49 protein-coding genes, 1 tRNA gene and 1 pseudogene (2 of these 51 running past the window's edge) are annotated in these 57671 nt (G+C 58.0%); 12 read left to right on the top strand and 39 right to left on the bottom strand.

Annotated elements, in window-relative coordinates; genetic code table 11:
- The 6 genes from AB4P91_RS11325 to treP form a co-directional block, all read right to left on the bottom strand.
- Window positions 1-326: the 5' portion of a multicopper oxidase family protein gene (locus tag AB4P91_RS11325; RefSeq protein WP_395604807.1), read on the bottom strand. The gene continues 1051 nt to the left of window position 1, outside the view; 326 of the gene's 1377 nt are visible here — the first part of the coding sequence; it begins with the start codon at window positions 324-326; its stop codon lies beyond the left edge, outside the window.
- Between the two features lie 127 nt (window positions 327-453).
- On the bottom strand, window positions 454-744 hold the full coding sequence (locus AB4P91_RS11320) for a PTS glucose transporter subunit IIB (RefSeq protein WP_395604806.1): 291 nt from the start codon (window positions 742-744) through the stop codon (window positions 454-456).
- Window position 745: 1 nt separating this feature from the next.
- The gene (ptsP, locus tag AB4P91_RS11315; protein WP_395604805.1) at window positions 746-3283 is read right to left on the bottom strand and encodes a phosphoenolpyruvate--protein phosphotransferase; all 2538 of its coding nucleotides are present in this window, start codon (window positions 3281-3283) and stop codon (window positions 746-748) included.
- A 62-nt stretch (window positions 3284-3345) separates the two neighbouring features.
- Entirely contained in the window at window positions 3346-4569 is a 1224-nt protein-coding gene (locus AB4P91_RS11310) for a maltoporin (protein ID WP_395604804.1), read from the bottom strand.
- 106 nt (window positions 4570-4675) lie between these two features.
- Window positions 4676-6322, bottom strand: coding sequence for an alpha,alpha-phosphotrehalase (treC, locus tag AB4P91_RS11305; RefSeq protein WP_395604803.1), 1647 nt, complete (start codon window positions 6320-6322; stop codon window positions 4676-4678).
- A gap of 58 nt (window positions 6323-6380) precedes the next feature.
- Window positions 6381-7823 carry a PTS system trehalose-specific EIIBC component gene (gene treP / locus AB4P91_RS11300; protein ID WP_395604802.1) on the bottom strand — a complete coding sequence of 481 codons (1443 nt, stop codon included), beginning with the start codon at window positions 7821-7823 and terminating at the stop codon, window positions 6381-6383.
- A 234-nt stretch (window positions 7824-8057) separates the two neighbouring features.
- On the opposite strand from treP, the gene treR reads away from it, so the two are divergent.
- From treR to AB4P91_RS11285, 3 genes are all read left to right on the top strand, one after another.
- Window positions 8058-8762: a trehalose operon repressor gene (treR, locus tag AB4P91_RS11295; protein ID WP_150592729.1), complete on the top strand. Its 705-nt coding sequence runs from the start codon at window positions 8058-8060 to the stop codon at window positions 8760-8762.
- A 101-nt stretch (window positions 8763-8863) separates the two neighbouring features.
- Window positions 8864-11941 carry a membrane-targeted effector domain-containing toxin gene (locus AB4P91_RS11290; protein ID WP_395604801.1) on the top strand — a complete coding sequence of 1026 codons (3078 nt, stop codon included), beginning with the start codon at window positions 8864-8866 and terminating at the stop codon, window positions 11939-11941.
- Window positions 11942-12067: 126 nt separating this feature from the next.
- A complete protein-coding gene (locus tag AB4P91_RS11285) occupies window positions 12068-15187 on the top strand; it encodes a dermonecrotic toxin domain-containing protein (RefSeq protein WP_395604800.1) in 3120 nt (1039 codons plus the stop codon).
- A gap of 86 nt (window positions 15188-15273) precedes the next feature.
- Here AB4P91_RS11285 and guaA read toward each other — a convergent pair whose 3' ends face one another.
- The 4 genes from guaA to AB4P91_RS11265 form a co-directional block, all read right to left on the bottom strand.
- A complete protein-coding gene (gene guaA / locus AB4P91_RS11280; protein ID WP_042560909.1) occupies window positions 15274-16851 on the bottom strand; it encodes a glutamine-hydrolyzing GMP synthase in 1578 nt (525 codons plus the stop codon).
- A 99-nt stretch (window positions 16852-16950) separates the two neighbouring features.
- Window positions 16951-18420: an IMP dehydrogenase gene (guaB, locus tag AB4P91_RS11275; RefSeq protein WP_047302990.1), complete on the bottom strand. Its 1470-nt coding sequence runs from the start codon at window positions 18418-18420 to the stop codon at window positions 16951-16953.
- A 116-nt stretch (window positions 18421-18536) separates the two neighbouring features.
- Window positions 18537-19085, bottom strand: coding sequence for a sugar ABC transporter ATPase (locus AB4P91_RS11270; protein ID WP_150592725.1), 549 nt, complete (start codon window positions 19083-19085; stop codon window positions 18537-18539).
- Window positions 19086-19267: 182 nt separating this feature from the next.
- Complete coding sequence (locus AB4P91_RS11265) at window positions 19268-20035, bottom strand: sulfite exporter TauE/SafE family protein (protein ID WP_150595762.1); 768 nt, start codon at window positions 20033-20035, stop codon at window positions 19268-19270.
- A gap of 331 nt (window positions 20036-20366) precedes the next feature.
- On the opposite strand from AB4P91_RS11265, the gene xseA reads away from it, so the two are divergent.
- The 3 genes from xseA (at window position 20367) to leuA (ending at window position 24710) form a co-directional block, all read left to right on the top strand.
- On the top strand, window positions 20367-21746 hold the full coding sequence (xseA, locus tag AB4P91_RS11260; protein WP_395604799.1) for an exodeoxyribonuclease VII large subunit: 1380 nt from the start codon (window positions 20367-20369) through the stop codon (window positions 21744-21746).
- Between the two features lie 3 nt (window positions 21747-21749).
- Window positions 21750-22571 (top strand): M23 family metallopeptidase, encoded by an 822-nt coding sequence (locus tag AB4P91_RS11255; protein WP_150686987.1) that lies wholly within the window; start codon window positions 21750-21752, stop codon window positions 22569-22571.
- 459 nt (window positions 22572-23030) lie between these two features.
- The gene (gene leuA, locus AB4P91_RS11250) at window positions 23031-24710 is read left to right on the top strand and encodes a 2-isopropylmalate synthase (protein ID WP_150595764.1); all 1680 of its coding nucleotides are present in this window, start codon (window positions 23031-23033) and stop codon (window positions 24708-24710) included.
- Between the two features lie 186 nt (window positions 24711-24896).
- Here leuA and AB4P91_RS11245 read toward each other — a convergent pair whose 3' ends face one another.
- The 21 genes from AB4P91_RS11245 to trmJ form a co-directional block, all read right to left on the bottom strand.
- Window positions 24897-25688 carry an amidohydrolase gene (locus AB4P91_RS11245; RefSeq protein WP_150686988.1) on the bottom strand — a complete coding sequence of 264 codons (792 nt, stop codon included), beginning with the start codon at window positions 25686-25688 and terminating at the stop codon, window positions 24897-24899.
- Window positions 25676-26824, bottom strand: coding sequence for a pyridoxal phosphate-dependent aminotransferase (locus tag AB4P91_RS11240; protein ID WP_150592719.1), 1149 nt, complete (start codon window positions 26822-26824; stop codon window positions 25676-25678). The genes AB4P91_RS11245 and AB4P91_RS11240 overlap by 13 nt, the downstream gene beginning before the upstream one ends.
- A gap of 147 nt (window positions 26825-26971) precedes the next feature.
- The gene (der, locus tag AB4P91_RS11235; RefSeq protein ID WP_395604798.1) at window positions 26972-28441 is read right to left on the bottom strand and encodes a ribosome biogenesis GTPase Der; all 1470 of its coding nucleotides are present in this window, start codon (window positions 28439-28441) and stop codon (window positions 26972-26974) included.
- Between the two features lie 138 nt (window positions 28442-28579).
- Window positions 28580-29731, bottom strand: coding sequence for an outer membrane protein assembly factor BamB (gene bamB / locus AB4P91_RS11230; RefSeq protein WP_042560919.1), 1152 nt, complete (start codon window positions 29729-29731; stop codon window positions 28580-28582).
- Window positions 29724-30365, bottom strand: coding sequence for a YfgM family protein (locus AB4P91_RS11225; protein WP_395604797.1), 642 nt, complete (start codon window positions 30363-30365; stop codon window positions 29724-29726). The genes bamB and AB4P91_RS11225 overlap by 8 nt, the downstream gene beginning before the upstream one ends.
- Window positions 30366-30406: 41 nt before the next feature.
- Window positions 30407-31696 carry a histidine--tRNA ligase gene (gene hisS, locus AB4P91_RS11220; RefSeq protein ID WP_016984369.1) on the bottom strand — a complete coding sequence of 430 codons (1290 nt, stop codon included), beginning with the start codon at window positions 31694-31696 and terminating at the stop codon, window positions 30407-30409.
- 33 nt (window positions 31697-31729) lie between these two features.
- Window positions 31730-32839, bottom strand: coding sequence for a flavodoxin-dependent (E)-4-hydroxy-3-methylbut-2-enyl-diphosphate synthase (gene ispG / locus AB4P91_RS11215; protein WP_150592716.1), 1110 nt, complete (start codon window positions 32837-32839; stop codon window positions 31730-31732).
- A gap of 3 nt (window positions 32840-32842) precedes the next feature.
- Complete coding sequence (locus AB4P91_RS11210) at window positions 32843-33877, bottom strand: RodZ domain-containing protein (protein ID WP_395604796.1); 1035 nt, start codon at window positions 33875-33877, stop codon at window positions 32843-32845.
- The gene (gene pilW / locus AB4P91_RS11205) at window positions 33877-34635 is read right to left on the bottom strand and encodes a type IV pilus biogenesis/stability protein PilW (RefSeq protein WP_042560924.1); all 759 of its coding nucleotides are present in this window, start codon (window positions 34633-34635) and stop codon (window positions 33877-33879) included. The genes AB4P91_RS11210 and pilW overlap by 1 nt, the downstream gene beginning before the upstream one ends.
- A 12-nt stretch (window positions 34636-34647) precedes the next feature.
- Window positions 34648-35796 carry a 23S rRNA (adenine(2503)-C(2))-methyltransferase RlmN gene (rlmN, locus tag AB4P91_RS11200; RefSeq protein ID WP_395604795.1) on the bottom strand — a complete coding sequence of 383 codons (1149 nt, stop codon included), beginning with the start codon at window positions 35794-35796 and terminating at the stop codon, window positions 34648-34650.
- A gap of 28 nt (window positions 35797-35824) precedes the next feature.
- Window positions 35825-36250: a nucleoside-diphosphate kinase gene (gene ndk / locus AB4P91_RS11195; RefSeq protein WP_042560926.1), complete on the bottom strand. Its 426-nt coding sequence runs from the start codon at window positions 36248-36250 to the stop codon at window positions 35825-35827.
- 88 nt (window positions 36251-36338) lie between these two features.
- On the bottom strand, window positions 36339-36539 hold the full coding sequence (gene iscX / locus AB4P91_RS11190) for a Fe-S cluster assembly protein IscX (protein WP_150595771.1): 201 nt from the start codon (window positions 36537-36539) through the stop codon (window positions 36339-36341).
- A 14-nt stretch (window positions 36540-36553) separates the two neighbouring features.
- Window positions 36554-36895: an ISC system 2Fe-2S type ferredoxin gene (gene fdx / locus AB4P91_RS11185; RefSeq protein ID WP_150592713.1), complete on the bottom strand. Its 342-nt coding sequence runs from the start codon at window positions 36893-36895 to the stop codon at window positions 36554-36556.
- Window positions 36895-38760 (bottom strand): Fe-S protein assembly chaperone HscA, encoded by a 1866-nt coding sequence (gene hscA, locus AB4P91_RS11180; RefSeq protein ID WP_395604794.1) that lies wholly within the window; start codon window positions 38758-38760, stop codon window positions 36895-36897. The genes fdx and hscA overlap by 1 nt, the downstream gene beginning before the upstream one ends.
- 51 nt (window positions 38761-38811) lie before the next feature.
- Complete coding sequence (gene hscB, locus AB4P91_RS11175; protein ID WP_042560930.1) at window positions 38812-39333, bottom strand: co-chaperone HscB; 522 nt, start codon at window positions 39331-39333, stop codon at window positions 38812-38814.
- 8 nt (window positions 39334-39341) lie between these two features.
- Window positions 39342-39665, bottom strand: a complete 324-nt coding sequence (iscA, locus tag AB4P91_RS11170; protein ID WP_003227904.1) for an iron-sulfur cluster assembly protein IscA — start codon at window positions 39663-39665, stop codon at window positions 39342-39344.
- Window positions 39666-39699: 34 nt separating this feature from the next.
- Window positions 39700-40086: a Fe-S cluster assembly scaffold IscU gene (gene iscU / locus AB4P91_RS11165; RefSeq protein ID WP_042560931.1), complete on the bottom strand. Its 387-nt coding sequence runs from the start codon at window positions 40084-40086 to the stop codon at window positions 39700-39702.
- Window positions 40087-40186: 100 nt separating this feature from the next.
- A complete protein-coding gene (locus AB4P91_RS11160; protein WP_047303011.1) occupies window positions 40187-41401 on the bottom strand; it encodes an IscS subfamily cysteine desulfurase in 1215 nt (404 codons plus the stop codon).
- A 47-nt stretch (window positions 41402-41448) separates the two neighbouring features.
- Window positions 41449-41940, bottom strand: coding sequence for a Fe-S cluster assembly transcriptional regulator IscR (iscR, locus tag AB4P91_RS11155; protein ID WP_150592710.1), 492 nt, complete (start codon window positions 41938-41940; stop codon window positions 41449-41451).
- Window positions 41941-42175: 235 nt separating this feature from the next.
- The gene (cysE, locus tag AB4P91_RS11150) at window positions 42176-42952 is read right to left on the bottom strand and encodes a serine O-acetyltransferase (protein WP_025109222.1); all 777 of its coding nucleotides are present in this window, start codon (window positions 42950-42952) and stop codon (window positions 42176-42178) included.
- 3 nt (window positions 42953-42955) lie between these two features.
- Window positions 42956-43726, bottom strand: coding sequence for a tRNA (cytosine(32)/uridine(32)-2'-O)-methyltransferase TrmJ (trmJ, locus tag AB4P91_RS11145; RefSeq protein WP_008084663.1), 771 nt, complete (start codon window positions 43724-43726; stop codon window positions 42956-42958).
- A gap of 145 nt (window positions 43727-43871) precedes the next feature.
- Here trmJ and suhB point away from each other — a divergent pair, with 145 nt between their 5' ends.
- The gene (gene suhB / locus AB4P91_RS11140) at window positions 43872-44690 is read left to right on the top strand and encodes an inositol-phosphate phosphatase (protein ID WP_008084666.1); all 819 of its coding nucleotides are present in this window, start codon (window positions 43872-43874) and stop codon (window positions 44688-44690) included.
- Between the two features lie 239 nt (window positions 44691-44929).
- Here suhB and AB4P91_RS11135 read toward each other — a convergent pair whose 3' ends face one another.
- The 6 genes from AB4P91_RS11135 to queA form a co-directional block, all read right to left on the bottom strand.
- Window positions 44930-45478 (bottom strand): glycine zipper 2TM domain-containing protein, encoded by a 549-nt coding sequence (locus tag AB4P91_RS11135; RefSeq protein WP_150592708.1) that lies wholly within the window; start codon window positions 45476-45478, stop codon window positions 44930-44932.
- Between the two features lie 121 nt (window positions 45479-45599).
- Window positions 45600-46514 (bottom strand): protein translocase subunit SecF, encoded by a 915-nt coding sequence (gene secF, locus AB4P91_RS11130; protein WP_150592707.1) that lies wholly within the window; start codon window positions 46512-46514, stop codon window positions 45600-45602.
- Between the two features lie 9 nt (window positions 46515-46523).
- Window positions 46524-48392 (bottom strand): protein translocase subunit SecD, encoded by a 1869-nt coding sequence (gene secD, locus AB4P91_RS11125; RefSeq protein WP_150592706.1) that lies wholly within the window; start codon window positions 48390-48392, stop codon window positions 46524-46526.
- Window positions 48393-48456: 64 nt separating this feature from the next.
- Complete coding sequence (gene yajC, locus AB4P91_RS11120) at window positions 48457-48795, bottom strand: preprotein translocase subunit YajC (protein ID WP_007916913.1); 339 nt, start codon at window positions 48793-48795, stop codon at window positions 48457-48459.
- 43 nt (window positions 48796-48838) lie between these two features.
- Window positions 48839-49954 (bottom strand): tRNA guanosine(34) transglycosylase Tgt, encoded by a 1116-nt coding sequence (gene tgt, locus AB4P91_RS11115; protein WP_162184604.1) that lies wholly within the window; start codon window positions 49952-49954, stop codon window positions 48839-48841.
- A 14-nt stretch (window positions 49955-49968) separates the two neighbouring features.
- Window positions 49969-51033 (bottom strand): tRNA preQ1(34) S-adenosylmethionine ribosyltransferase-isomerase QueA, encoded by a 1065-nt coding sequence (gene queA, locus AB4P91_RS11110; RefSeq protein WP_047303017.1) that lies wholly within the window; start codon window positions 51031-51033, stop codon window positions 49969-49971.
- 108 nt (window positions 51034-51141) lie between these two features.
- Here queA and AB4P91_RS11105 point away from each other — a divergent pair.
- The 5 genes and pseudogenes from AB4P91_RS11105 to AB4P91_RS11085 all read left to right on the top strand — a co-directional run bounded on the left by AB4P91_RS11105 (window position 51142) and on the right by AB4P91_RS11085 (window position 55994).
- A tRNA-Leu gene (locus AB4P91_RS11105) sits at window positions 51142-51226 on the top strand.
- A 290-nt stretch (window positions 51227-51516) separates the two neighbouring features.
- Window positions 51517-51951 (top strand): annotated as a pseudogene (locus tag AB4P91_RS11100) (DNA/RNA helicase, superfamily II protein); the annotation flags it as partial.
- Between the two features lie 89 nt (window positions 51952-52040).
- Entirely contained in the window at window positions 52041-52904 is an 864-nt protein-coding gene (locus AB4P91_RS11095) for a hypothetical protein (RefSeq protein ID WP_395604793.1), read from the top strand.
- A 307-nt stretch (window positions 52905-53211) separates the two neighbouring features.
- Window positions 53212-53577 carry a histone-like nucleoid-structuring protein, MvaT/MvaU family gene (locus tag AB4P91_RS11090; RefSeq protein ID WP_395604792.1) on the top strand — a complete coding sequence of 122 codons (366 nt, stop codon included), beginning with the start codon at window positions 53212-53214 and terminating at the stop codon, window positions 53575-53577.
- Window positions 53578-54212: 635 nt separating this feature from the next.
- Window positions 54213-55994, top strand: coding sequence for an ATP-dependent nuclease (locus AB4P91_RS11085; RefSeq protein WP_395604791.1), 1782 nt, complete (start codon window positions 54213-54215; stop codon window positions 55992-55994).
- Window positions 55995-56238: 244 nt separating this feature from the next.
- Here AB4P91_RS11085 and AB4P91_RS11080 read toward each other — a convergent pair whose 3' ends face one another.
- Together AB4P91_RS11080 and AB4P91_RS11075 are read right to left on the bottom strand one after the other, a co-directional pair.
- On the bottom strand, window positions 56239-57270 hold the full coding sequence (locus tag AB4P91_RS11080; protein WP_395604790.1) for a reverse transcriptase family protein: 1032 nt from the start codon (window positions 57268-57270) through the stop codon (window positions 56239-56241).
- 254 nt (window positions 57271-57524) lie between these two features.
- Window positions 57525-57671, bottom strand: the 3' portion of a protein-coding gene (locus AB4P91_RS11075) for a hypothetical protein (protein WP_258606142.1). The gene runs 219 nt beyond the window's last position; 147 of the gene's 366 nt are visible here — the last part of the coding sequence; its start codon lies beyond the right edge, outside the window; it ends in the stop codon at window positions 57525-57527.

The raw sequence follows: 57671 nt of genomic DNA, 5'->3' as shown, positions 1-57671 counted from the left end.
ACGCCGTCCATTTCCAGCGGCAGGCGAATGCCGTGCCAGTGGATGGTGGTCGCCACCGGCAGATGGTTGATGAAGCGCACCCGCAGCCATTCGCCCTGACGCACCCGCAACTCGGTGCCCGGTGCCGACGGGCCGAACGCCCAAGCCTCGGTCTTGTGCCCCGGCACCAGTTCCACATCCAGGGGCGCGGCGATCAGCTCGTAGTCGTGGCCCGCCTCGGCGTCAGCCATCTTGCCCAGCCAGTAACGCGACGCGCCCCCCGCTCCAACGCCTACGACAACAAGACCGGCCAGGCCACCGAGGATTTGGCGACGGGTAAAGGACATGAACTCAACTACCTCACGTATCAGCGACAGGCCCTGAAGGCCCGTAAAAGGCGAATACGATACACCTGCGCTTGAGAAACAGTAAGGGTGACCTGAGGCCGCACATCCCTTCAGACTTAAGGCGGACTTAAGGCCGCAAGCCGGTAATCAAGTGCACCACCCCATCCTCCAGGGGCATGACGCCCGCGACACCGGCGTCGCTCAATGCCTGACGGTCCATGCGCGACACCTCACGCAACACCACCCGCACCCGGGTCAACGCCACCGGTTGCTGCGATTTGAGGTTATCCCCTCCACCCAACGCCGCAACGATGTCTGCGCTTAACCCCTCGGCAGGTTCGACCGGCATTTTCGGCTCGTCCGGCACCAGATCCGGGGTCAGGGCCTTCCAGAACGCCTGCTGCAATTTATTGAACATGTCAGTTCTCCAGAACCAGTGAAGTATCGACCGTTGCCTCGTGATACAGCCGCAGTGCTTCGCGCACTTCCTCAGCGCTCTCCAGCCCCTGTACCTGTTCGGCGATGGCCTTGCAGTCGAGCAGGTCCACCTCACGCACTGCCGCTTTGATCGCCGGAATCTGCGGCACGCTGACCGACAACTCATCCACGCCGAGCCCCAGCAACAGCGGCACGGCCAGACGTTCCGAGGCCATCGCGCCACAAACGCCGACCCATTTGCCATGGGCGTGCGCGCCTTTGACGGTCATGGCAATCAGGCGCAACACCGAGGGGTGGAAACTGTCGGCCTGACTGGCCAGGCGAGGATGATCGCGATCCATCGCCAGGGTGTATTGCGTCAGATCGTTGGTGCCAATCGAGAAGAAATCCACGTAGGGCGCAAACACATCGGCCATCAGTGCCGCCGCCGGCACTTCGATCATGATCCCCAGTTTCGGCCGTTCGACCAGGTTCAGTGCCTGCGCTTCCTCCTCCAGCATGTGCCGGGCCAGATGCAGCTCCGAGATTTGCGTGACCATCGGCAACATGATGTGCAGGCGCGTCAGACCGACACTGCCAAGGATCGCCCGGAACTGCTCACGCAACAGTTGCGGGCGCTCCAGACACAGCCGAATCCCGCGCAGTCCTAGGAACGGATTGGTTTCGCTGTCCATCGGCACGTAGGCCAATGGTTTGTCGCCGCCAACATCCAACGTGCGCACCACCAGATTGTGCGACGGCCCCACGGCCTGGGCGATGGCGCTGTAGGTCGAGACTTGTTCGTCGAAAGTGGGCGCGTGGTTGCGATCCAGATAAAGAAATTCGGAGCGCAAAAGCCCGACGCCGGCACCGCCCAGGCCCATCGCCTGCTCGGTTTCACTCAGGGAGGAGACGTTGGCTGTCACCTCGATAAAGTGCCCGTCGCGGGTGCAGGCGGCCAGCGTTGCCTGGGCGTGGTCATGTTGATGACGCAGGCGTTGTAGCTCGAGTCTGGCCTGCAATTGCTCGATGGCGAGCGGATCGGGATTGAGTTGCAGTTCGCCCTTGTCGGCATCGAGCAGCACCGCGCTGCCGTTCGCCAACGCCAGTACCTGCGCCGGCACCCCGCAAATTGCCGGCAGGGCAAAGGCCCGCGCAAGAATGGCGACATGACTGGTGGCGCCACCACCGACCGTGACGATGCCAAGCACCTTTGTCACATCGAGCCCCGCCGTCTGTGACGGCGTCAGTTGATCGGCGATCAGGATCGTCCCGTGCGGCAATGTCAGGACCGGGTCCTGCAGGCCGAGAATCAACTTGAGGACTCGCAAGCAGACGTCCCCCAGGTCTGCCGCACGCTCAACCAGCAACGGACTGGCCGATTGCCGAAACAGCGCCGCGGTCGACTCGGTTGCAGTACGCCAGGCAAACGCCGCGCTTTTGCCCTCGGCAATCAACGCTTGGGCCTGATCGAGCAGGCTCGGGTCATCGAGCAGTTCCTGATGAGCCTTGAAGATGTCCTCCTGAGCGCTTCCTCCCGCCGTGTCGCGCAAGTGCTGCAACGCCATTTGCGCCTCGATCAGCGCGTTCGTCAGCGCCTTCTGTTCCGTTATCACCCCGGCGCCGGTCTCTTTTATGTCGAGGCTTGGCTCAGTGATCTGCATGACCTGGCCCACTGCCGAACCGGGCGATGCACAGACTCCACGCAGAACCGTCAGCACCTCAGGTTCGATGCTCTCGGAAGGCTGCGACACAGGCAACGGCGTGACCGATTCCCCGCACCCCTCGGCGAGCAACCGCGACAGTGTGCTGATTGCTGCTTGCGCGTCTTCGCCCACGGCGCTCACTTGCACGCTGTCACCCAAAGCGGTCTGCAACGCCATGATTGCCACCAGTGACTTGGCGTTGGCTTCGGCCTGCTGTTTATGCAGATAGATCTTTGCCGAAAAAACCTTCGCCGCTTGTGCGAACACCGCCGCCGGACGCGCATGCAGACCGTTGGGATTGGGCAGTTTCAGCACATCTGAGAAAATCACTTCGCCTGTTGGCGCGCGCTGTTCTTCGCCAATGGCATGCGCACCGCTGAGACTCAGCAGAGGCTGACCGGTTTCGACCAGCCCCGTCTGCGCGGCCGTCCAGGTGAATGGCTCACCGCTGACCACCAGCATCAGGGTCAGCAGACTGCGCGCGTGCAGGGCGATGTAATCGGCATCGAACTCGATCAGCGTTTCGCCAGCCACCACCCGCTGACCTTCTTCAACCAGGCGGGTGAAGCCCTGACCGCCCAGATTCACCGTATCCAGACCGATGTGCAGCAACACCTGAACGCCATGGTCACCGGTGATGCTCACGGCATGCCCGCTGGCCTGCACGTTGCTGATCACCCCGGCCAGCGGAGCGCACAAGGCAGATGAAGTCGGGTCGATGCACAGGCCGTCGCCGATCACGCGATTGGCAAACACCGGGTCGGGCACTTGATCCATTGGGATCAGCACGCCGGACAAAGGCGCCAGCAGTTGCAATTGTTGGGGTGTGGCCATGATGTCACCTGCGGTTTTGTTCTTGGAAGTACCCGTGGAGCGCGCCGCCCCACCAGCATCGCTTATTTCCACCAGTATTCGACCTGCAATCCAACGTTCGCTCCGTGGCGAGCGGTACCGAAAGCGCCGGTATCGGACAGCGCCGACCCTTGGGCCAGTTCGTTGGCCGCGCGTTTGGCTGCCTCGTTCCAACTGGCATAGGTGTAGTACAAACGCACCTCGGGGCGCGCCCAGAATTCCGGGCCCTTGGGCGACCATGTCGGCGCAACGGTGAACTTGCTCAATTTGCGCGTGCCGCCCGGTGCCTCGACTTGATCATGGCCCAGTTCGGTGACCAGTTTGAATTGTTCGGTAAGCGCATAGGTCGGACGCACGCCCAGCGATAGCCAGTTCTGGTCAGCGCCGTCCGGGCGAATGTCTTTTTGATACACCGCCTCGATTTGCCCGCCAAAACGCGGCGTCAGTTGCCAGTCGAAAAACTCGACAATCCGATAACTTTTATTGCTGTCGTCCAGTTTGACGTTACCGGTATAACCCAACCCGGTGCCAGGCCCTTCGCCGTACTGGAAGGCCAGTTTGTTTTTGCCACCGAGAAAGTCCTTCTGCACATGCTGCGTGGTGATCGCCCAGCCGCGATGCGCATCGCGGCTGTCGGGTTTGTCGATGTAGCTCAAGCCAAACTCAAGCTCGCCGCCGGGATTGGTGGCGAACCCGGCGACGTTGAAGTCGTGCCGGTTGATGTAGTCCTTCTGATAGAGGTTGTCCTTGCGCGAAAAGGCGTAGCTGTATTTCAGATCGCCGATCAGCACGTCCTCGATCCCGCCACCGGTAGCGCTCTGGTTCCAGTAGTAGAAATCGGAAATATGGATGTCATTACGTTTGTAGTAGCGGCGACCGGCCCAGAGCGAACCGCCATTGAGCGCGGGCATGTTCGACCACTGTGCATAGGCCTGCGGCAGACGCACCGAGCCGTTGTCTTCCTTGAACGTGAGGCTTTGGTTGTAGCGGTTGTACAGCGAGACCATGCCATCGACGCTGAGTACCGAGCCATCGTCGAGGGTGTACAAATCCTGGCGCAACTCAAGCTCGCCGTACTGCTCGCATTCGTTGCCCAAGCGGTATTTGGTCTGCGCCCCCGGCAACTGGAAACACGATTGGCTACCGCCCTTGGTCGCGTTGCCAATCCCACTGCGCAAGTAACCGCCGAACTCCAGCGCTTGTGATGTCTGTGGTAACGCGAGGCAGAAACCTGCGACTGCAAGGCTGCGATTAATTGTTGTTTTCATAAGCCACCCCATTATTTTTATTGTGTGTTTCCATGAATTCGGCGCGCAAAACTCCCCCGCGCAGTGCTCTGCGTGTTTTTTCAAATGTTGGTTTTCTAGTTAGGGATCAGGGATCGATCAGGTGCAGGACGAACGATTCATAAGGTCGCAAACTCACCTGTCGATTGCGTGGCGGACAGTCCGGGTAATTACTGATCAGTAGTCGCTGGTTCTGCGTCTCATCGATCTCTATCGGCAGTTCGATTTCACACGGTGTCGCGTAGAAGTTGTTCACGATCAGCAGACGTTCGCCCACGCCTTCACGCAGGTAAGCCCAGACTTGTGGGTGCTCGGGCAACAGCTGTCGATAGACGCCCTCGGTGATGAGCGCCTCTGTACGCCTCAACGTGATCAGACGACGGTAATGATGCAGGACGGATTGCGCGTCATCGAGCTGATGGGCAACGTTGATTTGCGATGCGTTTGCCGGCACCCCGATCCACGGTTCGACGCGGCTGAAACCCGCATGCTGTTCCGCGTTCCAGTGCATCGGCGTACGCCCGTTGTCACGGGACTTCTGCATGATCGCCGCCATGTTGTCGAAGTCGCTGGTGCCTGCTTCACGCTTGAGCCGAAAGATGTTCAGCGTCTCGACATCCCGGTACTGATCGATACGCTCGAAACCCGGATTGGTCATGCCCAGTTCTTCGCCCTGGTACACGAACGGCGTGCCCTGCAACAAGTGCAGCGCCGTACCGAGCATTTTCGCCGAGAGCTCACGATATTCGCCGTCATGGCCGAACCGCGAGACCACCCGAGGCTGATCGTGGTTACACCAGAACAGCGCGTTCCAGCCGCCACCGGCCTGCATGCCGGTCTGCCAGTCGGACAGAATCTGCTTGAGCTGGAGGAAATCGAAATCGGCACGAACCCACTTTTCCAGGTTTGGATAATCGACTTTCAGATGATGAAAGTTGAACGTCATCGACAGCTCTTGCGACTGCGGATTGGAATAACGAATGCAGTGCTCGAGGCTGGTGGATGACATCTCGCCGACGTTGATCAGGTCGTGGCCGGCGAAGACCTCACGGTGCATCTGCTGCAAGTACTCATGGACGTTCGGCCCGTCGGTGTAAAAGCGCCGGCCGTCGCTGTTGTCCTCGGCAAAATCCGCAGGCTTGGAGATCAGGTTGATCACGTCCAGCCGGAAACCACCCACGCCCTTGTCCCGCCAGAAGCGCATCATTTTGAAGACTTCGGCGCGCACCTTGGGGTTGTCCCAATTCAGGTCAGCCTGGGTATGGTCGAACAGGTGCAGATAGTACTGACCGGTCTGGGCCTCGTACTCCCAGGCCGAACCGCCAAACTTGGACTGCCAATTGTTCGGCTGATCGCGCCATATATAAAAGTCGCGGTAGGGATTATCGAGGCTGCTGCGCGCCTGCTGAAACCACACATGCTCGATCGAGGTGTGGTTGACCACAATGTCGAGCATCAACCTGATCCCGCGCTTGCCTGCCTCGGCGATCAGCAACTCGCAGTCGGCCATGCTGCCGTAACTGGGATCAATCGCGTAGTAGTCGCTGATGTCATAGCCGTTGTCACGTTGCGGCGAGCGCAGGAATGGCGTGATCCACAAGCAATCGACACCCAGCCATTGCAGGTAATCAAGCTTGGCCACGACGCCGAGCAAATCACCTGTCGGGTTGCCGGCATGGCTGTGAAAACTCTTCGGGTAGATCTGGTAGATAACCGAACGCTGCCAGTCTTGCATGGCACATTTCCTTCTTGATTTTTAAAACCGGCAAACCCTGCGACAGCCCCTGCCGATATCAGGCAACCCGATAGCCGGGGCGGACAATTTTCATGCTCAGCGCACAGGTCAAAACAAAAGGCACAACCATGGCGATGATCATCCCGATCACGAACATCGGAATGAACTGCGGAATGATCGAGATAAACCCGGGCAAGCCGCCGACACCGATGGCCGAGGCTTGAATCTTGTTAATCGACAGGAAGATGCAGCCCAGCGCCGAGCCGGTCAGCGCGGCGTAGAACGGAAATTTGTAACGCAGATTGACCCCGAACATGGCGGGTTCGGTGATACCGAAATACGCGGAAATCGCTGAGGTCGACGCCATGCTTTTGTCGCGCGCATTGCGTGTCATGTAGAACACCGCCAACGCAGCGCTGCCTTGTGCGAGGTTGGACATGACGATCATCGGCCAGATGAACGTGCCGCCCTGAGTCGAGATCAGTTGCAGATCGACTGCGAGGAACATGTGGTGCATTCCGGTGATCACCAGTGGCGCATACAGCAGTCCGAAAATCGCCCCACCGACCATCGGCGCCAGGTCGAACAGCATGACCACGCCCTCGGTGATGTAGATGCCGATATGACGGGTTACAGGCCCGATCACCGCCAGCGCCAGAACGCCCGTGACGACAATCGTGGTGATGGGCACCACCAGCAATTGCACTGCGTTGGGCACGCGTGCCCGCAACCATTTTTCGATGACGCTCATCACGTAAGCGGCCAGCAATATCGGCAGGATCTGCCCCTGATAACCGACCTTCTCTACCTGGAACAACCCGAGGATGTCGAAGTACGGCATCTGCTGACCGTCCAGACCGGCCACCGCCTTGCCATAGTTCCAGGCGTTGAGCAGATCCGGGTGAACCAGCATCAGGCCAAGTACGATGCCGAGAATCTCACTGCCGCCAAAGCGCTTGGCCGCCGACCATCCTACCAATGCCGGCAAGAACACGAACGCGGTGTTGGCCATCAGGTTGATCAGGCTCCACAGCCCCTCGAGTTTGGGGTAGGCATCCAGCAGGGTCTGACCTTCGATAAACATGCCTTTGGCGCCGATCAGGTTGTTGATACCCATCAGCAAACCGGCAACGATCAGCGCCGGCAGAATTGGCATGAACACGTCGGAAAACACCCGCACCAGACGCTGCATGGCGTTGATCTTCTCGGCGCTTTTGTGTTTGACGTCGGCAATGGTCGACGCCGCGAGACCGGTCTGGCGGCGCAATTCGGCGTAGACCTTTTCCACTTCTCCGGGACCGATCACCACCTGATACAGACCGCCGGTGAAGAACGAGCCTTTGACCAGATCGATCTGGTTGAGCGAGGCGCTGTTGACCAGGGCTGGATTCTTCAAGGCCAGGCGCAGGCGCGTGACGCAGTGCGCGGCCTGTTCGATGTTCTCGCGACCGCCAAGGCTTTGCAGCAGCGCATTGACGATGTTCGGATAGTCGTGGCTCATGCTAGTTCTTCCGCTGTGGATTGTTGTTATTGGCAGCACGTGGAAACGGAAAGTACTCGTCTGTACGAGTTATTGCAACAACTCGTACAGACGAGTTTGTTTTTGTTTGTTTTTGCCAGACAAGCAAAGAAATGTCCTACCGCGACTTCAGTTGATTCCACTCCTCACATGGACAAAGCCCTACCCTACCCTTAAGGTTCAAAGCTTTGAGCAGAGCCGGCACAGAGCCTTACCATGAGCAAATACAACCAGATCTATAGCGATCTGCTGGCCAGTATCACGACCAAACGCCTGGAACGCGGCGCCCGCCTGCCTTCAGAGACTGAACTGATGGACAGCTATGAGGCTAGTCGCGGCACTGTGCGCAAGGCCATTGAGCAGCTTCAAGAGCGCGGCTTTGCCCAGAAAATCCATGGCAAAGGCACCTTTGTACTATCGACCAACCCGATCGAGTTTCAGCTCGGTGGCATTGTCAGTTTCCAGGAAACCTACCCGCGGCTTGGCGACAACGTCAGCACCGAGGTTGTCGAGCTGACGCAGATTCCCCTTGAAGGTACGCTGCTCGAGCACATCAATGCTGAGCCCGGCAGCCTGATTACGCGCGTCAAACGTGTGCGGCGCATCGACGGCAAGCGGGTCATTCTCGACATCAACCATTTCATCAGCACGGTGATTCCCGGCCTGTCGCCGGATATCGCCGAGCAGTCGATCTATGCCTATATCGAACAGACTCTGCAGCTACAGATTGCCTATGCCCAACGCACCATCGAAGCGCGGCCGCGCAGCAAGGACGATCTCATGCATCTGGATCTCGACGGCCAGAGCCACGTGATCGTCGTCAGCAACCAGACATTCCTTCAGGACGGCCGTCAGTTCGAGTACACCGAATCGCGGCATACCCTCGACAAGTTTTACTTCTCCGACGTGGCACGGCGCTGACCCGCACACGTTACGCACAGCGGTGTGTGGTACACAGGTAGTGCACCTCTCTTGAGATAATCGCCCATGCTCGGCGTCCGTTTCTCAAGGAAGGTGAAAGCATGAACGCTGTTGAACAACGTCTACTGCCGAATACGGCGGACAAAAACACCCTTAAAATCATTGCCGCGGCCGTCGTGCAAACGTGTCCGGGCCTGTATGACACGGCGCATCAAATCGCCAGCGAATTGCTGGTGCGCAAGGGCATTCCAGACGTCGACCCGGATCGGGTTTATTTTCACCGCTTCAACACTGCGCAGAGCAGTAGCCAGTCGTTTACCGGCTGGGAGCACACCGGCGAAAAACCCTACGAATCACTGACCCTCACCCAATTGATGATTCATCGCTTTCGCGCAACCGATCAGGACAATGCCGACCTGCTGGACCTCTATGACGGTTTCTATACCGGCGGGCCCGAGGCGGAGTACTTCGACCACCGCAATGAAGTGCGCCTGCATGGCAACGAGGTGCTCGAAGACTTCTGGAATATAGATTTCAGCTCGCGCTACGAGGAAAAGTTGACCGCCTTCTGGAACAGGCACGCGGATGATTTTCGCACCTTGGCCAAGTGCAATTTTCTCAACCTTGCAGTGCAGGCACTTGAACTCAAACAACTGAGTGGCAGTGATTTTCAGTGGATCGTCGGCGCGGTTATCGGGCCTGTCACCTGGCCAGTGACGCTGGCCATGTTGCAATCACCTCACGATGCCTCCAGTGATGTGCGCGCCTTCGATATCGCCGGGCATGTCGCCAGCAATCTCCTGCGCATCGTGGCTCCTGACGGCCGGCAGATCCTTTATCTACCGGGGGCAGCGCCAGCGTTTGTCCTTATGGAGACTCCGGCTGACATGCACTGGTGGGTACTCGAACAGATGAACGAGGCCTCCCGGCGAGAAGCGCTGCTCAGCCACTTCACACTGGCAGATCGGCAGCAGTTTACCGAGGGTCTCACCCACTTGATGAACCAACTGGTCGGCACCTGGGGCCGCGCCGATCATCACCTGATCAATCAGCAGGACCACGCGATCAGCGGTGACGCATTCCGGTGGCTGGGCGAGTCGACGCGCACCGCAATGTTTGCCGAAGCCAGGCTGTCCCTGACGTCAAACGGTGACTTGCGCAAAAAACTCTGGATCGGCTACCTGAGCGCCGGCCTCAAGGTATTTGGTCCGATGGCCGCTGCAGGCTGGCCGGTCGCTCTGCCAGTGATTGGCGCCAGCATCGCCAGCATGGGCCTGAATATCGACCAGGCGGTCAATGGCAAAACCGCCAGTGATCGCAAGGCCGGGGTACTGGGGGCGGTGATAAGCGGCATCGACGCGCTGTTCAATATCCCTTTTCTCAAGGGCTCTGGCGCGATGCTGGAAACTGGCGTTCAGGTGGAGGCCTCTGAAGCCGCGGAAATGGCCGACCTCAGCGGCTCCGATTCGGCACTGGATCCGCCGCAAAGTGGCGTCGTCGAGGCGCCAGACCTCATCGAGCCAGCGCTGGAAGTCCCCGGATTGACGCCGGCAGAGCATGCAGTACCCCCACCGATCCCGGACAAATACCTGTGCAATGAGCTGCTCGACGGACTGTACGCAGACAATGCTTCGGGACAATTTCAGAACATTTTTCGACTCGACGGCGATCCACCTTTCGCCATCCTGATGAACGACAACCCGTACTACGTGCGCTATTTCGGCGATTCGAGCGAGGGAGGTTACTGGGCGATCGTTGACCCGCAGCGGCCCAACCAGTTTGTCCATTCCCTACCGGTCCGCTTGAACGCCGAAGGCTCATGGGAGCGCATGCCAGCCCTGCGACTCCGGGGCGGTGGCCAATGCATGGGCAAACCCTGCGCCCCCACTATCGAGCTCGATAGCGCCGAGACCACCGAAACCACGGAAAGCGCCTCGCCGCCACCGCAGGTCGAACCCCAAACTCCGCGAACACGCCGGTTGCAGATTGTGCCCTCGGCCTACGATATCGACCCCACAGTGCGCCGTTCTATAAAAGCCTGGGCGCTGAATCTGAATGAAACCCACGCAGAACTGACACCCGCCGCCGACGGTGCCTTAGGTATGGAGGATCCTTTCGAGCGATATGCTGCAGGCAGGCTCAAATCGCTGCAGGTCGCGGCGAGACAATTCTTCAACGAACTTCCATGGATCACCTCGCCTGCGCGCCCGGCAATCACCGTCAGTCCACAGATGTCGATCGCCGAACTGGCCGACCACCTCTTTGAATCGGCACACGGCCTGGTGGTGGGCGAAACCCTCGACCGTATCGCCAGCATGCGTTTCATGATCGAAAACATGCCGGCACTGGCCCGCCATGCCAAAACCCTTTATATGCGCGGCGTACTCAGTGACTTCGCGCAAGTGGACCTGAACCGCTACTTCATCAGCGGCAACCTGTCGGCGGACCTGCGAACCTATCTGACTAGTCTGGGCACCGATCCGACGGGACGCTTCAATGCTCTGGAACTGGTCAGGGTGGCCAGGGAAAACGGCGTGCGGGTGCAGGGCATCGATTGCGCGGCGAGCTACAAGATGAAGTCGCCGTCCTCGCCCTACGACGAGCAAATGATTGGCACGTTTCTGGCCAATAACGTCATGAGAAGTGACGCCTACATCAACAGCCCTGGAAAATGGATGGTGCTGACCGGCGCGCAGAACACCAACACGTTCAGGGGCCTGGACGGTCTCAGCGAAATCAAGGGCGGCATCGGTCTGCGCATTGAGGAAGCGGGTATGGGAGAGCCCATGGCGGTCGATGTCGATCCGGGCGTGGAAGTGCATCAGGGGGCGCTTTCCGATGAAGCTGCAGCCCCCATCAATAACGACGTACTTCGCGCCGATCTGCGCCTGAGAATGCCGGCAGGGACCGTGATCTGGACTGAGGACAGTCTGGAAAATCTGTTACATCGACGTGGCATGTTCATCTTCACAAAGATCAACGGCACCTGCACTTTGCTGCACCGCAGCAAGCAAGACGTGCTCGTGCGCACACACGTGACACAACTGGCCGAGGGTGGCGTTTCCCTGCATCGCCCTGGCTGGCCAAGGGTCAACGACATCCGCTTCGCCAACCTCAAGGAGCTGTCCCAACGCCTGACCGCAATGGGCCTGTCGCTGCAGAGCCGCCTGCCCGACTGACACCCGTTCCAGGCAGACAAAACCCATGGCGCAAGCCATGGGCGATGGGCAATACATAGTTAGTGCCTGCGCCCTCAACCAATCGTTCATGCTCGATCTTCGTTTCCCCCATGGATGGACAAGTGCATGAACGCACCCGAACGCCGCCAGTTGCCCAACGTGGCCGACAAGGCCAGCCTCAAGGCAATCGCCACAACCCTCGTGCTGGTATGTCCTGGCCTTCAGGATGCGGCCCGAGCCGTCGCCACTCAGTTACTGACCGATAAAGGCCTGTCGGACGCCGATCCGGACCACATTTACTTCCATCGATTCAGGACCGCGCAGAGCAGTGCCCTGACGTTCACCGGTTGGGAACACCCGCAGGAGAAACCGTACGAGTCGTTGACCCTCACGCAACTGGTGATCCAGCGATTTCGCGCCACCGATCAGGACAATGCAGACCTGCTGGCGCTCTACTGCGGCTTCTACTCCGACGGGCCGGAGGCTGAGAGCTTCGATCAGAGCAATGAAGTGCGATTGCTGGGCAGTGATGTGTTGAATGAGTTCTGGAACATCGATTTCAGCACGCGCTACACCGGGGAGCTGATGACGTTCTGGCAGGCCTCGGCGGACGACTTCCGCACGTTGGCCAAGTGCAATTTTCTTGCCCTGGCGGTGCAGGCACTCAAGCACGGCCACCTTGACGGGACAGATTTCCAGCGCGTGATCGACGCGGTGACAGGCCCCATCACCTGGCCCGTCACCCTGCCAATGTTGCAGGCAAGCCACGCGGCCAGCGGCGAAGTACGTGCATTGGAAATTGACGGACACGTCGCGATCAATGCGCTGCGCCTGGTGCAGGACAGTGGCCGGCAGATTCTCTATCTGCCCGGCGAAGCCCGAGCTTTGCGGGTCATGGAGGACGACGCGGATCTGCACTGGTGGGTGCTCGAACAGATGAACACCGAAGGCAAGCGCAAAGCCTTCCTGAATCGGTTCCCGCTGGCCGATCGCAACGCGATGAACGAAAAGCTGACCGATCTGATGAACCGCCTGGTGAGCACCTGGGGTCGCAGCGATCATCGGCTGGTCAATGGCAGCAGCGTCGCTATCAACGCTGACCCGTTCACCTGGCTAACCGATTCGACCCGCAACGCCATGTTTACCGAGGCCCGTCTGGCGCTGACCTCCAACAGCGATCTGCGCAAAAAACTGTGGATGGGTTATTTGAGCGCGGGTCTGAAGGTCTTCGCCCCGATGGCCGCCGTGGGTTGGCCGCTGGCATTACCGGTGATTGGCGCCGGCATCGCCAACATGAGCCTGGACATCGACCTGGCCGTTAACGGCAGGACTCCCGCCGAGCGCAGGGTCGGCACCCTGGGCGCGGTGCTCGACGGTATCGAGACGCTGCTCAACGTTCCGTTCCTCAGCGGCTCCGGTGCGCTGCTGGAAGTGGGCCCGCAGGTTGAATTTGCCGAGGCCGAGGAAATGGCCGGGTTGATCGAGTTCACTGCGGCGAACGAGCCATTTCTGCCAGCGCTCGATGCGCCGCAAGCCGTAGCCGACGCCGACGCGGGCGAAACGGCAACCGGACTGTCGGATGAGGCCACAACCCCTTCGCCCACTCGCGAGATGCTCGCCCCCACTGCACCGCCAACGTCTTCGTCACTGAGGATCCCTGTCCGGTATCAGTGTGACGCCGTGCTTGAACACCTCCACGCCGAAACCGAACCGGGGAGGTTTCAGGGCATTTACCGCCTCGACACGGAGCCGGCGTATGCCATCAGCCTCGATGGCAAACCGTACTACGTGCGTTACTTCAACGCCTCCGAGGGCACTGGCAACTGGGCAATCGTCGACCCGGAACGACCCAGCCAGTTCGCCTATTCCTTGCCGGTTCGCTTCAGTGCCGACGGCACTTGGCAGCGCATGCCGGGGCTGCGTCTCAAAGGCGGCGGGCAATGCCTGGGCACCTGTGGCCCCGACGAGAGCACGTCGATCCCCTCACTGGAGCCAACGACAGACGAATCGCTGGTCCTGTCGCCCGCGACAATTTCCCGCCCGCTGCGCCGCGTGCGTACGCTCTACGACGTGTACGGTACGGACATGCTCAACCTGAGAAAATGGGCCATGAACCTGCCCGACGATTCAGCCGATGCAGGCGCCGGCGCCGCCGGCAATGGAACGGTCGACCACGTGTATGCCACCCATTTCAGCCACCGACGCACACAGCTTCTGAGTGAGGCCAAGGAGTTTTACGCCGAGCTCGACTGGAACAACCTGCCGGTACGGCCGAAACAGCCTGCCATCACCCGCACCATGCCAACCGGCGAACTGATTGATGGCATCTTTGAACACGCCGAAGGCCTGGCCGTTGGCGAAACCCTTGATCGCATCACCAGCATGCGCTTCATGATGGAAAACATGCCCGCGCTTGCCCGACATGCCAAGACGCTCTATGTGCGTGGCCTGCTCAATGATTTCGCTCAGGTCGATCTGAACAACTTCTACACCCGCGGGCAGATGTCCGAAGATTTACGCCTTTACCTGACCAGCCTCGGAACCGATCCGAACGGGAGGTTCAACATGCTCGAGCTGGTCAGGACGGCTCAAGTCAATGGCATACGGGTGCAAGGGATCGATTGCGCGGCGAGCTACAAAATGAAGGTGTCGCTCACCTCGATTGAAGAGCAAATGATGCACACCAGTCTGATGTCGCAAATCATGTGGGGGGATGATGTGCTCAACGGCCCCGGAAAATGGATCGCACTGATCGATGCCCAGAACACCAATAACTTCAGGAACCTGCCCGGCATCAGCGAACTGCGGGGCGGCATCGGGTTGCGGATAGAAGAGGCCTTGCCGTCAGAGGAGGTTGGCGTGGACATCGACCCCGGCATCAAGGTCGCTCGCGGCCCCTTCGACAATGGCGCAAGCACACGCGACTCGTTCGACTATCTCTACGCCGACCTGCGCCTGCAAATCGAAGCGCCCCCCGTGACCTGGACCGAGGAAACGCTGGATCGGCTGCTGCATCGCAATGGCATGTACCTGCTGGAAAAGCCCCAGAACACTTACACCCTCATACGCCGCAATAGCTCGGGCAACCTTGTCCGAACCCCGGTGAATCAGACAGTGGACGGCCAGGTGTATGTCTGGGTCCAGGCCATGCCGCGGATCAGTGGCGTATTGTTTCCTGATGTCGCCGCACTCTCCCAGCGCCTGACGGAGATAGGGCTGAAACTGCAAAGCCGCCTGCCCCTCTGAACGTTTTCGCGCACCTGAAACGAAAAACCCCCGGCCGAGGCCAGGGGTTTTCAGTCACTTGATGCAGGCATTCAAGTGCAGCGGGATCATTCCCACTCAATGGTCGCCGGCGGCTTGCTCGACACGTCGTAAGTGACGCGCGAAATGCCTTCGATTTCATTGATGATGCGGCCGCTGACAGTTTCCAGCAGTTCGTAAGGCAGGTGCGCCCAACGTGCGGTCATGAAGTCGATGGTCTCTACGGCACGCAGGGCAACGACCCAGGCGTAACGACGGCCATCGCCAACCACGCCAACCGATTTCACCGGTTGGAACACCACGAACGCCTGGCTGACTTTGTGGTACCAGTCGGCTTTGCGCAATTCTTCGATGAAGATGTGGTCGGCACGACGCAGCAGGTCGGCGTATTCCTTTTTCACTTCACCGAGGATGCGCACGCCCAGGCCCGGTCCCGGGAACGGGTGACGGTAGACCATGTCGTACGGCAGGCCCAGTTCCAGACCCAGACGACGGACTTCGTCCTTGAACAGTTCGCGCAGTGGCTCGACCAGTTTCAGGTTCATCTCTTCCGGCAGGCCGCCCACGTTGTGGTGCGACTTGATCACGTGAGCCTTGCCGCTTTTGGCGCCAGCCGACTCGATCACGTCCGGGTAGATGGTGCCCTGAGCGAGGTACTTGATGTTGTCCAGTTTGTTCGACTGGGCATCAAAGACGTCGATGAAGGTACGACCGATGATCTTGCGCTTCTTCTCTGGGTCGGCTTCGCCGGCCAGATTGTTCAGGAACTGCTCTTCAGCGTTGGCGCGGATCACCTTGACGCCCATGTTCTCGGCGAACATGGCCATCACTTGCTCGCCTTCGTGCAGACGCAGCAGACCGTTGTCGACGAAGACGCAAGTCAGCTGGTCGCCGATGGCTTTGTGCAGCAGCGCGGCAACCACCGAGGAGTCAACGCCGCCGGACAGACCCAGCAACACGTTGTCGGTACCGACCTGTGCGCGGATGTTGGCAATGGCGTCTTCGGCAATCTTCGACGGCGTCCATAGTGCTTCGCAGCCGCAGATGTCGAGGATGAAGCGCGACAGGATGCGGCCGCCCTGTTTGGTATGGGTCACTTCCGGGTGGAACTGCACGCCGTAGTAGCCGCGATCGTCGTTGAACATGCCAGCGATCGGGCAGCTTGGGGTGCTGGCCAGAATGTGGAAGTCTTCCGGCATCTTGGTGACCTTGTCACCGTGGCTCATCCATACGTCGAGGCCGAACAGGCCGTCGGCGTCGATGTGGTCTTCGATGCCGTCGAGCAGACGGCTCTTGCCGACCACGTCAACGCGGGCGTAACCGAACTCACGCAGCTCGGAACCTTCAACCTTGCCGCCCAGTTGCTCAGCCATGGTCTGCATGCCGTAGCAGATACCGAAGACCGGCACGCCGAGGTCAAACACGGCTTGCGGGCAGCGCGGGCTGTTGGCTTCGTGCACGGACTCCGGGCCGCCGGCGAGGATGACGCCTTTAGGTGCGAATTCGCGGATCGCATCTTCGTCCATGTCGAACGGGTGCAGTTCGCAGTAAACACCGATCTCGCGCACGCGGCGGGCGATCAGTTGCGTGTATTGCGAACCGAAGTCGAGGATCAGGATGCGGTGAGCGTGAATGTCGAGGGCCATGATTCAGTCTCGTCTAAGTAATTCAGAAACAGTCGTGATTCAGAAACAACTCGGGGCTGAATAACACAGCCCCGGTTGCTTAACGATTTGCTTGAAGGCTCAACCTACGCGGTAGTTTGGCGCTTCTTTGGTGATCTGCACGTCGTGAACGTGGGATTCGGCCATGCCGGCGCCGGTGATCCGCACGAACTCGGGCTTGGTGCGCATTTCTTCGATGTCGGCGCTGCCGGTGTAACCCATCGAGGAACGCAGACCGCCCATCAACTGGTGAATGATCGCGCTCAGGGTGCCTTTGTACGGCACACGGCCTTCGATGCCTTCCGGAACGAGTTTCTCGGCGCCTGCCGAGGAGTCCTGGAAGTAACGGTCGGAGGAACCTTGAGCCTGGGACATGGCGCCCAGCGAACCCATGCCGCGATAAGCCTTGTACGAACGGCCCTGGAACAGTTCGATCTCGCCCGGCGCTTCTTCAGTACCGGCGAACATCGAGCCCATCATCACGCAGGAAGCACCGGCAACGATGGCCTTGGAAAGGTCACCGGAGAAACGGATGCCGCCGTCGGCGATCAACGGCACGCCTGTGCCTTCAAGGGCAGCGGCGACGTTGGCGATGGCACTGATTTGCGGAACGCCGACACCGGCGACGATGCGGGTAGTGCAGATCGAGCCAGGGCCGATACCGACCTTGACCGCATCGGCGCCCGCTTCGGCCAGGGCCTTGGCGGCGGCGCCGGTGGCGATGTTGCCGCCGATCACCTGCACGTCAGGGAAATTCTGTTTGACCCAGCGAACACGGTCGATCACACCTTTGGAGTGGCCGTGAGCGGTGTCGACCACCACCACGTCCACACCGGCATGAACCAGTGCAGCGACGCGGTCACCGGTGTCTTTACCGGTACCGACGGCAGCACCCACGCGCAGACGACCTTGATCGTCCTTGCTGGCCAGCGGGTAGGCTTTGGCTTTTTCGATGTCGTTGACGGTCATCATGCCTTTGAGGGCGAATTTGTCGTCGACGATCAACACGCGCTCGATGCGGTGCTTGTGCAGCAGTTCGCGTGCTTCGTCCTTGCTGGCGCCTTCCTTGATCGTGACCAGACGCTCTTTGGGCGTCATCACTTCACGGACGGTGGCTTCCAGACGGCTTTCGAAACGCACGTCGCGGGAGGTGACGATGCCGACCAGGTCGCCATCGTGCAGGACCGGAACGCCGGAGATATTGTGCATGCGGGTCAGTTCGAACAGGTCACGCACCGTGGCGTCAGCCTCGATGGTAATCGGATCCTTGACCACACCGGCTTCGAACTTCTTGACCTTGCGCACTTCGGCAGCTTGCTGCTCGATGGTCATGTTCTTGTGGATAATGCCGATGCCACCTTCCTGAGCCATGGCGATTGCCAGACGGGCTTCAGTAACGGTGTCCATGGCGGCAGAAACCAGAGGAATGTTCAGTTCGATGCCACGGGTAAGACGGGTCTTGAGACTGACTTCGTTAGGAAGCACCTCGGAATAACCAGGTACTAAAAGAATGTCGTCGAAGGTCAGAGCTTCTTGGCTGATACGCAGCATCGCGGGGGCTCCCGAGCGGGAAAATGGAAGCGCGCCATTATAGTCAGACACCCCCTGCTGTTCAATGTAAAACTCAGCCTTATATAAATGTTGCTGATATACGGGAACGACGGCTGCTACAGCTCCACCTTGACCCAAGAGACAGGTTGATCGAGCCAATCGGCAAATTCGTCGATAAAGCTCTGTTTGAAACCCGCTTCCAGCCAGTTGTTGAAGATGAACCCGAGGTTGGAGAACGCGCACTCCTGCAAGAACAGAAAGCCATTGATGTCGTCTTCGTGGCCGCATTCTGGGCAGGTGAAGTTGTCGGTGCGTGCCGGCATCCATTCCTCAAGGCTATCGAACAGCGCTTCGCCGATTTCCCGGCGACATTCGGCGCAACCTGCTTCTTCAAGAAAACCTTTGGCCGGGGTGAAGATGCAGCGCTTGGTGACGATTTCCAGGCCATTGACCGGCTCGCCGAATGGCAGCGCCTCAGGGTGCAGCACCACCGCGCGGGCGCCATCAGCGATCGCGTAGGCCATGCGGTTGCCGGTGCGCCCGCAGGTACTCAGCTCTTCCTTGACGATGTTCTTGCGCACCAGCCAGCGCACGATCGCCCGCGCCCGGGGCTCGTGCACCGGCAGGGTGGAAATTTTCGGGACGATGATGCTTTGCGAATTCATGATGCAGCCTGCGACGTCAAATGGAAGTTCTGCGGTGCTCACGCCACCGCCATCGCGGGCAAACCCACTCCCACAGGGTCTGAGGCGAATACAAACATTGTGATCGACTCAAATTACTGTGGGAGCGGCTTGCCCGCGATGGCGTCAGTGCGGCCGGCAGCTTAATCCCTGACGAAATCCGGTCAAGTGCTGAAGTAGCGCACGATCAACGCAATCCCGCTTGCCAGCACCAGCCACATCACCAGTCGCACAAATGCCTCGCGGGACAAACGCATCGTCAGCCGCCGACCAGCCCACAATCCCAATGCCATGGCCGGCAACAAACACAGCGCCAGCATCAACAAGGGTAGCTCGGCATACACACCTGCGATGGCGAACAGGCTCAAACGCACCACCGTGCTGCAACTGATCAGTGCACTTTGCGTCGCCCGCGCGGCCTCTTTCGGCAGACGACTATTGAGATAGATCGCATATAGAAAGCCGCCACTGCCAAACAACGCCCCGAACAACCCACCCACCGTGCCCATCGGCAGCGCCCACCCGGCGGACAACTGCGTGGGCCGCGTTCTGACCCACAAGCTGTAAACGGCATAGGCGGTGATGAAAAGCCCCATCAACAGCAACAACAGATCCGATTTTAGGTTGAGCAGAAATATCACCCCCAGCGTACAGCCCACCGCCATGCACGGCAGCAGCCGAAACAACTCGGTTTTAGCCACATCCCGGCGCGACGGCAGCAGATTGCCAAACGCTGCGACAAAATCCAGCAACACCAGCAACGGCACGATCTTCGACAGCGGCATGAACAGAATCAGAATCGGCCCCGCCACCAGTGCCGTACCAAATCCGGCAATGCCGAACACGATATAGGCCAGCACAATGCTCAGCCCAATAACCGCCCACCCTTGCAGACCCCACGACCACTCACTCAACCATCCAGCCACACTCATCGACTTGCTTCCTTTTTAAGCCCGTGATGACTTTAGCCATTGCGGTGTGTTGCGACTAATATCTTCAAAGCCCACCACCCATCTCGAAAAGGCATGACTCGTGCTGCCCCCCCCCGTCAACTGCGTTAGTTCGTCGAAATCGCCTGGGCGTGCCGGCAGTTCACCGATTGGCGACCTTCAATACCTCGACCTGACACAACTGAAGGACGAAGCATTCATTTCGATCCCACACCGCCCCTGATCCCGACTGACTCCAACTCCTGAAGGAGCTGCCGAAGGCTCCTGCACGGGATCGTGCATTGATTGGGGGAATGCCTTTAAACTGCGCCCCATGATTAAAGATCCTTTTGCAAGACTTGGCCTGGACCGTGAAGTCCTGACCGTCAGCCAGCTCAACGGCCGCGCGCGGGTGTTGCTTGAAGACGTGTTCAGTAACATCTGGGTCGAGGGCGAAATCTCCAACCTCGCCCGTCCGGCGTCCGGCCACATCTATTTCACCCTCAAGGACAACGGTGCTCAGGTGCGCTGCGCACTGTTTCGTCAGAACGCCGCTCGGGTGCGTCAGGCGTTGAAGGACGGTTTGGCGGTGAAGGTGCGCGGCAAGGTCTCGCTGTTCGAGGGCCGTGGCGACTATCAATTGATACTCGACACCGTGGAACCGGCCGGTGACGGTGCGTTGCGCCTGGCCTTCGACGCGCTGAAGGAAAAGCTCAGCGCCGAAGGTCTGTTCAGCGCCGAACGCAAAGTGCCGCTGCCGGCGCATCCACAGCGCATCGGCATCATCAGCTCGCCGACCGGTGCGGTGATCCGAGACATCATCAGCGTGTTCCGACGCCGGGCGCCACAGGTACAGCTGACGTTGATTCCCACCGCCGTACAGGGTCGCGAAGCCACCGCGCAAATCGTCCGCGCCTTGAAACTGGCGGACGCGCGCGGTTTTGATGCCTTGATCCTCGCCCGTGGCGGTGGATCGCTGGAGGACCTCTGGTGCTTTAACGAAGAAGCCGTGGCCCGTGCGGTCGATGCCTGTGTGACGCCAATCGTCAGCGCCGTCGGCCATGAAACCGATGTATCGATCAGTGACTTTGTCGCCGACGTGCGTGCGCCAACGCCTTCCGCTGCCGCCGAGTTGCTCGCCCCCGACTCCAGTCATCTGATCCGTCAGGTCGAAAGCCTGCATCGTCGTTTGGTGATGCGTATGCGCGACCGCTTGATGCGCGATCGTCTGCGTCTGGAAGGCATGGCTCGTCGTTTGCGTCATCCCGGTGAGCGTCTGCGCCAGCAGGCTCAGCGCCTGGATGATCTGGATATGCGCATGCGCCGGGCTTTCGAGCGCCAGCTCAATACCCGCCGCGAACGCCTGATCCGTCTGGAAACCCGCCTCGCCGGACAACATCCGGGACGGCAGCTGGCGATGTTGCGCCAGCGCCTCGACAGCCTCGCCGAACGTCTGCCCCGGGCCATGCGCGAAGGTCTGAAAAACCGTCGACTGCAATTGCAAAGTCAGATGCAGACGCTGCATGTGGTCAGCCCGCTGGCAACCCTCGGCCGCGGTTACAGCATTTTGCTCGACGAGCGCGGCAACGCGATTCGCAACGCCGCGCAGACACACACCGGCCAGCGCCTGAAAGCCAAACTCGGCGAAGGCGAACTGCAAGTGCGCGTCGAGGACAATCACCTGACGCCCGTCACCCTTTCTTTACTGGACTGATCCATGTCGCGTTTTCTGGCTCCATTGTTTTTGCTGTGCCTGACCTTCAACGCCCACGCCGACAGTTACATCACCCGGCTGCTGAACAAACCGGTGCCCGGCGGCGTGGCCGTGGTTGATCTTGGCGCTGCCGCTCAGGCGCCGAAAGCCACGTATCAGGGCAAACCAGTGCTGGTGGTGAAAGAGCAGAACAACTGGCTGGCGATTGTCGGTGTGCCGTTGACGGTCAAGCCTGGCGGACAGCAGATCAGCAGTGGTGGTCGAACCTTGCCGTTCACCGTTGGCAACAAAAAATACCCGGAACAGCGCATTACCCTGAAGAACACCCAGCAGGTCAACCCGAACCCGGCCAACCTCAAGCGCATCGAGGGCGAGTTGGCCGAGCAGATCAAGGCTTATCGCAGCTTCAGCCCAAACATCCCAAGCAATCTGCTGCTGGACAAACCGGTCAACGGACCGTTATCGAGCAAGTTCGGCGTGCGCCGGTTCTTCAACGGTGAAGAACGCAATCCTCACGCCGGCCTCGACTTCGCCGTACCGGCCGGCACGCCGATCAAGACCCCGGCGGGGGGCAAAGTGATCCTGACCGGCAATTACTTTTTCAATGGCAATACAGTGTTTGTCGATCATGGTCAGGGCTTTATCAGCATGTTCTGCCATATGTCGAAAATCGATGTGAAGGTTGGCGATCAGCTGGCTCGCGGGGCAGTGGTTGGCAAGGTCGGCTCGACTGGCCGGGCGACCGGGCCGCATATGCACTGGAACATCAGCCTGAATGATGCGCGAGTGGATCCGGCGATTTTCATTGGTGCGTTCCAGCCCTGAATCTTGATTGAGGCATCCGGCCTCTTCGCGAGCAAGCTCGCTCCCACATTGATGGGTGTGACTACAAATTGTTTGTACACCGTTGATCCCTGTGGGAGCGAGCTTGCTCGCGAAAGCGGCCTCGTTGCCACGCAAAACTCTGGATTGCGCCTCCCTTCCACCTTGCGCAAACAGTAGAAACATCCGACGGTATTCACACAATAAAATCGCGCAAAACCCCGCTTTTCGAGGATTCCTCTCAATTTTTTTCGACCGCTTGCCAACCTCTGTCCTCGCGGTTAGGGTTGAGGGCATGAAAACCTCTCATACCCTTATTCAGCTTCGCCAGCACAGCAGCCTGTGCCTCGTCAGCGCACGACTGCCAGGCTGAATCGCGGCGCCTCGTCCTACGCTTTTCCCAACACATTCGTTGTACCGGCAGGCCGCCTCTTTTCGGCCCAGACAATAAGGAATTTCCCGATGAGCATGCTCAAAGATCCGTCCTCGAAATACCGCGCGTTCCCCGTCATCAATTTGCCTGATCGCACCTGGCCGTCGAAAACCATCGACACCGCGCCGATCTGGTGCAGCTCCGACCTGCGTGACGGCAACCAGTCGCTGATCGAACCGATGGACGCGGTGAAAAAACTGCGCTTCTGGAAAACCCTCGTGCAAGTGGGCGTGAAGGAAATCGAAGCCTCGTTCCCGGCGGCTTCGCAAACCGACTTTGACTTCGTGCGCACCCTGATTGAAGAAGGCCACATCCCGGACGACACCACCATCCAGGTGCTGACCCAGGGCCGTGAAGACCTGATCGAGCGCACGTTCGAATCCTTGCGCGGCGCGAAGAAAGCCATCGTTCACCTGTACAACGCTACTTCGCCTTCTTTCCGTCGCATCGTCTTCAACCAGGACAAGGACGGCATCAAGGCCATCGCCGTCAACGCGGCCAAGCTGTTCGTCAAGTACGCCGCCCTGCAACCGGACACCGAGTGGACTTTCGAATACTCGCCGGAAACCTTCAGCGCCACCGAACTGGAGTTTGCCAAGGAAGTCTGTGATGCAGTGATCGAGGTCTGGAACCCGTCGCCTGAGCACAAGATGATCCTCAACTTGCCGGCCACTGTTGAGTGCGCGACGCCGAACATCTATGCCGACCAGATCGAATGGTTCAGTCGCAACATCAACCGTCGTGACAGCGTGATCATCAGCCTGCACACCCACAACGACCGTGGCACCGGCGTGGCCGCCACCGAGCTGGGCCTGATGGCCGGCGCCGATCGCGTCGAAGGCTGCCTGTTCGGCAACGGCGAGCGTACCGGCAACGTCGATCTCGTTACCGTCGCACTGAACATGTACACCCAGGGTCTCGATCCTCAGCTGGACTTCTCCGACATCGACGGCGTGCGCAAAGTCGTTGAAGAGTGCAACCAGATTCAGGTTCACCCACGTCACCCGTACGTGGGCGATCTGGTCCACACCGCATTCTCCGGTTCCCACCAGGACGCCATCCGCAAGGGCTTCTCCCAGCAGAAACCCGATGCCCTGTGGGAAGTGCCGTACTTGCCGATCGACCCGGCCGATATTGGCCGCAGCTACGAGGCGGTGATTCGCGTCAACAGCCAGTCGGGCAAGGGTGGCATTGCGTACTTGCTGGAGCAGGAATACGGCATCAGCCTGCCGCGTCGCATGCAGATCGAATTCAGCCAGGTCGTGCAGCGTGAAACCGATCGCCTGGGCCTTGAGATGACAGCCAAGCAGATCCACTCGTTGTTGATCAGCGAGTACCTGCAAGCCAACACCCCTTACGCGCTGGTCAGCCATCGCCTGCAGGAAGAAAACGGCAACAGCGCCGTCGAAGTTGAAGTGGCGAGCAAGGGTCAGGGCGAAACCAACCTGCATTGGCGCGGCAAGGGCAACGGTGCGCTGGAAGCACTGGTGGCCGGCTTGCCGATTCCGGTGGAGATCATGGACTACAACGAACACGCGATTGGCGCAGGCACCAACGCCAAAGCGGCGGCTTACATTGAGCTGCGCGTGAACGGCGAACGAGCGGTGCACGGCGTGGGTATCGATGAAAACATCACCACTGCCAGCTTCAAGGCACTGTTCAGTGCGTTGAATCGCTCGTTGAGCCAGCCGGAAGCGAAAGCGGCTTAATCCACCGCTGACATGCAAAAAGGCCCCGAAGTGAAAGCTCCGGGGCCTTTTTTTGCCTGATGGTTTTGTGCTGAATTCAATGACCCCTTCGCGAGCAAGCTCGCTCCCACAAGGGATTTGTGTTGTACACGGTCCAATGTGGGAGCGAGCTTGCTCGCGAAGGCAGCCTGTCAGGCACCGCAAACCTCAGGTGAATTCGAAGGTGTCGGCATCCAGATTTGCCGGAAATCGCTCGCGATAAGCCGCCAGTGGCGCCGCTTCCAGCACTGCCTTGAACACCCCGTCCGCCTCCCCCGCCGCCAGCAAAGTCTCGCCCTGGAAATCCAGCACTTGGCTGTCGCCGGTGTAGGCAAAGCCTTTGCCATCGGTGCCAACGCGATTCACCGCTGCCACGTAACAGAGGTTTTCGATGGCGCGCGCCGGCAACAACCGATTCCAGTGCAGCCGCCGCGCACCCGGCCAGTTGGCGGTGTACAACAGCAGATCGGTGTCCTGCGCATCACGGCTCCACACCGGGAAACGCAAGTCGTAGCAAATCAGCGGACGAATTCGCCAACCCTTGAGTTCGAACTGCACCTGCCGCTCGCCGGGTGTGTAGTGGTTGTGTTCGCCGGCCATGCGGAACAGGTGACGCTTGTCGTAATGCAGCACTTCACCGTCCGGCCGCGCCCACAACAGGCGATTGCGATGGCTACCGTCGGCCGCTTGAATAATCACGCTGCCGGTAATGACCGCATCGAGCCTGGCGGCCTGAAGCCGCAGCCATTTGCTGGTCGGACCATTCTCGGCTTCGGCGAGGGTTTCCGACTCCATGGAGAAGCCAGTGGTGAACATCTCCGGCAGGATGATCAAATCCGCCCCACGCGCCTGTTCCAGCAACACCTCGAAATGTTCGAAGTTGGCCTGGCGGTCGTGCCACGCCAGGCTGGTCTGGATCAGCGCCAGATTAAGGTCAGGTAATGCACTCAGATCACGCATAGTTTTGCCGCCGCTTCACGCAGCGTCTCCTCGCGTTTGGCAAAGCACAGGCGCACGAGGCGCTGGCCTTCAGGTGGGCTCTGGTAGAACACCGAGATCGGAATACTCGCCACGCCGTGCTCGCGGGTCATCCACAGGGCCATCTCGACGTCGTTCAGGTCAGGACGAATCTGCGAGTAATCGACCAGCTGAAAATAGGTGCCGGCAACCCTGTTAAAGGTGAAACGCGACGGTGCCAGTAAATCACAGAACAGATCGCGCTTGGTCTGATAGAACCCCGGCAACTCCTCGACATGCTCCGGATGCTCGGCCATGTAATCGGCCAAGGCGTATTGCAGCGGCGTGACACCGCAGAAACTCACGTACTGATGCACTTTACGCAGTTCAGCCGTCAGGGCTGGCGGTGCGACGACATAACCGGTTTTCCAGCCAGTAACGTGGTACGTCTTGCCGAACGAACTGATGACGAAGGCGCGCTGATACAGTTCTTCATGACCCAGCACGCTGACATGCGGCACGCCGTCAAACACCAGGTGCTCGTAGACTTCGTCGCTGATCAGATAGATGTCGCGATCGCGGATCAGTGCCGCCAATTGATCCAGTTCGGCACGGCTGATCAGCGCACCGCTGGGGTTATGCGGGGTGTTGAGGACGATCATGCGCGTGCGCGGGCTCAGGGCGGCGGCAAGCTTGTCGAAATCGATGGAGAAATCGTCGGGGCTCAGTTGCACATGCACGCAGCGACCGCCAGCCAATTGCGTTGCGGGGTCGTAGCTGTCGTAGCACGGGTCAAACACGATGACTTCGTCACCGCTGTGGATAACTGCCTGAATCGCACAGAAGATCGCCTGGGTGGCGCCGGGCGTCACGGTCACTTCATGTTCGGCATCCACCTTCACGCCATAGCTGCGGGCGATCTTCGCCGCGATCTGCTCGCGCAGTGCTGGCAGGCCGGTCATCGGCGAATACTGGTTATGCCCACTGGCAATGTGCCGACCAACCGCATCGCGCAGAGACTGCGGGCCGTCGAAATCAGGAAAACCCTGGGACAGGTTGATGGCGCCGGTCTGCGCCGCGAGCTGAGACATCTGAGTGAAAATCGTGATGCCGACATTCGGCAGCTTACTGGTGATCATCGGTAGCCCCTTGCAGGTGAGCTGCAAGTTTCAAGCTGCACGCCGCAAGTTTCAAGCAGCAAACTGTCGGACACAAAAAAGGGCTCTGAAAAGAGCCCTTTTTGCTTTTACTTGAAGCTTGCAGCTAAAAAACCAGCAGCTGCTTGTTTATTTTTTGTCGCGGCGTTTCTTGTCGGCTTTCTTGGTGTGCGACATCATCCGACGCTTCCTGTTGACCTGGCGGTCAGTCAGCGTGTTTTTGTTGCCTTCGTATGGGTTTTCGCCGCCCTTGAACTCGATGCGGATCGGCGTACCGACCAGCTTCAGCACACGGCGGTAAGTGTTTTCCAGATAGCGCACGTACGACTTCGGCACTTTCTCGATCTGGTTACCGTGGATCACGATGATCGGCGGGTTCGCACCACCCAAGTGGGCGTAACGCAGCTTGATCCGGCGGTTGTTGACCATCGGTGGCGCGTGTTCGCCAACCGCGTCTTCCAGAATCTGGGTCAGACGGTTGGTTGGCCAGCGGGTGACCGCCGACTTGAACGAGTTCTGTACGGAAGCGTAGAGGTTGCCCACGCCAGTGCCGTGCAGTGCCGAGATGAAGTGGATGTCGGCGTAGTCAACGAAGAACAGGCGACGCTGAAGTTCGACCTTCACGAAGTCCCGCTCGCTCGGCGTCATGCCGTCCCACTTGTTGATCGCGATCACCAGCGCACGCCCCGACTCGATGGCGAAGCCCAGCAGGTTGAGGTCGTGATCGACCACACCTTCGCGGGCGTCCATCACGAAGATCACCACGTTGGCGTCTTTGATCGCCTGCAGGGTTTTGACCACGGAGAATTTTTCGACTTCCTCGTGAATCTTGCCGCGCTTGCGCACACCGGCGGTGTCGATCAGCGTGTACTTCTCTTCATTCCGTTCGAACGGGATGTAGATACTGTCGCGGGTGGTGCCGGGCTGGTCATAAACGATGACCCGGTCTTCACCGAGCATGCGGTTAACCAGCGTCGACTTGCCAACGTTCGGACGACCGATGATGGCGATTTTGATGCCGTCTTTTTCGCTCGGGCCAGGAATGCGCTTGGCTTCCTCGCCTTCGGCAACGGCTTCTTCTTCGCCGTCTTCCGGCTCTTCTTCGTCTCTCGGGAATTCGCCCAGGGCGATTTCCAGCATCTGAGTGATGCCACGGCCGTGAGCACCGGCGATAGGAATCGCGTGGCCCATGCCCAACGGAGCAAATTCAGCGCGGGCCATTTCCGGGTCGATGTTGTCGACCTTGTTGGCAACCACGTAGGAACACTTGTTACGTTTGCGCAGGTGTTCGGCGATCATCTGGTCGGCGGCGGTGAAACCGGCCTTGGCATCTACCAGGAACAGCACAACATCTGCTTCTTCAATGGCCAGCAGCGACTGCTCGGCCATTTTTTCGTCCATACCGTGCTCGTCACCGGAGATACCACCGGTGTCGACCAGAATGTAGGAACGCCCTTGCCACTTGGCCTCACCGTACTGGCGATCACGGGTCAGACCGGACAAGTCGCCGACGATGGCGTCGCGAGTCCTGGTCAGGCGGTTGAACAAGGTGGACTTGCCGACGTTCGGTCGGCCCACCAGGGCGATTACGGGAACCATGCGGCTCTCCACTTCGTTATTTCAGAAAATACAAAAGCCGCTGCGAGGCAGCGGCTGGTGCTCGGGGCAACACTGCGGGGTGAACAGGTTCACTCCCACAAGTGAAGCTGCCTGGGGTGTTATCCCCAAGCATAGTTGTTACTTGATGGTCAGGGCTTCCAGTTTGCCGCTGTTGCCATACACATAAATCGTGTCCCCCACCACCAGCGGACGGGCACGCAGGCCGTCGCTGTCGATGCGCTCACGGCCGACGAAACGACCGTCAACCTGACTCAGCAAATGCAGATAACCTTCCAGGTCACCTACTGCAACATAGCTGGAGAACACTTCTGGAGCCGACAGCTGGCGGCGAGCCAGCGAATCGTTGCTCCACAAAGCCGTGGTAGAACGCTCGTCGACGCCTTCAACGGTGCCCGAAGACAGGCTCACGTACACGCTGCCGAAACCTTGAGCAATACCGGCGTAGCTCGACGCATCGCGCTGCCACAGTTGACGACCGCTCTCCAGATCCAGTGCCGCCACGCGACCCTGATAGCTGGCAACGTACAGCGTGCCGCCGGACAGCAGCAGACCGCCGTCGATGTCGACCACGCGCTCCAGTTCCGAACGACCCTGTGGGATCGCAATGCGTTGTTCCCACACCGGAACGCCATTGGAAATATCCAGGGCGACAACTTTACCGGTCGACAGGCCAGCCACCGCGAGGCGGTTGGTCACGAGCGGTGCGCTGGTGCCACGCAGGGTCAACACGGCTGGAGTGCTGTCATACACCCAGCGTTGAGTACCGGTAGAAGCATCCAGACCGATCAAGCGATCGTCCTGAGTCTGCACCACGACCACGTCGCCGTTGTTGGCCGGCGGCGCGAGGACTTCGCTGTTGACGCGAGCACGCCACTTCTCTTCACCGTTGATGGTGTCCAGAGCGACGACTTCGCCACGCAGCGTACCAATCAGAACCAGACCGTAACCCACGCCAACGGCGCCGGAGACAGGCAGTTCAAGATCCTGATCCCACTTCACGTCGCCGTTGCTGCGATCCATGGCCATTACCACGCCGGTCACATCGGCCGCGTAGATGGTGTCGCCGTCGATCGCCGGTACCAGCATGTTGTAGGTTTCGCCCTGACCGTCACCGATCGAACGACTCCACTGCTTTTGCAGAACCACTTCTTCTTTGAAGTCGGTCAGCTCGGCCGGTGGCAATTCTTTTTTGCTGTTGCTGCTGCAACCCGCGGCCAAAATGGCCAGAGCCAGCAATGCTGCATGCTTCCAACGGATCACGTCACGCATCCCCTTTGGCCAGGTCGTCGAGCTTGATTTGAAGGCCACCGACCGCCGCTTCATCCGACAGTGCTGCCTTGGCTTTTTGATACGCCTTGTTCGCGTCGTCGGTACGGCCCAGCTTCACCAGCAGGTCGCCCTTGAGTTCTTCGCGAGTGGCCAGGAACGCCGTGTCGGCGTCGCCGTCGAGCAGTTTCAGAGCGTCATCCGCCTTGTCCTGCGCGCCCAGCACCTGCGCCAGACGCTGACGGGCGATTTCGCCCAGCGCCGGATTGGCCGGTTTGTCGACGACGGTTTTGAGTTCGGTCGCGGCATCGTCCAGCTTGCCGCTGTCGACTGCAACCTTGGCCACGAACAGGCTGCCGTACTGCGCGTAGGCAGTGCCGCCGAATTCGTTCTTGAGCTTGCCGGCCAGATCCGCAACGCGGGCAGCATCAGGCTTGCCGTCAGGCGTCAGCGTGGTTTCCAGCAGTTGCTGATAGAGCACCGAGGCGCCTTGCGACTGGTTGCCCTGATATTTGTGATAAGCCTGCCAGCCGAACACGATGACCAGCGCCAACAGGCCGCCGGTGACCAGAGGTTTGCCGTTGCGTGTCCACCAGTCCTTCAAATCCGCCAACTGTTCGTCTTCGGTACTCGACACCCCAATACTCCTTAATCGCTAAATCGGCTGTTAGGACAGCTTCAACCCTGCACGACGCAGGTGGCCAGGTGAGCGGCAAGCGCATCCCAGGCAATGCTTTGTTGTTCGCCCTGGCCACGCAGGGGTTTGAAACCTACCACTTGCTGGGCCATTTCGTCGTCACCGAGGATCAGTGCGTACAGCGCACCGCTCTTGTCGGCCTTCTTGAACTGGCTTTTGAAGCTGCCAGCGCCGGCATTGACTTGCAGACGCAGGTTTGGAAGCTGATCACGTACACGCTCGGCCAGAGCCAGACCGGCCAGCTCGGCTTCTTCACCGAAGGCACAGAGGTAGACGTCGACCTGACGGGAAATTTCTTCCGGGATCTGCTCGAGGGTTTCGAGCATCAGCACCAGACGTTCGATGCCCATGGCGAAACCAACGCCGGTGGTCGGCTTGCCGCCCATTTGCTCGACCAGACCGTCGTAACGACCGCCCGCGCACACAGTGCCCTGGGCACCGAGCTTGTCGGTGACCCATTCGAAGACGGTTTTGCTGTAGTAATCGAGGCCGCGTACCAGCTTCGGGTTGAGCACGTACGGAATGCCGACGGCATCCAGACGCGCCTTCAAGCCTTCAAAGTGTGCACGGGACTCGTCGTCCAGGTAGTCGGCCATTTTCGGCGCATCGACCAGCACGGCCTGGGTGTCGGCATTTTTGGTGTCGAGCACGCGCAGCGGGTTGGTTTTGAGGCGACGCTGGCTGTCTTCGTCGAGCTTGTCGTGATGCGCCGAGAGATACTCGACCAGTGCTTCACGGTAGCGACCACGGGACTCGCTGGTGCCGAGGCTGTTGAGTTCGAGCTTGACCGCATCACGGATGCCCAGCTCGCCCCACAGGCGCCAGGTCATGGTGATCAGCTCGGCGTCGATGTCGGGACCGTCGAGGTTGAACACCTCCAGACCGATCTGGTGGAACTGGCGATAGCGGCCTTTCTGCGGACGCTCGTGACGGAACATCGGCCCGATGTACCAGAGTTTCTGCACCTGGCCACCGCCCGTGATGCCGTGCTCAAGTACAGCACGTACACACGCTGCGGTGCCTTCCGGACGCAGGGTCAGGGAGTCGCCGTTGCGGTCTTCGAAGGTGTACATCTCTTTTTCGACGATGTCGGTCACTTCACCGATCGAGCGCTTGAACAGCTCGGTGAACTCGACGATCGGCATGCGGATCTGCTTGTAACCGTAGTTATCCAGCAGACGCGCAACTGTGCCCTCGAAATAACGCCACAGCGGGGTCTGTTCGGGCAGGATGTCGTTCATGCCACGAATGGCTTGCAATGACTTGCTCACTTTAAATCCTTAAATTCGTTCGGCTCTGTAGGCTCAGCCGCGCGCGATAACCGCTGCGTCAGCTTCGACCTTTTCGGCCGCTTTCTGGCGGATCAGCTTTTCCAGATGATCCACCAGATTGTCATTCGTCAGTTTCTGCGCCGGCTTGCCGTCGATGTAAATCAGGTTTGGCGTGCCGCCGGTCAAGCCGATGTGGGCTTCCTTGGCTTCGCCGGGGCCGTTGACCACACACCCGATCACCGCGACATCCAGCGGCACCAGCAGGTCTTCAAGGCGCCCTTCCAGCTCGTTCATGGTCTTGACCACATCGAAGTTCTGCCGCGAGCAGCTCGGGCAGGCGATGAAGTTGATGCCACGGGAACGCAAATGCAAAGACTTGAGAATGTCGTAACCGACCTTCACTTCCTCGACCGGGTCGGCCGCCAGCGAGATGCGGATAGTATCGCCAATCCCCTCGGCGAGCAGCATACCTAGGCCCACGGCGGATTTCACCGTGCCAGAGCGCAATCCACCCGCTTCGGTGATGCCCAGGTGCAGCGGCTGGACAATTTCTTTCGCGAGCAAGCGGTAGGCTTCGACGGCCATGAACACGTCGGAGGCCTTCACACTGACTTTGAAGTCCTGGAAATTCAGGCGTTCGAGGTGCTCAACGTGGCGCAGCGCCGATTCGACCAGCGCTGCCGGAGTTGGCTCGCCGTATTTCTTTTGCAGGTCTTTTTCCAGCGAGCCGGCGTTGACGCCGATGCGAATCGGGATACCGCGGTCACGAGCGGCATCAACCACTGCACGCACGCGATCTTCGCGACCGATGTTGCCCGGGTTGATACGCAGGCAGTCCACACCCAGTTCCGCTACGCGCAAAGCGATCTTGTAGTCGAAGTGAATGTCGGCAACCAGCGGCACCTTGACCAATTGCTTGATCTTGCCGAATGCCTCGGCGGCGTCCATGTCGGGCACCGAAACGCGAACGATGTCGACGCCGGCCGCTTCCAGACGATTGATTTGCGCAACGGTGGCGGCTACGTCATTGGTGTCACTGTTGGTCATGCTCTGCACAGCGATAGGCGCATCGCCGCCTACCGGTACGTTGCCGACCCAGATCTTGCGCGAAACGCGACGTTTGATTGGAGATTCGCCGTGCATGACTTATTGACCCAACTTCAGGCGAGCAGTCTCGCCACTGGTGAACGGAGCGGTATCGACCGACTGGCCGTTGTAGCTGACCTGTGCGCCACGGGCATAGCCCAGGCGTACGGCAAATGGAGGCTTGCCGGCAACAGACAGGCTATCGCCTTTACGCTTGAGACCACTGAACAGAACCTTGCCGGTGCCATCGGTGACTTGAGTCCAGCAGTCAGCAACGAATTGCACAGAAACCTGACCTTCACCCGCAACTGGCGCAGCCGCTTGCGCGGTTGGCGCTGGCGTCGCAGGAACCGCCGGAGCGGCAACGGTCGGCGCAGGAGTAGCCGGTACATTCGCTGTCGGCGTGGCCGGTGCAGCGACAACCGGAGCCGGCGTTTGAACCGGTGCAGTTGGCGTCGCGGCCGGTGCTGCTGGAGCCGTGGCCGGAGCAGCAGGCTCGGCGCCGGTAGATTCGGCGGAGGTTTCCGATTGCGGCAACGCCAAAGCAGTCGCGCCCTCGGCCTGACCTTCGGCAACGGCCTGGTCTTCCGGCTCGTCAATCGGGTGAATCTGCGTGGTGCCGTCGGCGCCTTCGACTTCGACGTGCTCAGGAGCGAGGCTGGTCAAGTCTTTGGTGCGCTGCGAAGTCTGATCCTGCCACCAGACGAAACCGCCGCCGATGACCGCGATCAGCAACAGCAGGCTGACGATGCGCAAAATGGTGTGGGAAACCCGCACCGGCTCTTCGATACGACCCAGCGCATGCACGTTGCTGCCCTGGGAATCGGTGCCGGTGGACTGGTCAAATTGCTGAACCAGAACGGTCTGGTCCATGCCGAGCAACTTGGCATAGGCGCGAATATAGCCGCGAGCGAAGGTGTGCCCCGGCAGCTTGTCGAAAGCGCCGGCTTCAAGATTGCTCAGGGAAGTCACGGTGAGGTTGAGCTTGAGGGCCACTTCGGCCAGCGACCAGCCATTGCTTTCGCGGGCCTGGCGCAAGGTCTCACCGGGGTTAACGCGATTCGCTGCTACAACTTCGGGATGCGCCGCTTTCATCATTGCTCCGACAGGTATTGCTGATATTCCGGCGTACCGGGATAGAGTCGTTTTAATTGCAGGCCATAACTGGCGGCCTTGTCGCGATCTTCAAACACTTTCGCCAGCCGAACGCCGAGCAATAGACTACGTGCATTTTGTTCGGTTAGCAGGCTGAAACGGTCGTAATAGTCACGTGCGGGCACATAATGCCTGTCTTCGAAGGACAACTCAGCCATTTCCAGCAATGCGCGCGGTTGTTGACGATTCAACCGCAGGGCTTTTTCCAGTTGCTGCTGTGCCAGATCACGCTGGCCGAGCTTCGCCGCCGTCATGCCGAGGCTCTCGAACACGCGCGAGCGCTCAGGATACAGGGTATCGGCGGCGGCCTGTTCAAAACGCTCGTAGGCTTCCTTGTAACGCTGTTCTTCGTAGAGAAAACTGCCGTAGTTGTTGAGGGTGCGGGCATCGGCGGGACGTGAAGACAAGGCCTTGCGAAAGTGTTCGTCAGCAAGTGCAGGCTCCATCTCGGCCTGGAACACCAGACCGAGCGCAGCATTGGCGTCCGGGTCAGAGCTGTCCAGGTCCAGGGCCTTTTTCAGCGGCACCTTGGCGCGCTCGGTCATGCCCTGCTGCAAATACCCCAGCCCCAACTGCACATAAGCGGCTCGCGCTTCATCGCGGCCCTTGCTGGTCTTCATCGGGTTGTAGTCACCCGACAGGACACAGCCAGCACTCAGGCTGGCCAACAGCAACAGCAGCGCAAAGCGCAGGGACATAGAGATCCTCTCTTAGTTTGTATTCGCGGCGTTCTGCGCCAGATCGCCGTCGGCGTTCAATTCCCGCACGGCAATGTAACGTTCGCTGCGACGGGTGCGATCCAGCACCTGTCCTACCAATTGTCCACAAGCCGCGTCGATGTCTTCACCACGGGTGGTGCGCACAGTGACGTTGAAGCCTGCCTGATGCAGTTGATCCTGGAACCGGCGGATAGCGTTGTTGCTAGGCCGCTCGTACCCAGAGTGCGGGAACGGGTTGAACGGAATCAGGTTGATCTTGCATGGAATGTCTTTCAGCAACTCGACCATCTCAATGGCATGTTCGACTTTGTCGTTGATGTCTTTGAGCAAGGTGTACTCGATGGTCAGCACGCGCTTCTCGCCCAGGGACGACATGTAGCGCTGGCACGACTCGAGCAGCATCTTAAGCGGATATTTCTTGTTGATCGGCACCAATTGGTTACGCAATGCGTCATTCGGTGCATGCAGGGACAACGCCAGGGATACGTCGATGTGCTTGGACAGCTCATCGATCATCGGCACCACACCCGACGTGGACAGGGTCACGCGGCGCTTGGAGATCCCGTAGCCGAGGTCATCCATCATCAGATGCATGGCGGCGACGACGTTGTCGAAGTTCAGCAGCGGCTCACCCATGCCCATCATCACCACGTTGGTGATGGCACGGTCGACGGTCGCCGGGACGCTGCCGAAAGATTTGTTGGCAATCCACACCTGACCGATGACTTCGGCGGCGGTGAGGTTGCTATTGAAGCCTTGCTTGCCGGTGGAGCAGAAACTGCAGTCCAGGGCACAGCCTGCCTGGGACGAAACGCACAAGGTGCCGCGTTTGCCCTGGGGAATGTACACGGTCTCGACGCAGCTGCCGGACGCCACGCGCACCACCCACTTACGGGTGCCGTCGGTGGAGATGTCCTCGCTGACAACTTCGGGACCACGGACCTCGGCAATTGCCTTGAGCTTGTCGCGCAAGGCCTTGCTGACGTTCGTCATGGCGTCGAAATCATCGACGCCAAAGTGGTGAATCCATTTCATTACCTGACCGGCACGGAAACGCTTCTCCCCGATTGAGTCGAAGAATTTTTCCATTTCCGGCTGGGTCAGACCCAGCAGGTTGGTTTTAACAGTCGATGTAGTCATGGATTCACCTTCACTCTTAAGCCAATGCTTAGCGAGTGGTTACTTCAGTAGCTGCGAAGAAGTACGAGATTTCACGAGCAGCTGCGGCTTCGGAGTCCGAACCGTGAACAGCGTTGGCGTCGATGGAATCAGCGAAATCAGCGCGGATGGTACCGGCAGCAGCTTCTTTAGGGTTGGTAGCGCCCATCAGCTCACGGTTCAGAGCGATAGCGTTTTCGCCTTCCAGAACCTGAACAACAACAGGACCGGAGATCATGAAGGAAACCAGGTCGCCGAAGAAACCACGAGCGCTGTGCTCAGCGTAGAAGCCTTCAGCTTCAGCTTTGGACAGTTGCTTCAGTTTCGAAGCTACAACGCGCAGGCCGGCTTTTTCGAAACGAGTGGTGATTTCGCCGATGACGTTTTTTGCAACAGCGTCAGGCTTGATGATGGAGAAAGTGCGTTGAACAGCCATGGTGTAACTCCAGAAACGGTAATTTGTGAAAAATTAAACCCGCGAATTATACGCGGGTTCTTGGGTATTGCCTAACCTGCGAGGACGATCAGTCCAATTCTTCGGCCCAGAGCGTCTGAACCGCTTCCAGCACTTTCTCGCCAACGCGACCAGAGGTGTCATCAAAGTCAGGCAGATTCATGATCATCTGCTGCAGACGGACGAAACCTACAGAATACGGATCGATACCGGGGTGGGTCTCGGCCAGCTCTTCTGCAATACGTTGAACATCATTCCAACCGTAGCTCATGACAGTCTTACCAGTCAGTGCGGCGCTTCGGCCGCATGGTTAAGCGAATATTTCGGAATCTCGACGGTGATGTCTTCTTCACCCACGATAGCCTGACAGGCCAGTCGCGATTGCGCTTCCAGACCCCAGGCACGATCAAGGAAGTCTTCTTCCAGCTCGTCCGCCTCTTCCATCGAGTCGAAACCCTCGCGAATGATGCAGTGACATGTGGTGCAGGCGCAGACGCCGCCGCAAGCACTTTCCATCTCGATGTGGTGTTCGTGGGCCAGTTCGAGAATCGATGTGCCGGGCGCAGCGTCGACCACCATACCCTCAGGGCAGAACTTGTCGTGGGGCAGAAAAATGACCTGCGGCATCAGATATCCTCGATTTCATTCAGATTGCGCCCCGACAGAGCGGCTTTCACCGTCAAATCCATACGGCGGGCAGCAAAAGCATCGGTTACTTGCGACAGACGCTTGGTCTGCTGCTCGATGGCGTAACCATCGGTACCTTTCATCAGTTCGGCCAGCTCCTGCAACTGCAGGTCGATGACCATGCGCTCTTCGGCGTCGAGCAAACGCTCGCCATCCACCTCAAGAGCACCCTGCACGGCTTCGATCAGACGCTGGGCATCGACCTGCTGTTCACGCAGAACGCGAGCGACCTTGTCGTCATTGGCGTGCTGGAACGAGTCCTTGAGCATCTTGGCGATTTCGCCATCGGTCAGACCGTAGGACGGTTTGACCTGAATGCTCGCCTCAACGCCCGAACCGAGTTCGCGGGCGGAAACACTGAGCAGACCGTCAGCGTCGACCTGGAAGGTCACACGAATCTTCGCCGCACCCGCGACCATCGCTGGAATGCCACGCAATTCAAAACGCGCCAGCGAGCGGCAGTCACTGATCAACTCACGCTCGCCTTGCAGCACGTGAATCGCCATGGCCGACTGGCCATCTTTATAAGTAGTGAAGTCCTGAGCACGGGCGACGGGGATGGTGGTGTTGCGCGGAATCACCTTCTCCATCAGGCCGCCCATGGTTTCCAGCCCCAGGGACAGCGGAATCACGTCGAGCAGCAGCAGTTCGCCGCCATCGCGCTTGTTGCCAGCCAACGTATCAGCCTGGATCGCAGCACCGATGGCCACCACTTGATCCGGGTCGATTTCGGTCAACGGCTCACGACCAAAGGCTTCGGCAACCGCTTCGCGAACGCGCGGGACGCGAGTCGAACCGCCGACCATGACCACGGCATGCACGTCTTCGAGCTCGATGCCGGAATCACGAACAGCGCGGCGGCAGGCTTTCAGGCTACGCGAGACCATCGGTTCGATCAGCGCACCGAAGGCTTCGCGGGTCAGCGGTGCTTTCCAGTCGCCGTAGACAACTTCAACACTGGCCGCATCGGTCAGGGCTTCCTTGGCCGCGCAAGCGGTTTGCAGCAGATTACGTTGCGCGCCAGGATCGAGATCGGCGGACAGGCCCGCGCTCTCGATGATCCAGCTGGCAATCGCATGATCGAAATCATCGCCGCCCAGCGCGCTGTCGCCGCCAGTGGCCAGAACTTCAAACACACCGCCAGTCAGACGCAGAATCGATATATCGAAAGTGCCGCCGCCCAGGTCATAGATCGCGACCAGGCCTTCGGCGTGTTGATCCAGACCGTAAGCCACAGCGGCCGCCGTAGGCTCATTGAGCAGGCGCAGCACGTTCAGACCGGCCAATTGGGCCGCATCTTTGGTGGCTTGGCGCTGAGCATCGTCGAAATACGCCGGAACGGTGATCACCGCGCCAACCAGTTCGCCGCCCAAGGTCGCTTCAGCACGCTGGCGCAACACTTTAAGGATTTCAGCGGAGACTTCGACCGGGCTTTTCGGGCCCTGCACGGTATCGATGAACGGCATGTGCGATTCGCCGCCGACAAAGCGGTACGGCAGTTGCTCGCCCAATTGCTTGACGTCGGACAGACCACGACCCATCAAGCGCTTGACCGACAGCACAGTGTTCAAAGGATCGGAAGCGGCAGCCAGTTTGGCCGACTCGCCGACTTCGACGTGATTGGCGTGGTAACGCACGGCAGACGGCAGGATGACCTGCCCGCTTGCGTCGGCCAGCGGCTCGGAAAGACCACTGCGCAACGCAGCGACCAGCGAATTGGTAGTGCCCAAGTCGATCCCCACAGCCAGACGACGCTGGTGCGGTTGAGGACTTTGGCCGGGTTCGGCGATCTGCAGTAGGGCCATCGTGATCAGGACTTATCTGTATATCAGGCGTGCGACCGGAGCGGCACTGGGTTAATCGTCGAGGCGCTCTTCTAACTGGCGCACTTCGTAGGTCAGCTTGTCGAGGAACTGCATGCGCCGCATCAGGCGTTCGGCCTGATCACGTTGCGCTGCATCATCCCAACAGGCTGCAAAACTTTCGTTGAGTTCTTCCTGGGCCACTTTCAAGCGACGCTTGAATACCGCGACGCCGTCAAGGTCAGCACTGTCCTGGAGGTCTTCGAGCTCTTCGCGCCATTGCATCTGCTGCAAAAGAAACTCGGGATCATGGACCGTGACTTCCATTGGCACTTCATGCCCACTGACCTTCAGCAGGTAGCGCGCACGCTGGGGCGGGCTCTTGAGTACCTGATAAGCCTCGTTGAGGCCAGCAGATTGCTCAAGCGCCAACCGCTGCTCGCGCTCGGAAGCATCGGCAAAGCGGTCAGGATGAACACCACGCGCCAACTCACGGTAGCGCGTGGCCAACTGCTCGAGATCCAGACGGAAGCTCGGTTGCAGCTCGAATAAAGCGAAATGACAAGGAGTACCCACGACAAGCCTCAGATGTTGAAGCTTTCGCCGCAGCCACACTCACCGCGTACGTTGGGGTTGTTGAACTTGAAGCCTTCGTTCAACCCTTCCTTGACGAAATCGAGCTCGGTGCCGTCCAGGTAGGCCAGGCTTTTTGGGTCGATAATCACTTTTTCGCCGTGACTCTCGAACACCTGATCCTCTGCAACCACCTCGTCGACAAACTCCAGCACGTAGGCAAGGCCGGAACAACCTGTGGTGCGAACACCCAGACGAATCCCTTCACCTTTGCCGCGCCCGTCGAGGGAGCGCCGCACGTGTCGAGCAGCCGCTTCTGTCATGCTGATAGCCATCGGTGACTCCTTACTCGTCGCCAAATCCTGAAAGTCAGATCAAGCCTTTCTTCTGCTTGTAATCGCGAACAGCCGCTTTGATAGCGTCTTCAGCGAGTACCGAGCAGTGAATTTTCACTGGCGGCAGGGCCAGTTCTTCAGCCAGCTGGGTGTTCTTGATGGTTTCCGCTTCGTCCAGGGTCTTGCCCTTCATCCACTCGGTAGCGAGGGAGCTGGAAGCGATTGCCGAACCGCAGCCGTAGGTCTTGAACTTGGCATCTTCGATGATGCCCTGATCGTTGACCTTGATTTGCAGACGCATCACATCGCCGCACGCTGGTGCGCCAACCATGCCAGTGCCGACATCCGGGTCTTCGGCATTCATCTTGCCGACGTTACGCGGGTTTTCGTAGTGGTCGATGACCTTTTCGCTGTAAGCCATGGTTCTAATCCTCACTCATCAGGGCCGCTCTTGAGGCCCTGTAGCTGCGCTGCGTCAGTCGCCGCGTCGCTACAGGATCTGTATCCGGCGGCTTCTATATTTAGTGTGCCGCCCACTCGATTTTCGAGATATCGACGCCGTCTTTGTACATGTCCCACAGCGGCGACAAAGTGCGCAGCTTGGTAACGGCCTCGCAGACTTTCTGCGCGGCGTAGTCGATTTCTTCTTCGGTGGTGAAACGGCCGAAGGTGAAGCGGATCGAGCTGTGTGCCAGTTCGTCGTTGCGGCCCAGGGCGCGCAGTACGTACGAAGGCTCAAGCGATGCCGAGGTGCACGCCGAACCGGACGAAACCGCCAGATCCTTGAGCGCCATGATCAGCGACTCGCCCTCAACGTAGTTGAAGCTCAGGTTCAGGTTGTGCGGAACGCGGGCAGTCAGGCTGCCGTTGACGTACAGCTCTTCCAGATGCTCGACCTGCTTGTAGAAACGGTCGCTCAAGGCTTTGATGCGCACGTTTTCAGCAGCCATGTCTTCCTTGGCCACACGGAACGCTTCGCCCATGCCGACGATCTGGTGGGTCGCCAGAGTACCGGAACGCATGCCGCGCTCGTGACCGCCGCCGTGCATGGTCGCTTCGATGCGCACACGCGGCTTGCGGCTCACGTACAGCGCGCCGATGCCTTTAGGGCCGTAGGTCTTGTGCGCAGAAAACGACATCATGTCGACTTTCAGTTTCGACAGGTCGATGTCGACCTTGCCGGTGGACTGAGCAGCGTCAACGTGGAACAGGATGCCTTTGGCGCGAAGCATTTCGCCGATGGCTTCGATGTCGTTGATGGTGCCGATTTCGTTGTTCACATGCATCGCCGACACAAGAATGGTGTCTTCACGCAGCGCGGCTTCGATCATTGCCGGAGTCACCAGACCATCGGTCTGCGGCTCGAGGTAGGTCACTTCGAAACCTTCACGCTCCAGTTGGCGCATGGTGTCGAGGACAGCCTTGTGCTCAATCTTGGTGGTGATCAGGTGTTTGCCCTTGGAGGCGTAGAAATGTGCCGCACCTTTGATCGCCAGGTTGTTGGACTCGGTGGCGCCGGAGGTCCAGACGATTTCACGCGGGTCGGCGTTGACCAGATCGGCCACCTGACGACGAGCGTTTTCGACGGACTCTTCAGCTTTCCAGCCGAACACGTGGGAACGGGACGCCGGGTTACCGAAGTTTCCGTCGACCAGCAGGCATTCACTCATTTTTTGCGCAACGCGCGGATCGACCGGGGTGGTCGCAGAGTAATCAAGGTAAATCGGCAATTTCATGGACTATCTCCTAAATCAGGGCTGGCGTGCCGCTGGCTCTACGGCTGTCATTCGACGGCGGACGCTTCAATCTTGTCCAGGCGTGGCGCCTTGCTGTTGCAACGGCGCTGGTCCTGACGCTGGGCTACTTCTTGCACCTCACGGCGAGTCACAAGATCAGCCAAGCTGATACCACTTAGAAATTCGTGAATCTGCAGGCTCAGATCGCACCACAGATGATGTGTCAGGCAAGTGTCGCCGGAATGGCAATCACCCTGCCCCCCGCACTTGGTGGCATCGACCGACTCGTTCACCGCGTCGATCACCTGGGCGACCTGAATGCCCTGCATGTCGCGGGACAACTGGTAGCCACCACCCGGACCGCGAACACTGGAAACCAGGTTACTGCGGCGCAGCTTGGCAAAAAGCTGTTCGAGATAGGACAGGGAAATGCCTTGGCGCTCGGAGATATCGGCCAGGGACACCGGCCCGTGCTGCGCGTGCAACGCCAGGTCAAGCATGGCGGTCACGGCGTATCGGCCTTTTGTAGTCAGTCGCATGGACAATTACCACGGAGTTCAGAATGGGGCGAGTATGCAATTCCCGAGTATTTAAGTCAACTATAAGACCTAGTGCTTTAGTCGGGTTTACCCGCGAAAGAGCGCGCGCATCATAGCAAAGGCAGGCGGCGTACAGCCAGCAGTACCGCGTGATCGTTCTTCGCGAGCAAGCCCGCTCCCACAGGGAAATGCATGCAATGTGGGAGCGAGCTTGTTCGCGAAGGCAGCACCGCTTTTAGCTGGCTTGACTCTGATCCTTGCCCTTCACGCAGGCGAAGTCTTCTTCGCGCAGCTCAGGCAGATCTTTCGCACAGTAATTACTGCCCAGATCCTTCAATGCGCCGCACATCCCCTCCAGCCGCCCGTCCACCGCTTGCAGGTGGTCGAGCAACTGACCGATGGCGCGCGCCACCGGGTCGGGCATGTCCTCGCTGACGCCATAGGCATCGAAACCGATCTTCTCGGCCATGGCCTTGCGCTTGGCGTCCTGCTCCTCATCGGATTTGACGATGATTCGACCAGGAATGCCCACGACGGTGGCGCCCGGCGGCACTTCTTTGGTCACCACCGCGTTGGAGCCGACCTTGGCACCGGCACCGACCGTGAACGGACCGAGCACCTTGGCGCCAGCGCCCACGACAACGCCGTCGCCCAGTGTCGGGTGACGCTTGCCCTTGTTCCAGCTCGTGCCACCCAGGGTCACGCCCTGGTAAATGGTCACGTCATCACCAATCTCGGCAGTTTCACCGATGACGATGCCCATGCCGTGATCGATGAAAAAACGCCGACCGACCTTGGCCCCCGGATGAATTTCGATCCCGGTCAACCAGCGACCGAAGTTCGACACCAGCCGCGCCAGCCATTTCAGCTCGTTGCGCCAGAGCATGCCCGCCAATCGATGAATCCAGATGGCGTGCATGCCGGGGTAGCAGGTCAGGACTTCAAAAGCGTTACGCGCCGCCGGGTCTCGATGGAATACGCTCTGGATATCTTCACGCAAACGCTCAAACATCATTCAGTCCTTCCGCTTTAGAAGCTCACCACGGGCCGCTTTCTGGGTTTCCGTGAGGATGCCACGCAATATATTCATTTCCGCCCGGCTGACCGAGCTGCGTCCGTACAACCGGCGCAGGCGCGCCATCAAGTGCCGCGGTTTTTCCGGATCGAGGAATTCGATAGCGACCAGCGTCTGCTCCAGATGCTCATAGAATCGCTCCAGCTCATCCATGGTCGCCAGCTCGGCGCTTTTCACCGAGGCCACTTCTTCTTTCTCGATCTTGCTCGGCTGACCTTGTGCCGCCAGCCAAGCCATACGCACTTCATAGCTCAACACCTGCACCGCCGCCCCGAGATTCAGCGAACTGAACTCCGGATCGGAAGGAATATGCACGTGAAAGTGACATCGCTGCAGCTCGTCATTGGTCAGGCCGGAATCTTCACGACCGAACACTAACGCGATTTCCGCGCCCTGCCCGGCCTCCTCAACCACTTTGGTTCCGCATTCGCGCGGATCCAGCAGCGGCCAGGGGATACGGCGGTCACGAGCACTGGTGCCAAGCACCAGATTGCAACCGACCAAGGCATCTTCAAGAGTGGCGACGACTTGGGCATTTTCAAGGATGTCACCGGCACCGGAGGCGCGAGCATCGGCCTCGTGGTGCGGAAACAGGCGCGGCTCGACCAGCACCAAGCGCGACAGACCCATGTTTTTCATGGCGCGCGCGGCCCCGCCGATGTTGCCGGGGTGGCTGGTATTGACCAGGACGACACGAATGTTCTGCAGCAAGGGAGGCGCTCTCGGACACAGGAAAGGGGTGCAAATCTTACAGAACAGCCTACCGTTAAGCTATGAAAGCGAACAGCGACCTTCACCTGAAGAAAAGTTCTGATAGAATGCGCGGCTTTCTTTAACAACCTTAGGTGACACATCCATGCAGCCCATGCTGAATATCGCGCTGCGCGCCGCCCGCAGCGCCAGTGAACTGATCTTCCGCTCCATCGAGCGCCTGGATACCATCAAGGTCGACGAAAAAGACGCCAAGGATTATGTATCCGAGGTGGACCGCGCCGCCGAGCAGAAAATCATCGACGCGCTGCGCAAGGCTTACCCGAACCACTCGATCCGTGGCGAAGAGACCGGCATGCACGCCGGTACCGGCATCGAAGGCGAAGAATACCTGTGGATCATTGATCCGCTGGACGGCACCACCAACTTCCTGCGTGGCATTCCTCACTTCGCTGTCAGCATCGCCTGCAAATACCGCGGTCGCCTGGAACACGCTGTTGTTCTGGACCCGGTTCGCCAGGAAGAATTCACCGCCAGCCGTGGTCGCGGCGCTCAACTGAACGGTCGCCGCCTGCGCGTCAGCGGTCGCACCAGCCTTGACGGCGCTCTGCTGGGCACGGGCTTCCCGTTCCGTGACGACCAGATGGACAACCTTGAGAACTACCTGGGCATGTTCCGCGCCCTGGTTGGCCAGACTGCCGGCATCCGCCGTGCTGGCTCCGCGAGCCTCGACCTGGCGTATGTGGCTGCCGGTCGTTTCGATGCATTCTGGGAGTCGGGCCTGTCCGAGTGGGACATGGCTGCAGGCGCCCTGCTGATTCAAGAAGCTGGCGGCCTGGTGAGCGACTTCACCGGCGGTCACGACTTCCTCGAAAAAGGCCACATCGTTGCCGGCAACACCAAATGCTTCAAGGCAGTACTGACGGCGATCCAGCCGCACCTGCCGGCTTCGCTGAAGCGCTAAGCTCCCGGCGAAATGAAAAAGCACCCTTCGGGGTGCTTTTTTTATGCCTGAAATTCAACTCAGCACTCAACACTGTGGGAGCGAGCTTGCTCGCGAATCCGGCTGAACATTTGACGTTGATGCGGTCTGACACACCGCTTTCGCGAGCAAGCTCGCTCCCACAGTGATATGTGGCACAGCTAAAATTTCGGGCACAAAAAAGCACCCCGAAGGGTGCTTCCTTTTAAAACAGTCGATCTTTACTGAGCCGGCTCATTCTGCGACAGGACCAGCTTGCCTTCCTTGTCGACCGGAATCTGGTTGCCCGGATCACGATCCATGCGCACTTTACCTTCCTTGCCATCGAGCGAGTAACGCACGTCGTAACCGACAACCTTGTCACTGATGTCGTTTACGGTGTTACAGCGAGTCTGTGTCGTGGTGTAGGTGTCACGACCCTGCATACCTTCCTGAACCTTGTTACCGGCATAACCGCCACCGACCGCACCAGCGACTGTGGCAATCTTCTTGCCGTTGCCGCCGCCGATCTGGTTACCCAGCAAACCACCCGCTACGGCACCGATGGCGGTACCGAGAATCTGGTGTTGATCCTTGACCGGCGCCTGCCGGGTCACTGCTACGTCCTTGCACACTTCACGTGGCGTCTTGATCTGTGTTTTGACCGGTTCAACGGCTAATACTTGCGCATACTCAGGGCCGCTTTTAACCAGGCTGTAGGTGGCAACAGCACCCCCGGCAGTCACACCGACAGCACCCAATACCGCACCAACCAGCAACGACTTGTTCACATGAACCTCCTGACCATCACATGCGGGACGGGCCCGCGCTTCTCCCAGCCTTGGAGCATAAAAAAAGGCGCGAGTTCAACTCGCGCCTTTTTTGGCTGATAACCGGAAAAACGATGGCCGCTTATGGACGGTCGTCGATTTCCTTCTCGGTGTTAGCCGGTGGAATCAGGTCTTCGGTCGTCAGGTTTAGCCAGATCAGCACCACGTTAGCGATGTAGATCGACGAGTACGTACCCGCCAGAACACCGATGAACAGGGCAATCGAGAAGCCGAACAGGTTGTCGCCTCCAAAGAACAGCAGTGCCGCGATCGCCAGCAAGGTAGAGATCGACGTCGCCATGGTGCGCAGCAGGGTCTGGGTGGTCGAGATGTTGATGTTCTCGATCAGCGTTGCCTTGCGCAGTACACGGAAGTTCTCACGAACCCGGTCGAATACCACAATGGTGTCGTTCAGCGAGTAACCGATGATCGCCAGCACCGCTGCCAGTACCGTCAGATCGAAAGTGATCTGGAAGAACGACAGGATACCGATGGTCACGATCACGTCGTGGATCAGCGAAACGATAGCGCCGACCGCGAATTTCCACTGAAAGCGAAAAGCCAGGTAGATCAGGATGCCGCCGAGCGCCAGCAGCATGCCGAGGCCACCCTGGTCGCGCAGCTCTTCACCGACCTGCGGGCCGACGAACTCGACACGCTTGACCATCGCCGGGTTGTCGCCGCCAACCTTCAGCAGCGCTTCCGCGACCTGATGGCCCAGCTGCGGGTCTTCACCCGGCATCCGCACCAGCAGATCGGTCGTCGCACCAAAGCTCTGCACGACGGCTTCGTGGTAACCCGAACTCACCAGCTGCTCGCGCACCTTGGTGACATCGGCCGGACGCTCGTAGGTCAGCTCGATGAGCGTACCGCCGGTGAAGTCCAGACCCCAGTTCATGCCCTTTGTAGCGACACTGAACAGAGCCAGCAGGGTGAGGAATACTGTGACGCCGAACGCGAAGTTGCGAACGCCCATGAAGTTGATTGTACGTAACATGGCAGCCCCTTAAATCCACAACTTCTTGAAGTCACGTCCGCCGAAGATCAGGTTAACCATTGCGCGGGTCACCATGATGGCCGTGAACATCGAGGTAAAGATCCCGAGGGACATGGTCACTGCGAAACCTTTGACCGGGCCTGTGCCCATCGCAAAGAGAATCCCGCCGACCAACAGAGTGGTCAGGTTGGCGTCGAGAATCGCGGTGAATGCCCGGCCGAAGCCTTCGTTGATTGCACGCTGGATGGTCATGCCGGCGGCGATCTCTTCACGTATCCGCGAGAAGATCAGCACGTTGGCGTCGACCGCCATACCCATGGTCAAAACGATACCAGCGATACCCGGCAGGGTCAGCGTTGCACCCAGCAGCGACATCAAGGCCAGCAGCAGCACCATGTTTACCGCCAGCGCGACGGTGGCGATAATGCCGAAGAAGCGATAGATCGCGATGATGAACAGCGACACGAACAGCATGCCCCACAACGACGCATCGATACCCTTGGTGATGTTGTCAGCACCCAGGCTCGGGCCGATTGTGCGCTCTTCAGCGAAGTACATCGGCGCTGCCAGACCACCGGCACGCAGCAGCAACGCCAGCTCGGACGACTCGCCCTGACCGTTCAGGCCAGTGATACGGAACTGAGCACCCAGCGGCGACTGGATGGTCGCCAGGCTGATGATCTTCTTCTCTTCCTTGAACGTCTGCACCGCGACGTCTTTTTCGACGCCATTCACCATTTGCTTGGTGTAAGTGGTGACCGGACGCTGCTCAATGAAGATTACAGCCATGCTGCGACCGACGTTGCTGCGGGTCGCACGGCTCATCAGCTCGCCACCGTGACCATCCAGACGGATGTTCACTTCAGGTGTGCCGTGCTCGCCGAAACCAGCCTTGGCGTCGGTGACCTGGTCACCCGTGATGATCAGGCCGCGCTCGATCTGCGCCGAAGGACGATTGCCTTCACGGAACTCGAAAGTTTCGGAAGTGGCTTTCGAAGCGCCAGGCTCTGCCGCCAGACGGAACTCAAGGTTGGCCGTCTTGCCGAGAATACGCTTGGCTTCGGCAGTGTCCTGCACGCCCGGCAGCTCAACCACGATGCGGTTGGCGCCCTGACGCTGGACGATCGGTTCGGCAACACCCAGCTCGTTGACGCGGTTACGTACCGTGGTCAAGTTCTGCTTGATCGAGTATTCACGGATTTCCGCCAGCTTGGCCGGGGTCATCGCCAGACGCAGCACCGGTTGACCATTGAGGTCGGCCGGAACAATGTCGAAATCGTTGAAGTTCTTGCGGATCAGCGCACGGGCCTGTTCGCGGGACTCTTCATCGCTGAAGCCCAGCTGAATGGCACCATTGAGCTGCGGCAGACTGCGATAACGCAGCTTCTCTTTACGCAGCAGGCTCTTGACGTCGCCTTCGTAGACTTTCAGGCGTGCATCGAGGGCTTTATCCATGTCCACTTCCAGCAGGAAGTGCACACCACCGGACAAGTCCAGACCCAGCTTCATCGGGTGCGCGCCCAGATTGCGCAGCCATTGCGGGGTGGTCTGTGCCAGGTTCAGCGCGACGACGTAGTCATCACCCAATGCCTTGCGCACAACGTCTTTGGCCGGCAGCTGATCTTCAGCTTTGGTCAGACGGATCAGACCGCCCTTGCCGTTCGCCGCCAGCGTGGCAGCCTTGACGTTGATCCCGGATTCTTTCAGCGCGGTGCTTACGCGATCCAGATCGGCCTGATTGACCTGCAGTGCCGTGCTGGCGCCGCTGACCTGAATGGCCGGGTCATCAGGATATAGATTGGGAGCGGAATAAATCAGACCGACCGCCAGCACCGCCAGGATCAGAATGTATTTCCACAGAGGGTATTTGTTCAGCATCACGCCGCCCGTTATGAACGCGGGGCGCCTTGCGCGCCCCGTCGATTGAGTAGAAGTTGGAACCTTAGATCGCTTTCAGCGTGCCTTTTGGCAGCGTGGCGGCGATGGCGCCTTTCTGGAACTTCATTTCCACGGTGTCGGAAACTTCCAGAACCACGAAGTCATCAGCCACTTTGGTGATCTTGCCGGCGATGCCGCCGGTGGTGACCACTTCGTCGCCCTTCTGCAGGCTGCTCAGCAGGTTCTTCTGCTCTTTGGCGCGCTTGGCCTGTGGGCGCCAGATCATCAGGTAAAAGATGACCAGGAAGCCGACCAGGAAAATCCACTCGAAGCCGCCGCCCATTGGGCCTGCAGCAGCCGGTGCAGCAGCGTCAGCCATGGCGTTAGAGATAAAAAAGCTCATTTAGCACTCCAGTTGCAAATGTTGAATCTTGGGGTCAGAAAACTCAGTCCAAAGGCGGAACGGGGAGCCCGCGTTTGGCGTAGAAGGCATCGACAAAGGCGGCCAATGTACCCTGTTGAATAGCCTCGCGCAAACCAGCCATCAGCACCTGATAATGGCGCAAGTTATGGATGGTATTGAGCATGCTTCCCAGCATTTCGCCGCACTTGTCCAGGTGATGCAGATAAGCGCGGGAGAAGTTCTGGCAGGTATAGCAATCGCAGGTCGGATCCAGTGGCGATTCATCATGGCGATGGAACGCGTTACGGATCTTCAGCACGCCTGTATCAATGAACAGATGCCCGTTGCGGGCATTACGGGTTGGCATCACGCAATCGAACATGTCCACACCGCGGCGCACACCCTCAACCAGATCTTCCGGTTTGCCAACGCCCATAAGGTAACGAGGTTTGTCAGCCGGCATCATGCCCGGCAGATAATCGAGCACCTTGATCATCTCGTGCTTCGGCTCGCCCACCGACAGACCGCCAATGGCCAGGCCATCAAAGCCGATCTTGTCGAGGCCTTCGAGCGAGCGCATGCGCAGATCCTGGTGCATGCCGCCCTGGACGATGCCGAACAGTGCAGCGGTATTCTCGCCGTGAGCATTCTTCGAACGCTGAGCCCAGCGCAACGACAGCTCCATCGACACACGGGCGACGTCTTCGTCAGCCGGGTACGGCGTGCATTCGTCGAAAATCATCACGACGTCGGAACCAAGATCGCGCTGAACCTGCATCGACTCTTCCGGCCCCATGAACACTTTCGCGCCGTCGACCGGAGAGGCAAAGGTCACGCCCTCTTCCTTGATCTTGCGCATGGCGCCGAGGCTGAATACCTGGAAGCCGCCGGAGTCGGTCAGGATCGGGCCCTTCCACTGCATGAAATCGTGCAGGTCGCCGTGCTCCTTGATCACTTGGGTGCCAGGACGCAGCCACAGGTGAAAGGTGTTACCCAGGATCATTTCCGCGCCGGTGGCGACGATGTCACGCGGCAACATGCCCTTGACCGTGCCGTAAGTACCGACCGGCATGAAGGCCGGGGTCTCGACGGTGCCACGCGGGAAGGTCAGACGACCACGACGGGCCTTGCCATCGGTGGCAAGCAGCTCGAACGACATACGACAGGTGCGACTCATACTGTTTCCTCTGGGTCCGATTCACTAGGGGCAGTCGGCGCGGGATTTCGGGTGATGAACATCGCATCACCGTAGCTGAAAAAGCGGTAACCGTTTTCAACGGCAGCCTTATAGGCGGCCATGGTTTCGGGGTAACCGGCGAAGGCCGAAACCAGCATCAACAGCGTGGATTCAGGCAAATGGAAATTGGTCACCAGGGCATCGACCACATGGAACGGTCGGCCCGGGAAGATAAAGATATCGGTGTCGCCACTGAACGGCTTGAGCACACCATCGCGCGCCGCACTCTCCAGTGAACGCACGCTGGTGGTGCCCACGGCGATCACTCGACCACCGCGCGCACGACACGCGGCGACGGCATCGACCACGTCCTGGCCGACTTCCAGCCACTCGGTGTGCATGTGGTGATCTTCAAGCTTCTCGACGCGCACTGGCTGGAACGTACCGGCGCCCACGTGCAGCGTAACGAATGTGGTCTCGACGCCTTTGGCGGCAATCGCCTCCATCAAAGCCTGATCGAAATGCAGCCCCGCCGTCGGCGCCGCCACCGCGCCCAGGCGCTCGGCGTACACCGTCTGATAACGCTCGCGATCCGAGCCTTCATCCGGGCGGTCTATATAAGGAGGCAACGGCATGTGCCCGACGCGATCAAGCAGCGGCAACACTTCTTCGTCAAAGCCCAACTCGAACAACGCGTCGTGACGCGCGAGCATCTCGGCTTCGCCACCGCCGTCGATGAGAATCTTCGAACCCGGCTTCGGCGACTTGCTGGAACGCACATGCGCCAGTACGCGATGCGTATCGAGTACCCGTTCGATGAGGATTTCCAGCTTGCCACCGGACGCTTTCTGCCCGAACAGCCGCGCCGGAATCACCCGGGTATTGTTGAACACCATCAAATCGCCCGAGCGCAAATGCTCAAGCAAATCAGTGAATTGACGGTGTGCCAGAGCACCGCTGACCCCATCAAGGGTCAACAGGCGACTACCGCGACGCTCGGCCAAAGGGTGGCGGGCGATCAGCGAATCAGGGAGTTCGAAGGTAAAGTCAGCAACGCGCATGATGGGGTTCGTCTAGCAGGGGCCGAAAGTCTAGCGGAAATATCGAAAATTGACCATGAAACGTGATTGACCAACGGTAATCTCATCTCTATACTTCGCCGCCATTGAGCCCTGATGGCGGAATTGGTAGACGCGGCGGATTCAAAATCCGTTTTCGAAAGGAGTGGGAGTTCGAGTCTCCCTCGGGGCACCAAAATTAAGAAAGGTCTTGCTTAGGCAAGGCCTTTTTTTTCGTCTGCGATAAAGTGCTTTCCCCCTCCCCTTCCCCCATTCACTCTCACCGCGGGGATGCTACGCGCTGCGTTGCTTACCAGAAAGTTTGTACGGTTCCCGGCTATTCAATTTCAAACCCTGCACCAATCGCCCGCCATCTACTTGTCACCTCAAGACCTATCGTCGACCGAAATGGGTATTACGCCTACTTAATAAACGTCGGCCTAAGCGCATGCTCGACGCGTTACCCACTTACACCATATGTACGCCAACGCTTGGCTAAACGAACGTGGCGGCGCCGGTAATTTCGAGGGCGATGCGATATCGGCGAGGCTGCGACAGTTCATCGAGCGCTTCGGCGAAAGCCGCTTCACCCGCTGGGAATCGACTGCAGCCAAGATCGACGAACACGGCCCGCGCACGATCGACCGCCTCGGCTTTCGCAAGACGCTGGAGCACGGCATGGGCGACACCCTGCACACCACAAATACCTACTACGTGCTGACCGAGGCTTGGAGCTCGGAGATCTTCCGGGGCATGAACCTCACAGCAGTAAACAAGGAACTCTTGCAACGCGGTGTGCTGGAGCCAATCAGCGACGGCAAGGCATCAAGCTTGGTGCGATTGCCCGGCTTAGGCCAACAGCGCTGCTACATCGTGAAGGCAATTCCGGGAACGGATGACAGCGAGGCTCGGGCTGCCTGAGGGCATCTCAGCTGATCGAGGTAACGCCGGCTCACTCCCGGCCTCGCCAGCCACTTCCACTAAATCAAAACTGATCAAGGACAATGAACATGAAAATGAATGAATTGAAACAGCAACAAAACGCTTTAATCGCTGAGCGCGAATCTATAGAAAACAGTCTTCCAGTTTTGGACGCCGCTTGGCGCAATGCACCCACCAACTACAGCCCAATCGGCAACGTGATTGGAGGCCCCGAGAAGAGTGCGGCCACGGATCGGTACTCCTCTGCCGAGGGCCGCTTGCGAGCTATCCCCTATGAGCTTGAACGTATCGAATCAAAGATCGCGTATTTGGAACGCATGGAACAGGTTGACGAAATTAAAACGCATTCGATCCAAACCATGTCCGTAGTTGCCGCTGAGATTGAAGCATTGGAGCGCACACGCTCGCACTTGGGAGAGCGACTTCAGTCGATTCAATCGGATGCGGAGCAGTCACTGGAAAAGGCGCAGCAAGCAGAACGAGACGCTGCAAGCCTGTATGCCAGAAGTCTTGCCAGTGGCGATAGCGAAGGCGAAAAAGCTGCCAACGGCGAAATTCAGAAGGCAGCCAAACAACTCGCAACAACAGATGAGCACGTTAGAAGGCAGGAGCTCATCCTCGTAGCTTTACAGGCGGAACTTGACTCCCTTGAAGCGCAAATCTCAAACGCCAAGCAGCGAGCAGACGACGCCAAAAAAGCGGCCCTGAGCGCAGTAGGACTTACGTTAGACGAAGAGTGGAATGTCGCCACGAATCACTTAGTAGCTATTGGTGCACGGATACTTGCCGTGGACTACCAACAAGGGAACTCGGGATACGGTTTCTCCAACCTAGATGTACCTCGATTCGGTCCTTTTCATTCGGATATTCGTCGTGAGGAGCTTGCCGCCGCTGCCCGAAATATCACATTAGAGGAACTGTTGGCAGCTTAAACCCGAAATAGCCCGCCGACGCGGGCTGTTTAGAAACCCTCGGGTTAAGTAAATCATGATTACCACTATACAAAACAGCGCTAGCTGGACTGACACCCTGAAAGCGCGCAAAAGCTATTTGACGGCGCTGATTAAGGTCGTAGATATCAAAGCTGGAAAAGCCTCTAAAGTTCAGGGACTAACCGTGAACTTGATCAAGAGCGAAATGAGCCTCATCGAAAGCCAGCTAAAAGGTCGAAAGTAACCTGAACTCTATGCTGTAATGCTATTCAGATAGATATCTTCAAAAACAGATCAGGAAGCAATAATGTCAAAACTTGCCGAATACCGTCAGTTGGAAAAACACTTGGCCGAACAGCTTCAGGCACTCGAAGCATTGAAGGGCGACGGAGCACTGAAAAAAGAGATCGAGTTTGAAACCAAGCTCCGTGAATTGCTCGCCCAGTACGGCTTCAGCCTTAAGCACATCGTCAACCTACTAGACCCACAGAGCAGCGCACGCGGCAAAGCGCCTGTTCAAGCACCAGGCACGCGTAAACCTCGAGAGCTGAAGACGTATAAGAACCCGCACACTGGTGAAGTGATTGAAACCAAAGGTGGCAATCACAAGACACTAAAAGAGTGGAAAACCCAACACGGTTCCGACGTGGTTGAAAGCTGGCTGAAAAAGTAAGATCGCTTCACCTGAAAAAGGGCCCAGACGGGCCCTTTTTGTCATTTTAGTATTCCTGATTTACCTACAACATCAAGCACGGTCGTACTGGAAAGCAGCACCATGGCGCTCCACTGCATAACCATACCTGTCGCAGCACCACCAGCTACTCCACCAATGAAGCTACCGTCCTCGGTGTATTTGATCTTTTCACGGGCTCCTATGTTGCCTGCTGCCCAGACATTTTGAACCTTCTTATAGGATGCGCCACCTTCCTGAGGCTGAGCCGATCCAGCTTCCGTATTCTACAACCGTTGCAGCCTTGCGACGCCCTCCGCTGACTGGCATAACCAAGAGGTTGACCTGGAGCACTGTTCGGCTGATAACCGCCCTTCACGAACGTCTCCTATCGGGCAAAAGCAGCCGATGGTAACGGGCAGAAAACGGCCAAAAGCTGCCGCGTACTAACAACCGCTTTCGGGCAGACGCCGGCACTCGTAGGGTTTGTAAAATAGGAGGCCCACCTGACCCTGCAGTGTCAAACAAGTCTTTGCTATCCAAAAAAACGGTATTTAAAAACACATCGGACAAAAGGGTTCTACGCTTCATCTCCAGAGTCCTGGCCTTCAGAGCCAGGGAAACAAGGAGAAAGCGATATGCATGGATTAACCCAGATCCACATTCAAAACTTTCGGGCCTGTAAGAACGTATCTTTATCCCTAGGCAACTTCACTCCTCTGGTGGGGCAAAATAACGTTGGTAAATCCACAGTACTAGATGCAATCCGAATTGTTCTAGCGCCCAAAGCGTTCGCAAAAAATGATGCCTCTGACCCGGCGCTGCCAATAGTGCTCAGCGCCTGTATTTCTGGAATAACTCCAGAATTGATCGCGTTAATTCCAGAGCCAAGACATCGCCTAGCTATTGAACCCTATTGCGTTAACGGAGAGCTATGGATTCGCACCACAGGCACAGGCACCTCTAAGCCAGTTCAGGAAATTTGGCAACCTGATGAAAAGGACGCAAATGGCATTCCTACAACTTGGCGCGTATACCCGACGGGACTGCCATCAGTTGTTTCTGCTTTGCTTCCGGAAGCTCTTCATATTCAAGCTATGGACGATGTGCCGGAGGATCTAGGAAAAGGAAAAGCTGGCAGCACTATTCGCGGGCTGCTAGATGAAATCATGACGCCAATCCTCACAGCACATATCGAAGTCACACAAGCATTGGAAGCAGTTCGACGTATCTTGAGGGTTGATGGCGATCAGAGATCACCTGTATTAGCCGGCTTTGACAATAACGCTACCGCTGCGCTTGGAGAGTTCTTTCCAGGATTGCGCTTGGATTTAGACGTCCCCTCAATCGATGTAAAAGAATTCTTCAAATCGGGAGACTTGCACGTTACCGACGAAGCGTCCGGTGATCGTCGACGATTTGACCAGGTAGGAAGTGGCGCACAACGAGCGATTCAAATGGCGCTGATTCGGTTGCTGGCAGATTTGCGCCAAATCACCGAACCGGGAATTTCTAGGCGGATGCTGCTAATTGATGAACCGGAACTTTTCTTACACCCTCAAGGAGTCCGCAAGCTTCGAGAAGCGCTTAAGCAACTTTCAGTTGCGGGCTTTCAGGTAGTATTCACCACTCATTCTCCCTTAATGCTTAACAGGGATAACGCTCCAGATACAGTCATCGTTCGTAGGCATCCTGTTGATGGCTCTGTCGTCCGCACACAGTTACGCGAAGCTGTTACTGCTGCGATGGAGGAAGCTCAGGCTCAATCGCGGACTCTTTTCGAGTTAGGCAACGTTGCTGACATTTACTTCGCTGAGAAAGTAATTCTTTGTGAAGGTAAAACCGATCAACGTCTGCTGCCATTGGTGTACGAAAAGCTGTATGGATCGAGGCCAGAACTTGATCGCATCTGTTTTGTGGCGCTAGGCAGTTGCTCCAGCATCCCTAAAGGTGTTTCGGTACTCTCAGCTATGGGTATTACCTGTGGAGTAATTGCAGATTTGGATTTTGCTTTCACACACGCTCGAAGTGGTGCAGAGTCTTGGTTATCAAAAGACGGTGAGGATATGGCCAAAGTGAAAAATGTGTTGGCCAGAGTTGGAGCAGAACACGGTGTACCGCTGGGTGGGAACGGCCTGCCCGTCAATGCTAGTGGATTTAGAGCCGCAGATACCTGGGCGCTTTTTGCACGGGACGCTGAAGGCCTCAAATTAGCGGAAGCAGTACATCACCAACTTCTGACCCGAACTACATGGGTATGGCCTATTGGATGTATCGAAGATGTATTCGGTATTCACGAAAAAGGTGAGGAAGCCATTCTTGAGCAAGAGGATTTTCTGCGCAGTGCTGATGGTGCATCGACTGAAGCTAGGGCACCGTTGCTGAAGGCTTGCTTGGAATGGTTGAGAGCAATTGAGTAAACGCAATCCGTCGATGGCTACCTTGTCGAACGCCTTATCTGACCGACTTCCACCTGTCTGGCACGAAAGGCGGAAGTCGGCCAAAAGCAGCCGCTTAGTCACCGTCTATTACCTTGAAGAAGACGTACCTCAGTTGCCCTACATGGAAAGTACGCTGTCATCGGTTTGAGGTTATGAGCGATCTACGAGAAGCGAGTTATTCAATTAGAGAAACAACAAGTCTAAGACTTGCAAAATCGCCGACCTAAATAGAATTGCCCTTCTGTATTTCATGCAGCATAAATAGAGATTTTATTGCATATGTATCAGCAGGCTCCGCTTGCAACCAAAAATTCACCTTACCTATAAGAGAGTCAATATAAAAAGGTTTTCTTATTTTCTTTTTTGACAAATGGGATTGATAGCCATATTTCTGAATAAAATGCAATTCTTTCTTTAATTCGCGCTTAAAACTTCTCGGTATGCTTATTGACTTACCAGCAACAGATAGACCTGTGACAATTTTCTGATTTCTATCTATTTGCAGCCTGGTTTTGTCAGTATTAACTTCTAATCCATAGTCGGACACTATCGAGTCAACAACCTCAATAACTGCATAGGGGATATATTCACCAGAAAAAGTCAAGTCATCTGCATAGCGAGTGTACTTCATGCTATAACTTTGAGCGAGCTTATAAAGCCTGTGATCCAACCCACGCATCAATATATTTGTTAAGTAAGGGCTGGTTGACGCCCCTTGAACAAGACAACCATCCTTACAGCACAAGGCCGCCAAGTAGAATGATACGTTATCGGCATATCCTAGCTGGTTAAAAAAATTGGCGACCCAGTCAATCTTAATCGAAGGGAAAAAATTTTTTACATCCATCTTCAATATGCACTTAGAATTCAAGTGCGGGGTAGCATTAGTGAATATTGATCTACCAGGTACATATCCGTGAACGCAAGAGTGGACTGGTATATTTAATAGTATATTTTTATATATCCAATCTTGGCAAATAAGCAAAGAGGGGAACGGACTGCTTATTTCACGTAGCCCGCCTAGTCTTTTTTTGATATGAAAGTTTCTATAAAAAGAAGAGCTTGAATTCACCATTGCACGGAAACGAGTCTGATCGATTCCTATCAATCGAGACAAATGTTCAAACTCAAAAATGACAGGAACTGAATTACCTATAAGAGTCCTAATATATTCTGCATAGACATCAACAAGCGGTCCCGACACCCCTCTTTTTCTGAAGTGTGCAAGCCATTGTTTTATAAGAGTTTCATTCATAAGAAAACCTGCAGAGGCTACCTTCTTTACTTTAGCAGCTTGGCTTTTGACTTTGTTTTACCCATCTGTAATTTCGCGCAGCGAAATTGCGGATGGGTGGAGCAACGTCAAAACGCGAAGCGTTTTGTAAGTGTAGTGACTTCAGTGCGCTTCATCGCTGAAGTCACTACAACTTGGTTATCGGGAACCTTACCCGGGGAGCGACTACACTCCAACGTACTAGCCTCTGCAGGCCGCGAGATGATACTGCATTCCTATTTCGGTTGAAAGCGTTTTTTGCTTAAAAGGTCCACGTTAGGTATGTAGTAATCATCCAAAAGCTTCGGACGTAAAAAATCCGGAGGTGCTTCGCGCCACTCTTTTTTTATTGAAACTAATCTAGGCAATGCTGCTTTAGCATT

This window comes from Pseudomonas sp. B21128 (assembly GCF_044218865.1).
Lineage (GTDB): Bacteria > Pseudomonadota > Gammaproteobacteria > Pseudomonadales > Pseudomonadaceae > Aquipseudomonas > Aquipseudomonas iridis.
Note: the sequence above shows the minus strand (reverse complement) of the source record. Positions and strands in the feature narration are given on the sequence as shown.

What these genes read in the sequence shown, in the direction of transcription:
- iscX (WP_150595771.1), bottom strand. Translation starts at nt 36,539, where the DNA reads ATGAGCTACGGTTGGAATGATGTTCAACGTATTGCAGAAGAGCTGGCC.
- AB4P91_RS11270 (WP_150592725.1), bottom strand. Translation starts at nt 19,085, where the DNA reads ATGAATTCGCAAAGCATCATCGTCCCGAAAATTTCCACCCTGCCGGTG.
- treP (WP_395604802.1), bottom strand. Translation starts at nt 7,823, where the DNA reads ATGAGCCACGACTATCCGAACATCGTCAATGCGCTGCTGCAAAGCCTT.
- AB4P91_RS11265 (WP_150595762.1), bottom strand. Translation starts at nt 20,035, where the DNA reads ATGAGTGTGGCTGGATGGTTGAGTGAGTGGTCGTGGGGTCTGCAAGGG.
- leuA (WP_150595764.1), top strand. Translation starts at nt 23,031, where the DNA reads ATGAGCATGCTCAAAGATCCGTCCTCGAAATACCGCGCGTTCCCCGTC.
- iscA (WP_003227904.1), bottom strand. Translation starts at nt 39,665, where the DNA reads ATGGCTATCAGCATGACAGAAGCGGCTGCTCGACACGTGCGGCGCTCC.
- cysE (WP_025109222.1), bottom strand. Translation starts at nt 42,952, where the DNA reads ATGTTTGAGCGTTTGCGTGAAGATATCCAGAGCGTATTCCATCGAGAC.
- ndk (WP_042560926.1), bottom strand. Translation starts at nt 36,250, where the DNA reads ATGGCTGTTCAACGCACTTTCTCCATCATCAAGCCTGACGCTGTTGCA.
- yajC (WP_007916913.1), bottom strand. Translation starts at nt 48,795, where the DNA reads ATGAGCTTTTTTATCTCTAACGCCATGGCTGACGCTGCTGCACCGGCT.
- AB4P91_RS11310 (WP_395604804.1), bottom strand. Translation starts at nt 4,569, where the DNA reads ATGAAAACAACAATTAATCGCAGCCTTGCAGTCGCAGGTTTCTGCCTC.
- bamB (WP_042560919.1), bottom strand. Translation starts at nt 29,731, where the DNA reads ATGCGTGACGTGATCCGTTGGAAGCATGCAGCATTGCTGGCTCTGGCC.
- AB4P91_RS11285 (WP_395604800.1), top strand. Translation starts at nt 12,068, where the DNA reads ATGAACGCACCCGAACGCCGCCAGTTGCCCAACGTGGCCGACAAGGCC.
- suhB (WP_008084666.1), top strand. Translation starts at nt 43,872, where the DNA reads ATGCAGCCCATGCTGAATATCGCGCTGCGCGCCGCCCGCAGCGCCAGT.
- AB4P91_RS11240 (WP_150592719.1), bottom strand. Translation starts at nt 26,824, where the DNA reads ATGATCACCAGTAAGCTGCCGAATGTCGGCATCACGATTTTCACTCAG.
- iscR (WP_150592710.1), bottom strand. Translation starts at nt 41,940, where the DNA reads ATGCGACTGACTACAAAAGGCCGATACGCCGTGACCGCCATGCTTGAC.
- treR (WP_150592729.1), top strand. Translation starts at nt 8,058, where the DNA reads ATGAGCAAATACAACCAGATCTATAGCGATCTGCTGGCCAGTATCACG.
- treC (WP_395604803.1), bottom strand. Translation starts at nt 6,322, where the DNA reads ATGCAAGACTGGCAGCGTTCGGTTATCTACCAGATCTACCCGAAGAGT.
- AB4P91_RS11160 (WP_047303011.1), bottom strand. Translation starts at nt 41,401, where the DNA reads ATGAAATTGCCGATTTACCTTGATTACTCTGCGACCACCCCGGTCGAT.
- ispG (WP_150592716.1), bottom strand. Translation starts at nt 32,839, where the DNA reads ATGCACGGCGAATCTCCAATCAAACGTCGCGTTTCGCGCAAGATCTGG.
- AB4P91_RS11245 (WP_150686988.1), bottom strand. Translation starts at nt 25,688, where the DNA reads ATGCGTGATCTGAGTGCATTACCTGACCTTAATCTGGCGCTGATCCAG.
- queA (WP_047303017.1), bottom strand. Translation starts at nt 51,033, where the DNA reads ATGCGCGTTGCTGACTTTACCTTCGAACTCCCTGATTCGCTGATCGCC.
- AB4P91_RS11210 (WP_395604796.1), bottom strand. Translation starts at nt 33,877, where the DNA reads ATGAAAGCGGCGCATCCCGAAGTTGTAGCAGCGAATCGCGTTAACCCC.
- pilW (WP_042560924.1), bottom strand. Translation starts at nt 34,635, where the DNA reads ATGTCCCTGCGCTTTGCGCTGCTGTTGCTGTTGGCCAGCCTGAGTGCT.
- fdx (WP_150592713.1), bottom strand. Translation starts at nt 36,895, where the DNA reads ATGCCGCAGGTCATTTTTCTGCCCCACGACAAGTTCTGCCCTGAGGGT.
- AB4P91_RS11290 (WP_395604801.1), top strand. Translation starts at nt 8,864, where the DNA reads ATGAACGCTGTTGAACAACGTCTACTGCCGAATACGGCGGACAAAAAC.
- xseA (WP_395604799.1), top strand. Translation starts at nt 20,367, where the DNA reads ATGATTAAAGATCCTTTTGCAAGACTTGGCCTGGACCGTGAAGTCCTG.
- hscA (WP_395604794.1), bottom strand. Translation starts at nt 38,760, where the DNA reads ATGGCCCTACTGCAGATCGCCGAACCCGGCCAAAGTCCTCAACCGCAC.
- guaA (WP_042560909.1), bottom strand. Translation starts at nt 16,851, where the DNA reads ATGGCCCTCGACATTCACGCTCACCGCATCCTGATCCTCGACTTCGGT.
- AB4P91_RS11085 (WP_395604791.1), top strand. Translation starts at nt 54,213, where the DNA reads ATGCATGGATTAACCCAGATCCACATTCAAAACTTTCGGGCCTGTAAG.
- AB4P91_RS11255 (WP_150686987.1), top strand. Translation starts at nt 21,750, where the DNA reads ATGTCGCGTTTTCTGGCTCCATTGTTTTTGCTGTGCCTGACCTTCAAC.
- guaB (WP_047302990.1), bottom strand. Translation starts at nt 18,420, where the DNA reads ATGCTGCGTATCAGCCAAGAAGCTCTGACCTTCGACGACATTCTTTTA.
- AB4P91_RS11080 (WP_395604790.1), bottom strand. Translation starts at nt 57,270, where the DNA reads ATGAATGAAACTCTTATAAAACAATGGCTTGCACACTTCAGAAAAAGA.
- tgt (WP_162184604.1), bottom strand. Translation starts at nt 49,954, where the DNA reads ATGTCGTTCGAGCTGCTTGCCACCGATGGCAAGGCCCGTCGTGGTCGT.
- rlmN (WP_395604795.1), bottom strand. Translation starts at nt 35,796, where the DNA reads ATGACTACATCGACTGTTAAAACCAACCTGCTGGGTCTGACCCAGCCG.
- iscU (WP_042560931.1), bottom strand. Translation starts at nt 40,086, where the DNA reads ATGGCTTACAGCGAAAAGGTCATCGACCACTACGAAAACCCGCGTAAC.
- secF (WP_150592707.1), bottom strand. Translation starts at nt 46,514, where the DNA reads ATGTTACGTACAATCAACTTCATGGGCGTTCGCAACTTCGCGTTCGGC.
- AB4P91_RS11090 (WP_395604792.1), top strand. Translation starts at nt 53,212, where the DNA reads ATGTCAAAACTTGCCGAATACCGTCAGTTGGAAAAACACTTGGCCGAA.
- der (WP_395604798.1), bottom strand. Translation starts at nt 28,441, where the DNA reads ATGGTTCCCGTAATCGCCCTGGTGGGCCGACCGAACGTCGGCAAGTCC.
- AB4P91_RS11320 (WP_395604806.1), bottom strand. Translation starts at nt 744, where the DNA reads ATGTTCAATAAATTGCAGCAGGCGTTCTGGAAGGCCCTGACCCCGGAT.
- secD (WP_150592706.1), bottom strand. Translation starts at nt 48,392, where the DNA reads ATGCTGAACAAATACCCTCTGTGGAAATACATTCTGATCCTGGCGGTG.
- AB4P91_RS11095 (WP_395604793.1), top strand. Translation starts at nt 52,041, where the DNA reads ATGAAAATGAATGAATTGAAACAGCAACAAAACGCTTTAATCGCTGAG.
- ptsP (WP_395604805.1), bottom strand. Translation starts at nt 3,283, where the DNA reads ATGGCCACACCCCAACAATTGCAACTGCTGGCGCCTTTGTCCGGCGTG.